We start from the raw sequence: 57,671 nt of genomic DNA, 5'->3' as shown, positions 1-57,671 counted from the left end.
TGTCGACGCTCTGTTCCAAGGTGCTGCCCGCCATTATTTGGACCTATCTGGCGGTCGGCTGCTACTTCATCGTCACCTTCCTACTCCTGGGCGTCACATCGGGCTTCTCCGGTTCGCCCTTCACGCAGGTCAACCCGTTCGGGAGCCTGAATCCCATCGCCTTCCCCTTCGCTGCCGATCAAACCTGGCCGGTTTTCGGGCACGAGGTTCCCACTTGGATCCTCTCGATTGTCCTCCAACTCTGCATCGTCAAGTTTCTGATCCTGGCCGCCGGCAGCCTGATCGCTCCGGGCAATTCAAAGGAGATTCGCGGCCTTCGCGTCCACGGTCTCATCTATATCGGCGCACTGGCGTTCCTCGTCGGTTTTTCCATGGACCCCGCCCTCCGCACGATGCTCCCCTACACGACGACCTCGACATCGGTCACGGTCAAGACCGCCCTTCAAATCTTCCACGGACGGTCGGTCTTCATCCTCCTGTTTGTGCTCGGCATGATCATCGTGCCGTATTTGTCCAGCTTCGGCTTCAATGACCTCCGGCGGCACCGTCCCAACGGCTTCTTCAACATCCGGCATATCCTGTCCGGTCGGCCAAGCGGACACTTGCCCTACCTCCTGCTCTTGTTTGCTACCTGCGTCGCGGCCTACGCTTGGGGCGTCGCCAGCGCACCGACCGCCATGGCTTTTCGAAGGTTTGGCGGCCCGACAACCGTGTCATCGATTGAAGTCCTCGATCCCTTTTCGACATCTTTTCTGATGTTCGTCTTGCTCGCCCTCGATATCTGGCTTATCGCCTTTCTCCTCGGCTGGTTCTCGGTTAGCCGCGTACCGCTGCTTTCCCGCGGTCGCACCATCTCCCTTTTCTTCTTTGTCCTCGCCCTCATTCTGCCCACCGCTCTGTTCGCCATCGTTGATGGTGGTAGCGTGGAAACTGCCAGCGGAATCTGGGCCGTCAATCCGCTCACGAGCACTTTTTGCGGTGTCGAAGTCGCCGGCATAGCCGGATTGCATAGTCTTGCCTTACTATGTCTATGTGTCATTCTCGCGCTCGCGACAATTCCAAACGTCGCGAAGCAGTCTGCACGCATCCTTGAAAAGCCCACGGAGGCTCCCCAATGATCGCAACCAAACAGTTCCAGCCGTTTAAGAGAAGGATCAAATTCCTGCTCTTCGTCGAAGGCGCGTTCGCCGGTCTTGCCGTCGCCTCGGTCATCGGCATCGTTTGGGCCGTCCTCGATTGGAGGGGCGTTTACTACTTTGAGTGGAGTCAGTTTGGCGTCGTCCTCGCCGTGTGCGCCCTAATCGGCGCGGCGATCCGTGGCCTTCGTCGCATCGATGATGTCGCCGTAGCCCGAAGCATCGACCGTCGAGCCGACCTCAAAGATCGCCTTGGCACCTCCGCCGAGGTCCCGGGCGATGAAGGTTTGTTTGGTCAACTGTTGGCCGAGGACGCCACCGCTCACCTGGGTGGCCTCAAGCCAAGCTCGCTCTATCCGTTGCGCCTCAAGCGGTTCCACCTGCTTGCGGTTGTCGGCATTTGCGCCATCGCCGTCATCCTCTTCTTTGCAAACTCCAAGATGTTCCTCTCCAAAGAGGACCTCGCCGCCAAAGCCGCCATGAGCAAGGAGGCGAAGCGCCTCGAAGAGCTCCGCAAAGCGATCTTCGACGACGACACGAACAAGCAGAGCACTAATCCCGAGCTCATGGCTTTGCAGAAGGATTTGCAGAAGCTGCAGAAGGACTACGACAAGGCTCGCCTCGACCCCAAAGAAGCCATGACCCGCGCCGAGGAACTGTCGAAAAAAGCCGATGAACTCGAAAAGAAGATGGGCGAGCAGAGCCTCGAAAGGATCGACCAAGCCGACACCGTCAAGGACAAGATGATGCAGGCCGAACTGCAGAAAGCAGGTTTGGAAAAGGCCAACATGTCCGACGTCAAGCTGAGCGACCAAGAGTTCCAGCAGAAAATGGATGCCGCCGCCCAGCACAAGTCCGACGCGGAAAAGAAGGTCGACGAACTGCAAAAGAAGCTCGACAGCCTTAAGGCTCAACTCAACAAGCCAGGTCTCGACGAGAAGGCCAAGCACGACCTCGAAAACCAGATCAACGCGACACAAAAAGAACTCGACGAGGCTATGAAGGCCGCCCAACAGGCACAGAAGGACTACGCAAATCTCCAACTGTCCCAACAGGCGCGAGACGTCCTCAGCAAGATTTTCAACGACCCGATGTGGAAGGAAATCCAGGAAGCCGCCGCCAAGCTCCGCCAGAATGCTGAACAGCAAACCCACGGCGCTTCGCGCCCGAAGCTCTCCAAGGCCGAACTCGAAGAAATGCGCAAAAAGATCGAGGAGTTGCTAAAGCAACTGGCCGACGATGACGCCCGCAAGGAATACCTTCAAAAGCTTCTCGAAGCGCTGAAGAATGGCCAGATGGGTGGCCAATGCAACGGGCTTTGCCTGGGCCTTGGCTTAGGTCTCGGGCTTGGCATGGGCGGACCGGCCCCCGGCCCAGATAACGACGTCATGATCGCCGACACCGGCCACGTCAACCTCGGCAAGGCCGAGCAGGGCAAGGGTTCCGCCAAGCCGATCTTCGCGCCCACCGAACGCGACGACACCCGTCCTGGACTGGAGATGACCTACGAGATCAAGGCCCCAACCTTCAAGGGCACCAAGTCGTCGGTCCCCTACCAAAACGTCCTGCCCACCTACACCAAAAAAGCGGAATCCGCCCTCAGCCAAAACGAGATTCCCAAGCAGTATCAAACCCGCGTGAAACGCTATTTCGAAAGCCTGAAGAAGTGAACTATGTCAGCAGAACAAGCCACCTGGTTTCGTGAGACCTTTACCCGCATCAAAACCGAGGTCAACAAGGTCATCGTCGGCCAAGACGACATCGTCGAATCGGTCCTCATCGGCCTAGCCGCCAACGGCCACATCCTCCTCGAAGGCATGCCCGGCCTCGGCAAGACGCTCCTCGTCAAGTCGCTATCCCAGGCGCTGTCGCTCGACTTCTCGCGCATCCAGTTCACCCCGGACATGATGCCGGCCGACGTCACCGGCACCAACGTACTGAACGACAACCGCATGTTTGAGTTCCGCAAAGGGCCGATCTTCGCCAACATCGTTCTCGCCGACGAAATCAACCGCGCGACGCCCAAGACTCAATCATCCCTGCTGGAAGCGATGCAGGAACGATCGGTCACCGTCGGCGGCAAGCGGCACGACCTCAGCGAGCCGTTCCTCGTCATGGCGACCCAAAACCCGGTGGAGCAGGAAGGCACCTACCCGCTTCCCGAGGCCCAACTCGACCGCTTCTTCTTCAAACTCCTCGTCCCGTTCCCCACCAAGAACGAACTCAAGGCCATCGTCCAACGCACGACGGGAACCCATTCCGACGAGATCACCGCCGTTGCCCACGGCGAAGACGTCTTGAAGATGCGCGCTCTGGCTCGCGAAGTCCCGATCAGCGATGCCGTTCTCGACTACGCGCTTCAGATCGTCCTCGGCACCCACCCCGATTCGGACCGCCCCTGCGAGGACGTCAAGCGGTATGTTCGCTACGGCTCGTCGCCGCGCGGCGCTCAGTCGCTCATCACCGCCGCCAAGATTCGCGCCTTGCTCGAAGGTCGGTTCAACGTTGCGAAGGAAGATTTGACCGCATCGGCAAGCCAAGTGCTCCGGCACCGACTCATCCTCAACTTCGAAGCCGAAGCCGACAACGTCTCGGCCGACACCATCATTCGCGCCGTCTTGATGCACGTCGATTCGCGCGACAAGGACCCGATCAAAGTCTAACCGCCGATGTCTACGGAAACGTCGGGACTGCTGGAATCTCGCGAATTGCGCGCCCTCGAAACCCTGCGGCTGAGGCCGAGCCGGGTGTATCGCGGCGCGTCCAAAGGCGAGCGAATCAGCAAGCAGAAAGGCGTTTCCATCGAGTTTGCCGACTTCCGCAACTACTCGGAAGGCGACGACCTTCGCCACCTCGACTGGAACGTCCTCGCCCGCCTCGATACGCCCGTCATGCGGACGTATCAGGACGAGGAAGACCTCATCGTGTACCTCTGCCTCGATGGTTCGCCGAGCATGCACTTTGGCGAACCATCCAAGTTCGCCCTCGCCCAAAAGTATGCGATGGCATTCGGCTACGTGGGCCTCATTGGCGGCGATGGCGTTCGTCTGAAAGTCATCGGAGCCAAACAGCCGCCCTCCGCCATCCTGCGCGGACGATCGTCCGCCTTCCGGCTGATGGACGGCATTCAGCGCGCCGCTGGTGAACTGAACCAGGAAACCCTCAACGACAGTCTCCGCTCCATCCTCCGGTCCAATCTTCGCAATGGCATCCTCATCCTCGCCAGCGACGGCCTCGATCCCGAGCTTCCCGCCACCATCCGCGCCCTCGGCGGCCGTGGTTTCGAGGTTTGGTTCGCCCAAATCCTCAGCGACGCCGAAATCGACCCCGATCTCGAAGGCGACCTCCGACTCATCGACTCCGAAAACACCGGCACAACCGAAATCACGATCAACCGCGACACTCTGCTCCAATACCGAAAGAGCCTGGAAGACCACATCCTCACCATTGCCGACGCCGCCAAACGCACCGGCGGACGCCACGTCCTCATCCGCACCAGCGACTCGCTAGAACAGGTGATGGTGCGCAAGCTCAAGCCCGCAGGATGGTTCGAATGAGCCTCCAACTCCCCCTGCACCTCCTCTGGCTTTTGCCGCTTACCGGCATCATCGTCGCGCTCTATCTGCTCCGCATGCGCCGCCGAGACGTCCGCGTTCCCGCCACCTTTCTCTGGCCCCAGCACACCGAGGAAATCCGCGCCAATAGCCTCTTTCAAAGGCTCCGTTTCAACTGGCTGATGGTCCTCCAGCTCATCGTCGCCGCGCTGATCTGCTTCGCCTTCTCCCAGCCGCAGGTGCGGCAAGAAGGGCTCCTCGGCGAGACCACCGTCATCGTCCTCGACACCTCGGCGTCCATGCGCGCCACCGACGTCTCGCCCTCCCGCTTTGATAACGCGCTCGACCTCGTCCGCGCCGCCATCAACACCAGCAAACCGTCCGACCGCTTCGCCCTCATTGAGGCCGGAGCCGTCCCCCGTGTCGCGTTCTCGCTTAGCAACGATCCCGCCAAACAGCGCGCCGCCCTTAGCCAGATTCACGCCAGCGACGAAGAAGGCAACATGGGCGAAGCCCTTCGCCTTGCGTCGGCCCTCGTGAGTAGTCTCGATTCGGCCCGCATCCTCGTCATCTCCGACGGTTGCTTCCCCAAAGTCGAGAACTTCGCCCCCGGCAAGGCCACCGTTGTTTACAAAAGCATCGGCACCCGCCAAGAAAACCTCGCCATCACCGCCCTCGGCTCTGCCAAAACTTCGCGCGGCAATGAAATCTTTTGCGGAGTTAAGAACTTCGGCCTGAACAAGGCGGAGACGACGGTCGATATCTACGCCGACAACGTCCTCCTCCTTACCCAAAAACTGTCGATCCAGTCGCTCAAGTCGGCTGGCGTCACCTGCGTCGCCCCTGCATCGGCCCATATGCTCCACGCCAAAATCGATGCAAAGGACCTCCTCCTCGCCGATAACGAGCTGTACGCCGCCGCCGACCCCAACGCCGCCATCAGCACCCTGCTCATCACCAAAGGCAACCCATTCCTTGAGCGCGCTCTTCTGCTTGATCCCCGCGTCAGCCTCGCCAAGGACGAAACCCTACCGGTCTCCGAAAAAGGGCCGGTCTCCAAGTACGACCTCATCATCTTCGATGGCGTCAAACCCGAACCCTGCTCCAGCCGCGCCGTGCTTTCCTTTGGAGCAACCTCGGAAGCCAGCGGTGCCACCGCAAATGGAACTCTCGATTCCCCTCGCCTAACCGACATCGCCGATTCGCCCATCACAAAGGACGTCAACTTCCGCTCCACTTACATCGAACGCGGCGTCAAGCTGAAACCGTACCAGGGCGCGCGAACCGTCGTCGATTCCAACCAAGGTCCGGTGGTGGTCGTCGACGATGGCGATACCAAGAAGATCGCCGTCGCCTTCAACACCCTTGACAGCGATTTCCCCCTCCAAGTCGGCTTCCCCATCTTCATTGCCAACATCCTCGACTTCGTGGCCAAGCAGGCCGACTCTACCGACATCGTTACCCGCGTCGGCGCGACCTTCGCCTTCCGGGCCCAAGGCGATGTCCAGATTTCCGGCCCCAACGGCTTCTCCCAGTCCGTCGCCGCCAAAGACGGCCAGGCGATCTGGCGGACCATTCCCTTCGCGGGCACCTACACCGCCAACGTCGACGGCAAAAAGAAGAACGTGTACGCCAACCTGCGAAGCGACACCGAAAGCGACATCGCCACCAAGCCCGACCTCGTCCTCGGTGGCGGCAAGGTCAAGGCGATTCAGACCCCTTTCCGCCTCCAAGACTACTGGCGCATCTTCGTCATGATCGGCCTGGGATTCCTGGCCTTCGAGTGGTGGCTGTACGCGAGGAAGAGCTAAATGAGGTTCACCAATCCCGCCTACCTGCTCCTCCTCATTCCGATTTTCGTCGGCCTCTATTGGTCGTATTTCCAGGTTCAGGGGATGGCCAAGCGGCGCAAAATCCGCGCCTTCATCCTGCGCGGCCTCATCTGCTCCCTGCTGATCCTCGCCCTCTCCGGCCCCGAAATCTATCGTCCCAACAAGGGCACGTGCACCGTGTTCCTCGTCGACCGGAGCGATTCGATCCGCGATAAGGACCGCGTCAAGCAGGAAGAGTTCATCGATGAGGCGATGTCCAAGATGCCCGATGGCGACGAGGCTGCCATCGTCGTTTTCGGCGGGACCGCCGCCATCGAATCCTCGCCTGGTGGTCGCCGCACGGTCCGAAAAATCGAATCCCGCGTCGATGGCTCGACTTCCGACCTCGCCGGGGCGGTTCGCCTCGCCTCTGCCGTCTTCCCCGAGGGCAAAGCTAAGCGCATCGTCCTCCTTTCCGACGGAAACGAGACCCAAGGCGACCTCCGAGGCGCGGCCCAAGTCGCCGCCCTCGACAACATCAGCATCGACACCATCGCCCTCGGCCAAGTCGATGGTTCGACCGAAGCCCTTATCTCGTCGGTCGAGATGCCCGACTCCGGCCGCGAGGGCCAACCCTTCGACATTAAAGTCGATATCGACTCGCACGGCATCAAATCTGGCAAAGTCCGCCTCGACCGCGAAGGCGTCGTGGTCGCCGAAAAGGTCGTGGACCTCCACGATGGCCGCAACACCATCATCTTCCCCCAGACCATCAAGTCCGTCGGCCTCCAGCGCTACCGGGCCACGCTCGAAGCCAACAACGACACCGACCCCCGCAATAACCTTGGAGCAGGCTTCATCAACGTCCGAGGCCGCCCCAAGATTCTCATCGCTCAGGACAATACCACCGACCAGGCCCTCGCAACCGCACTCCAGCACCAAAGCATCGCCGTCGATCTCGTCGGCCCCAGCAACCTACCCACCCGGCCCGAGCAATACCAAGCCTACGACTCAATCATCCTCAACGACATCAACGCCGCCAACGTCCCCGACAGCATCCGAAACGCCATCGTGACCGCCAGTAAGGACAGCGGCATCGGCCTCGCCATGGTCGGTGGCGAGAACTCCTTCCTGCCCGGCGGCTGGTACGGAACCAACGTCACCGATGCCCTGCCCGTTGACCTCAACATCCGCCAAAAGAAGTCCCTGGCCGCCGCATCCGTGCTGATCATCGCGGACTGTTCCGGCAGTATGGGCGCGATCGAGGACGGCCAGCCCAAAGTTCGACTCGCCTCCCGCGCGGCGGAAGAAACCATCAAAATGCTCGGTCCGATGGACCGCGTGGGCGTGGCCGGTAGTAGCGACGGAATCGACATGGTCGTGCCGATGCAGTCGGCCGAGAACAAAGAAGCCGCGATCGATGGCGCGCGCAAGCTCGCTGTCAACGGCGGCGGCATCTATATCCGCCCCAGCATCAACAAGGCGTTCGAAGTGCTCTCAAAGGAGCCGTCCAAAACCCGCCACTTCGTCCTCCTCGCCGACGGCGCGGACTCTACCGACTGGGACACGGTTTACGACACCGCCATCACGATGCGAGCGCTGAAGATCACCACGTCGGTCGTCGCCATTGGCGACGGTGAAGACGTTCCCGCCCTCAAAAAACTCGCCGCCATCGGTGGAGGTCGCTTCTACCTCGCCCTCAAGGCCTCTCAGCTTCCCGCCATCTTCACTCAGGACACCGCCGTCATGAGCCGAAGCGCCATCGAGGAAGGCGCGTTCGTTCCCAAGATCACCCAGATGGACGAAGCTATCCAGGGCGTCTTTGACGCCGGTTCGCCTCCTCTCCTCGCCTATTGCTTAACCGAATCGAAGCCGCTTTCCAAGGTCCTGATGAAGACCAAAAAGGACGATCCGCTCCTGATGACCGGGCGAAACGGCCTCGCCTCGACCTTCGCTTTCACGAGCGATGCTAAGTCCAAATGGGCCAGCCGCTGGGTTCCTTGGGACGGCTTCGGAACCTTTTGGTCCCAACTTGTCCGCTCCATCGGCCGCCAAGCCACCCGCAACAATTATCAGATCGAAGTGAAGCAGGATGCAGGCAAAGCCAAGGTCGTGGTCACCGGTCGCGACCCCAACGGCAATCCGCTCAACGCCCCTGAAACGCCGATTCGCATCGGCTCCCCCGACGGCTCCAGCAAAGAGCTGATCCTGAACCAAACCGGCCCCGGCGTCTACGAATCCGAGTTCGATACCAACGGCGTGGGAAGCTATGTCATCACAGTGGTCGAGGACGATGGCAAAGGCGGGCACCGCGTCCAAACCGCCGGTGCGTCGGTCTCCTACCCCGCCGAATATCGCATCCTCAAGCCGAATACGCCGCTCCTCGCCGAGGCTTCCGCCGAGACGAAGGGCCGCGCCGTCAAGGACCCATCCGAAATCTTCCGCCCTGTCGAACTCCAAGGCAAATCGCTCTCGGAGCTCTGGCCCACGCTCCTCCTTCTCGCGATCCTAGTCCTGCCGTTCGACATCGCCACCCGGCGCGTCGTGGTGCCGCTTCGCGAACTCCTCGCCACCGGACGCAAGAAGGCAAAGGCCAAAAAGGCGGTCGAAGACCTCCCGATAGCTGGCCTCAAGCGAGCCAAGAAGCAGGTTCAGCAACAGACCAAAACGACGATCCAACGCCCACAGTCGTCTCACGGCGAAATCTTCCAAGACCTTCGCCCAACCGCCAAATCCGAGCCTACGCCCGAACCGGTGAAGAAGCCCGAACCACCTAAAGCGGAGACCGGAAGCGGAAGCACCGCCGGTGCCCTACTCGCCAAAAAGCGCAACCGCTCCAACGAAGACGACAATTAGTTGCCAAAGGGCTGAAGGCCCGTTTCAACTGAGCCCAGCCCAAAGGGCTGGGGCAAAGCCATGATCGTAAAAGGTCCGGGGCGTCCTCGGACGCCCCGGTCGTTACGACCGCCAAAACGACTAGCTCAGTTCGAGCATGTCTTTCGTCGAGTGGTTGAAGATCTCGATGCCGGTCTCAGTGATGAGCACGTCGTCCTCGATTCGACAGCCGCCGAAGCCCTCGAAATAGATGCCCGGCTCGACCGTCCAAATCTGCCCCGGCTCCAGCACCGTCTTGCTTCCGACGCCCAGTCGACCGGTATCGTGAACCAAAATCCCGAGGCCGTGGCCCAAGCCGTGGCCAAAGTTCTCGGCCCAGCCCATCTCACCAAAGACTTCGCGAGCCTTCGCATCCACGTCTCCCGCCACCACGCCCGGCTTCATCATGTCCAAGCAAGCGAGTTGAGCCCGAAGCACCGTCCCGTAGATGTCCCGAGTTCGGTCGCTAGCCTTGCCGACCACCACCGTTCGCGTCATGTCGGCGCAGTATCCAGCGATCTTCGCGCCAAAGTCGAACGTGACCAGGTCGCCTTCGGCCAACGGCTTCTCCGTCGCCTTACCGTGCGGTCGAGCGCTGTTCGCGCCGCTCACGATGATCGGATCGAACGCGCAGGTCGCCCCATTTCGGCGGAAGAAGAACTCAAGCTCAAGCTGAATTTCGAATTCGGAAACTCCAACCTGAACCAGTCGCTTGATGTGGTCGAAACACTTGTCTGTCAGTGCGCACGCCGCCTTGATCTTCTCCACCTCGGCCGGAGACTTGATCATGCGCAGGTTCTCGATGAGGTCGCCCGCTGGAACCCATTCGACTCCCGAAATCTTCTCCTGGTAGGTCAGGTACTGTGCGTAAGTCACGTAAGGAGACTCGAATCCGAGCTTCTGAATGCCCATCTCCTCCAAGTTTTCGGCGAGCACGCCCATCCCGGTCTTCGGTGACGAGAAGCTCACAACCGGCATGTTGGTCACCTGCTCTTGAGCCTGCACCGTGTATCGGCTGTCGGTGATGAATCGCGCCTCGGTCGGGGTCAGCACCACGTAGCCGAAGGACCCGGTAAAGCCCGTCAGCCAAAACAGGTTGGTGGTACTGCTGACGAGGATGGCGTCGAATTCGGCTTCCGCCATCGCGTCGCGGAGTCGATCGATTTGGGGTTTTTGGAGGAGCGTATTCATGTTTAGACCACTTCGGTTTTCAAATTAAGCAGGGCGCGCAAGGCCATGAGATAGCCGAAACCGCCGAAGCCAACGATTTGGCCAACGGTGACGGGAGAAATGACGCTGTGGCGTCGGAATTCCTCTCGCGCGTGAACGTTCGAGAGGTGAACTTCGATGATCGGCAACCGCACCGACGCCAATGCGTCGCGCAGGGCGATCGAATAGTGGGTCAGTCCGCCAGGGTTGATGACGATGCCATCCGCCCAGCGCCGATGTTCCTGGATCGTGTCGATGAGGATGCCTTCCGAGTTGGACTGCAGAATCCGAACCTCGATCCCGAGGTTCTCCGCTTCAGCCTTGATGTCGTCGTCGATCTCATCGAGCGGCTTTTTCCCGTAAACGTCCGGCTCGCGAAAGCCGGTCATGTTGAGATTCGGTCCGTGGAGGATGAGGACTTTATGGTTTTTTTGTTCACTCATGCGGCAACAACTCTTTCATCTTCTCAGCCGGAATCTCGTTTTCGGGCAGAAGTTGCGGTATTCCATCGATGATGGGAAACCCTACGCCGGTCTTCGTGCAGATCAAGTAATCGTACGACCGCACCAGCTTCGGGCGTTCCGGATCGTTGGGGTTCGCCAGAAATTCCAAGAACTGATCGTCCATTACTTCACCACCTCGCGGTAGACCTCGTAGTGAGCCTGAGCCGACCGTGACCACGTAAATTCGGCCTCGCGCTCGGTCCCTCTCATGCTGAGTTCGCTGAGTTTACTTGGATCGTTCAACAACTTTCTCACTGCCTTCGCCCATGTCGCCGTATCGTAGTCCGGCATTACGAATCCGGCCGTCCCCGCCACCTCCGGCATTGCTCCGCCCGGTCCACACACCACCGGCGTTCCGCACCGCATCGCTTCCACAATCGGAATCCCAAACCCCTCGTGCAAGCTGGGCGCAAGGTACAGCGCCGCACCGGTGTAGAGGGCGGATAATACGTCGGTATCCACGTATCCGGTCGCGCGCACATGGTTAGCCGCCAACTCGCCGCCCTGCTTCCCCGTCACCACCAACTGGCACCCGGCTTCGCGCGTCGCATCCACGGCCAGCTTCATATTCTTTCTCGCCCAGTTCGTGCCCACCGTGAACACGTAAGGACCGGTAATCCCATGCGAATCCAAGACCCGCGATACCTGCTCCGGCGACGCCCTTTGAATCCAGGGTGGGCATGCATTAGTGGCCACTCTGGTTTTCACTTTCGCCTTAGGGAAGAATCGAAGAATCTCCGATTTCGAGGTCTCGCTCACCGTTACAATCCGCTTTGCTTTCCTCGACGCAAGCTCGACACCCATCTTTAAGAGTGTCTGGTCCTGGACCGAAAACCACGCCGGTTCGATCATGAATGAGACGTCGTGAACCGTGGAGATGCCGTTCTTCGCCAATGGACTCAGCGCGTACTGTACATGAAGGAGATTCGCCCCAACCTTGCGAGCCGCTAGCGGCAGAGTCACCATGCTCCACCATTGTTCCGTCTTGGCCGGAACATTCAACCACGAAATGTTTTCCAGCCAAGGAACGCCCAAGGGCTTTGATCGGTTGGAAATACATATCAGTTCCACTTCCGGGTAGAGCTGGGTGAAGGCTTCGAGAAAGCAAGTCCAGTAGGTGCTATCGCCCGTGCTGGTCCCCGCAATTAGGCGGGCGTCGATCGCAACCTTCACCGAGATTTCTCACCTGGTCTGGAAATTGCACACATTGATATCAAATACAATAGCTTATACATAGAGGAATCATCACCATGAAGAAGAAGAAACCACCGGTGCTGCTCGCGAGTGTGCTTGTGTTCGCGGGTCTCGGCCTTGTCATCTACAGCCAAAAATGGGGCTTCTACAACAAGTCGATGGAGGAGCAGCAGCAGATCATGCAGCAGGAAGCCATGGACGCAGCCAAGGCCCACCAGAAACCTGAGGAGCAAGCCTCCAACGTTGACGTCTCGAAAGAAGTGGAGGAAGCGCAGAACCGAGCGAAGCAAGCTGGGGGCGCATCAGCCGCAGACTCCCAAAAGCCGACCGACGAAATGCACGCTCTCTCGAAGGTCCCAACTGTCGTCATGCCGGACAGAACTCAGCACAAGCCCGTACCCAACCCGGCTAGCCCGCATAGTCAGTGGTACGACGGACAATAGGCACCAGATAGCCTGACTCCGTAGGCTCGAAGCCGACCGACAAGGTTGCTTCGAGCTTTTCTTTTGTCAAGCTGGATGCGTGCGAAGCCACGCCATTCTGGAAGAGCAGAAAGCGACTGCCAATCTGCCCGGCATGAAACACGTCGTGCAGAGAAACCACGATCGATTTCCCCTCCCGCTTCAGCTTCTCCAACAGCCCCAAAAAGGCGAGTTGATGTTCCAAATCCAGGTGAGTCGTAGGCTCGTCCATCAGAATCAGCGGCGTGTCTTGGGCCAGCGCCCTTGCGACCCTCACCCGTTGCCGTTCGCCTCCGCTCAATTCCAAAACCGTGCGATCCGCCAAATCCTCGGCATCCACCATTGCCAGCGCCTCAGCGACCTTTTGGCGGTCTTCTGCCGAAAGCGACAGGCCCGAATGGTGCGCCAATCGCCCCAGTGACACATACTCTGTCACCGACCAGGCAAACTCCAAATGCTCCTCCTGGGAGAGCCACGCCGCCTCCTTTTCCAGTTTCACTTCGGCTTGGGGACGACCGCCAAACAAAACCTGCCCGCTCATCGGCTTCAGAAGCCCACCCAGCGTGCGCAGGTAGGTCGATTTTCCCGCCCCGTTCTTGCCGATCAGCACCAACACCTCGCCGGTCGCTAACTCCAAATCGTCACATCGGGCGATGAGGTGCCCGGCGATGCCGACCTCCAATCCCTGCGTGGCCAGCACAGGATCAGCCAAGCGAATCCTCCAAGACGCCCGCGCTGAACAGTCGGAACAACGCCGCATACTCGCCGTCGTGATCCACCAATTCGCGGTGCGAACCAATCTCGACCACCTCGCCCTTCTTCAGCAGGAGAATCCTCGTCGCCCGCGCTGCCGTCGTCAAACGGTGGGCGATGAACAGCGTGGTGCGCGTCTCCATCACTTCTTGCAGGGCTTCGGTGACCGCCTGCTCCGAAGCGGCGTCGAGAGCGCTCGTCGCCTCGTCCAGCAACAGAATCGAAGGCTCCCGGATCAAAGCCCGCGCGATCGCCACGCGTTGCATCTGACCGCCGCTGAGCTTGACGCCGCGCTCGCCCAGCACCGGTAGGTTTCGCTCGCGAAACTCGGCCGTAAAGTTCTCGGCGTGCGCCATCCGAAGCGCCTTTCCGATTTGCTCCTCCGTCGCGTCTGGCGCGCCGAGACGCAGGTTGTCGTCGATGCTCCCCGCAAACAAAAACGTCTGTTGCGGCACCACACCGACCTGGTTCCTCAGCCATGCGACGTCGAGGTCACGCAGATTCACGCCATCGACAAAGATGTCACCGCTGCTTGGCTCATAAAATCGCAGCAGCAAATCGGCGATAGTACTCTTTCCCGCCCCGCTCGGCCCCACCAGCGCGAGCGACGTTCCCGGCTCGATGGTGAAGCTGACGTTACGCAACGCCGGAGTGCCGTCGGGATACGCAAACGAAACGTTGCGGAATTCGATTTCACCCTTCACCGTCTTCAACTGCAAACTGCCCGAATGCTCGGGCGGCTCGGGAACTTCCAAGATTTCGCCGTAGATTCGGTCCGCCGCAGCTTGCACCGCCGAATAGGTGTTCGACAGCCCCGAAATGCCGCGAAAGCCCTGGTTGATGTTGTCGAGCGCGATCGCCAACACCACCATCTTGCTAACCCGAAGGTCGCCATGCAAAGCCAACCAACCACCAATCAGAAAAGCGAGAATCAAACCGACCGCGCCCAACAACTCGACCAATGGCTTCAGTTTCGCCACCAACTTCGCAGTCTTCAGTTGGCTGACCAAGCTCCGCTGGGTCAGCCCGGCGTATTGCTTGTCCATCTGGGCCTCGGCTCCAAACGCCTTCACGACGCGAACGCCCTGCAACGTCTCCTGCGTGACCGCCCCGACATCAGCCAGATCGACCTGAACCTCGGCCTGGGCTTTGCGCATCCGCTTAGCGTTTTGGTTGACGATGACTCCCAAAACCGGAATCATCAGAAACGTCACGACCGCCATCTCCCATTGCATGTAAACGATGTACGCCAGGGAGACCGTGGCCTTGATCGGCGCTTCCACGGAGTCGCGCAGAATCTGCACCGCCGACTGAAATACGTTCACGTCGTTGGTGAGAATGCTCTGCACCGCCCCGGACCGCTTCTCGTTGAAGTACGTCACCGGTAGCCGCAAAAGCTTGGACATTAGCTTTCTGCGCAAGTCGGTCGTCAACTTGGCGACGGCATGGGCCAAGTAATAAGTTTGGAACCGGACGAAGATATACCGGAGCAAGAAGATCGCCACCAATATTCCGCAGTACTTCGCGAGATGATCGAACTCTGCGGCAGCGTGCGACTTGTGGAGCGCATCGATAGAATCAACCGCGTGCTGCGTAAAATCCAGCGTCCAACCGTACAGACCCGCCGCCAGCGCTGAGCAGCCGACCCCGATCAGAATCGACCGCTTTTGCCCCAACAGCTCTCGCTTGATGCGAGGGTCGAAGCGGAAGCGGCTTTCGGATGCCATTAAAATTCGGCGTTGCCGGGAACGCGGTAATAAGGAATTACGTCTCGGATGTTTTTCATTCCCGTTACGTACATGACCAATCGTTCGAACCCTAACCCAAAGCCAGCGTGTGGCACGCTACCGAACTTTCGCAGGTCGAGGTACCACCAATAGGCTTCCATCGGTAGGCCCTGCTCTTGGATTCTTCTTTCCAGTACGTCCAGCCGCTCCTCGCGTTGCGATCCGCCGATGATTTCTCCGATTCGCGGTGCCAAAACGTCCATCGCCCGAACCGTCTTCTCATCGTCGTTCAGCCTCATATAGAAGGCCTTGATCTCCTTCGGATAGTCCGTAAGGATCACCGGACGGCCAACCTTTGTCTCCGTCAGCCATCGTTCATGCTCGCTCTGCAGGTCGGTTCCCCACGACACCGGATACTCAAAATTCTCGCCCGAGTTTTCCAGCACCTTGATCGCCTCGGTGTAGGTCATCCGCTCGAAGCCGCTCTCCGCTACATGGTTCAGGGTCTTCAGCAGTTCCGGCTCGATGCGCTGGTTAAAGAACTCCAGGTCACCCGCACACCTGTCGAGTGTGTGCTGGATCGTGTACTTCAGGAACTCCTCCGCCAGGTTCATGTCGCCTTCCAGCGAGCAGAACGCCATCTCCGGCTCAATCATCCAGAACTCGGCGAGGTGCCGACTGGTCGAAGAATTCTCGGCCCGGAACGTCGGCCCGAACGTGTAAACATTGGTCAGGCCCAAAGCCAGTGTTTCTGCCTCCAACTGACCACTAACCGTTAGGTAGGCCGGTTTGCCAAAAAAGTCTTCCGCCGGGTCCTTCTTCGTGACCACATAACCCTTTTCGTCGTGCTCCACGCTCGTCGTGACCTGGAACATCGCGCCCGCGCCCTCCGCGTCGCTGGCGGTGATGATCGGCGTGTGAATATAGTGGAATCCGCGCTCGTCGAAGAACTGATGCACCGCCTGAGCAAGTTGGTTCCGAACTCGAAAGACTGCGCCGAACGTATTGCCTCGCACCCGCAGGTGAGCGATCTCCCGCAGAAACTCCATCGTCGCCCCCTTCTTTTGGAGTGGGTACGTCATCGGGTCGGCCGGACCGAAGATTTCCAGACCTGTCGCCTTCAACTCGACCGCCTGTCCCGCCGCCGGAGATTCCACAATCTCGCCGTCGAACCGCACGCATGCGCCGGTCGTCACATGCTTGAGCGTTTCGGCGTCGATCACGCCCTCCTCGACCACGATCTGAAGGTCTTTGAAACACGAGCCGTCGCTCAGTTGGACGAACGAAATTCCCTTGCTATCGCGGCGGGTTTTCACCCAGCCATAGGCGCTGGCCTGCACCCCCGGGGCAAGCTGGAAAAGGTCCTTGATGTACTGGCGTCGGTAATCCATCGAAATTGAACTACAAGGATACCGAAATGCCTATCCCGTTCACCCAAATGTCGTATGATGTTCTGACCTATGTCTGACCTGTTTCACAACCTAACCGACAAGCTCGGGATCACCAAGGAAACCATCACCGATCAAGCCGAGAATTTGCTCAACCAAAACCGCGACCGAATCCCGGATTCAATTGAAGGTCAGATCGAACAGGCAATCCATGGCGACATGGTTGGCGGCCTCCTCGAGAAGATCGGAATCGGAGGAAGTCATGAGGAAGCTGCGGCGACCGAAGAAGCGACTGATGAGCAAGAGACGGAGGAGTCTGACGACGACAACTCGGAGGACGAGGACACCGAAGAAACTGACGAAGCTTCAGATGACTCCGACGATGAAGAGGAATCGGACGACGATGAGTCGGATGACGACGAAGAATCCGACGATTCTGACGACTCAAAGTAAGTCGGTCTTGTTCGACAAAACGCCCCATCGACGATGGGGCGTTTTGTTTTTACTCGACCATCGATATGTCGGTCCAGCAGTGACTGGTTGAGCACAAACATACTTCTGTGGACTGGGTCCGCCAAATAGGTGCCACAAAGATACTTCTCCGGATAGGGTCCACCAGAAGGGTGCCAAGCTCACGTAGCGAAGCGGAGACCCCAACTCCCAACTGAAATAGACTCGCTATCTGCTCTCCCAATCCAGAATCCTCCTCAATCGAAGCTATCCCTTAGAAAAGGGATCGGTGAGCAAGGTACGAGCGAACCGAGGGATTGACGACGGCCCCCGTCGCCCCCAAAAATATGGGCATTTCTTCGATTTGCCGACAACGCCCCACCCGCTGGTCGTATACTTCTAAAAACCCCACACTTTTCGGCGCAGCGCGGCGTCTTTGTGTCTTGAGGGAGTTGGGATCATGGCGACAAAGTACATTTTCGTAACCGGCGGCGTTGTAAGTGGAATCGGAAAAGGAGTCGCAACCGCCAGCCTCGGAAGACTCCTCCGCAACCGCGGCTTCACCGTCGCTCCCATCAAGCTCGATCCCTACATCAACGTCGATGCCGGCACGATGAACCCCTACCAGCACGGTGAGGTTTTCGTCACCGAAGATGGCGCCGAAACCGACCTCGATCTTGGCCATTACGAGCGATTTATGGACGTCAACTGCTCCAAAGGCAGCTCCATCACCACCGGAAAAATTTACCGCAACGTCATCGAAGCCGAACGTCGAGGCGACTATCTCGGTGGCACCGTCCAGGTCATCCCCCACGTCACCAACGAGATCAAGCGACTCGCCAAGCACGTTGCTTTGGAACAAGAAGCGGATGTGGTCATCGCCGAGATCGGCGGCACCGTCGGTGACATCGAATCGCTTCCCTTCCTCGAAGCCATCCGCCAAATGCGCACCGACCTTGGCTACGAGAACACGATGTACGTCCACGTGACGCTCGTTCCCACCGTCGGTCCCTGGCACGAAGTCAAGACCAAGCCGACCCAGCACAGCGTTTACAAACTCCGCGAAATCGGCATCTCGCCCGATGTCCTCATCTGCCGTTGTGAGGTTCCGATGTCCGAAGAGGTCATCGACAAGATCAGCCTCTTCTGCGGCGTCCCCACCGAAGCGGTCATCCAGTCGCAGAACGTGGACACCATTTACGAAGTCCCCCTCCTGTACGAAGAGAAGGGCCTAGGCGACTTCGTCTCGAAGCGCCTCGGGCTCGAACAGCGCAAGGGCCAGATGCAGGAATGGGAACAACTCGTCGACGCCCTCAAACACCCGGTCAGCGAAGTCACCATCGCCGTCGTGGGCAAATACACGTCCAACGGCGACGCCTATAAATCAATCGCCGAAGCCCTCATCCACGCCGGCATCCCGCATAAGGCGTCGGTCAGCATCCGCTGGATCGAGAGCGACGAGCTTGAAAAGGCCGGAGCCCCCGCCGAAGTCCTCAAGGGCATTGACGGCTTGGTGGTCGCCCCTGGATTCGGAAGCCGAGGCATCGAAGGCAAGATCGAGGCGATCAAGATCGCCCGCGAACAAGGAATTCCCTTCCTCGGCATCTGCCTGGGGCTTCAAATGGCCGTCATCGAGTATTCGCGCAACGTCTGTGGCCTCGAAGGCGCAAACTCCGAAGAAATGACCGATTCCGCCTCGTATCCAGTCATCCACCTGCTACCCGAGCAGAAGGGCGTCAAGGACAAGGGCGCGACTATGCGGCTCGGCTCCTACCCGTGCAACCTGGTCAACAACACGCTCGCCCACAACCTTTACAACGCGACCCGCATCACCGAACGCCACCGCCACCGATTCGAGGTCAACAACGATTTCCGCGAAAAGCTCCAACAGCACGGAATGGTCATCTCGGGCGTCTCGCCCGACTACCGACTGGTCGAAATGGTGGAGGTTCCCGCTCACCCGTTCTTCATCGCGACCCAAGCCCACCCCGAACTGAAGAGCCGTCCAAATCGACCGCATCCTCTGTTCGCTGGTCTAGTAGGCGCAGCAGTGAAGTCGAAAGCAGTCGTTAGCTAATTTGCGTTCAGAGAAACCCCTGATATAATGCCCTTATGTGGCGGCAAGTGGGGCGCACTCTACGCATAGGTTTCGACTCTGTTCCTGTTCGGCTTGGACTTCTTTCCGTGTTGATCGTCGCTGTCCTTTTCGTTTACTCGAAGCGCTCGCATCCGGCCCCGGTCGCAAAGGCTGTCCAACCTACGCCAACATCCCCAACCGAACAGCCTGAGGTGGTCTCGTCGGAATTTCCAACCGTTGCCTGCCGCGATCAGAAAATAAGTTTTCATTTCGATCATTCGGCTGTAAAAGCCGTCAAGCTACTCACCTCGACTGCCCCCGATCTCCAGATCGCCTCGCTCCACCTTAAGAGCAAATCAGCGCAGGTCGAGTTTGGCCAAAGCCACCCAAACGAGATCGCCTTGCTCCGTGTGGAATCCGATACGGGTTCTCATGATCTTGCCTTTCAATCCACCCCATCGGGTTGGAAGGAGACCGTGGCTCCCAGTGAAATCAGAATCAGTGAGCCGTTTCAGCACCAATGTTCAGACATTGGTGCCGACTGGTTATCCAAGGCAAATCGTCTAAAAATAGAGTCCTCCCGCCCAGCCCAATTGGCAACTCAATTCGAGGAGCATGGTTCGACCCAAATTGGATTCACCAAATTGACAAGCCGCCACCTTGATCCCACCATTGTATCGGTCCGCAACTCGTCACAAGACCTTGTGTACTGGATGGTAGTTGTTGGAGCTTAGTCGCCCACACTCCAAGGCATTTAAGCTGAGAAGGTCGAACCTTCTCAGCTCTTCTTCAATTAACTAAGGCGAAACCGCAGTGGCCGGTTTACTGACTTTGAACAGCCAATAGTCGTTCGACCGAATTCGATAGTAATCCATCAACTTCGCATGGCCATCCGAAAACGCGTAATTCTGCCCCGACGTATGGCTCCCGCCACCCGGTCCATGCGTGTTCGTGCAGGTCGGCGGCAGTTCGTCCGATGGACTTACGGGCGGATACTTCCTTCCCGGAATCTCTTGAACGTCGCAACCCATGAACACCGAACCATACGGACAACCGATCCACGAATCGTCAGAGTTCGACGAATCCAGCCAGTCCTCGACCAGAATGATCGAACTGGACGGCTCGTCGAACGACGTCGTGCTGCGCGAGGTGATGTTGTAGCTATCCGGGTATGGGTCGAATCCGCTGTGGATTCCAATCCCCGTATTCGTGTCCCGCGCCCCGCTTTGCACCGTGTCTAAGTTCCCAACGATCGAGTAAGACCGCTTGAACTTGCGGCTGTAGTAGTTGCCGTCCCAGAACGAACTCTGCCCCATCCAGTTCGGAAACGCACCTGGATCGGTCGGACAATGGAAGATCTGGGTGTTCTTGATGTACGGCATAATCGCCATGTCGTACGGCATGTAAGGGTCGCCACCGCTATTAATCGGCGAGGTAATCGGCAAAAGCGTCGGATACATGTCCGACTCATCGCTGGTGTAAAGCATCATGCTCACGCCGACCTGGTGCATATTGCTCAGGCAAGCGCTCTGCTTGGCCGCCGCCTTCGCCTGGGCAAAGACCGGAAACAGAATGGCCGCCAAAATGGCGATGATCGCAATAACCACCAAAAGCTCGATGAGGGTAAAAGCTTGTAAAACTCGTTTCATCTTCATAACAGAATCCTGATAAATTCTTATGCCCTTCATAGGCACGAGCAAAGATATACGACGACACCATCAACCGAGCGTCAACAAGACTGCGAGACGACGAAGACACTCAATAGCCCGCCTTCCCGAAAGCTCAAAGCGGCGTATGTGCGATTTTTCTGCTGTTCCCCAAAAAGTGCCGACTGGTGTGGCCAGACCCAGGAGGGGTCGCAGATATTAGCCACCTTGGAAAGAACCGCAATAGCATGAGTCCGAGGAGTCCCGATCATCGGGACGACCCGGGCTAAGCCCTGCCGTAGGCTTGTCCGCAGGAGGGCGATTATCGCCGACACAACTCTAGAACAAAATGCGCCAAACCCACCACCTCAGATTTTTCGTTAAATCTAAACTTCCCACTTCGACCCCGAACCGCTATAATTCCCCTGAATGGATCAGCAGAAGGCTTCTGAACTTTCGAAGAAGATGATGAAGAAGCAGCTCCGACTCAGTCTGTCGGTCGCTTGTGTCTTTGTTCTCGTCCTCGTCGGGCTACCGCTCGTTAACCTCTACCTCCCCGACTTGGCCAAGACCAACATAGCCGGATTCTCGCTAACCTGGCTGATCCTCGGCGTTCTCTTCTACCCGCTCACCTGGGCGCTCTCCACGTGGTTCGTCAAAGGTTCCGAAGGCATCGAACACGAAATCATCCGCGAGGAGACGAAATGATCGAGCTGATTTTCGTGATCCTGGTCACCGCTGCCACCATCGGCCTTGGCATCTGGGCCACCAAGAAGAGCCAATCCGTCGCCGACTTCTTCGTCGCCGGTCGAAGCGTCAACGTCTTCTGGAACGCCAGCGCCATCTCTGGCGAATACCTCTCCGCCGCCTCGTTCATGGGCATCGCCGGCCTCATCATGAAGTTCGGCTACGATGCGCTTTGGTACCCCGTTGGGTACGCCGCCGGATACCTCTTTCTGCTTCTCTTTATCGCCGGACCGCTCCGCCGCTTCGGCGCCTACACCATTCCCGACTTCGCCGAGGGGCGATTTCACAGCCCCGCCTTCCGCAAGGTCGCCGTCCTCTTCGTACTCTTCATCGGCTTCTTCTACACGATGCCGCAGATGAAAGCCGCCGGGCTCACCATGCAGACCATCATGGGGTGGCCGTACTATGTCGGCATTATTGTCGTGGGTGGCGTCATCACCTTCAATGTTGCCCTCGGCGGTATGAAGGGCATCACCATCGTTCAGGCAATGCAGTACTGGGTGAAGCTTTTCGCCATCGCCCTTCCATGCTTCGTTGTCATGTCCGTCGTCGGCTTCTACAATCAGCCCGTCTCCAAAGCCCTCGCAGAGCCGAAAGCGACGCCGCTTGTGAAAGGTGACGCCATCAAGATCAAAGGCAAAGAAGCCGCGCCAAACAACGCGATCGCTCTCAGCACTGCGGCCCCCACCATGATCGCCATCGAGAAGGACACCGTCCTCGCCTCGATCTCCGTCAATCCCAAGCCGAAAGAGGGCGCAACCTTCGATGCCTCCGGGGCCATCAAACCCATTGGTGCCGTTCTCGATATCTCCACCAAGAGCAAAAGCTTAGCCGTCCCCAAGGACACTCTGCTCCAGGTCACGCCGTTCGATGTGACCGATAAAGACGGAAAAGTCACCAAAGCCTCCCTCAAAATCGAATTCGAAAAGCCTTCCGAAATTCGCTTCTCGGGCACGAATGCAATGGAGGGTGGCCTCGCTGACACGCCCAACGCACCGACCAATGCCAAGTGGGTTAACCCGTTCGGACCGCTCACCTCCAAGCACGGCTTCCCGCTCCTCTACACCTACTCGCTGATCATCGCGCTGGTGTGCGGAACCGCCGGCCTTCCCCACATCCTCGTCCGGTTCTACACCAACCCCGACGGCCGCGCCGCCAAGCGCACTACCCTCTGGGTCATGGTCCTGCTTGGAATCTTCTACATCTTCACACCGATGTGGGGCGCTTTGGGCCGCGCCGCCCTGCCGTCGCTCTACGTCACTGGCGCAACCGATAGCGCCATCATCAAGCTCCCGAACCAGATCGGCAATGACCTCTTCGGCCACATCCTCAGCGGAATCACCTCTGCGGGTGCGTTCGCGGCGTTCATGTCCACCTTCAGCGGGCTCCTCGTCTCGATGTCTAGCGCCTTCGCTCACGACATCTACGGCAAGATGATTCGCCCCGACTCAAACGCCCACCAACGCAAGAACGCGTTCAAATTCGCCGCCATTGGCGTGGGCCTTGTCTCCATGGTTCTCGGCCTCCTCGTCCAAAGCTTCGACATCGCCATGATGGTCGGTTGGGCGTTCGCCATTGCGGCGGCGTCCTACTTCCCGCTCCTCCTGCTCGGCTCGTGGTGGCGAGGACTCACGGCCAAAGGCGCGGCCACCGGCATGCTGATCGGCGGACTCGCGTCCCTCGCCGCCATCGTCATGGTTATGCTTCTCGACAAAAAGGTCGTCTCGATGGACGTCTCCGAACTCACCCGCTCACTCCTGGAACAACCCGCAATTTGGGGCGTCCCCCTCTCGCTCATCCTCATGGTAGTCGTGAGCAAGATGTCCTCAAACCAGGTCCCCCACGATGTCGACTGGATGATGCTCCGCCTCCACGCGCCCGAAGAACTCGGCCACTCTGAGGACTACATCAAGCACTAACCTAGACCCCGACGAGCACCAACCAGAATCGGTTGTACAATAGTTACGTGGGCGGCACGCCATGTAAATGGCGTTGCCCGAGTTGGCTTTTATGAAGTTGGCCGCTAGTTCTTTAGCGCGAATGCTCTGCTTCGTGCTATTCATCCTGACCGTTGTTTCATGCGGCGGCTCAGCAACCGTAGACGTTTCCCCGCAGTTGACCATCGATTGGCCCAGCCTCACGCGTGGATTTGAAGCGCCAACCTACGCCGGATCAGCGGTGATCACAATCCAGTCGGACGACCCAAATGTCTCGCCGGTAACTTGGACCGTCGATCGACCCGCACGCACCAATGCTCAATCGGTGACCACCACCAGCCCCTCTCCGTTCCACTCGACCACCGCTCGTCTCAACATCGACTTCAAGTCGGACGCTGGTGGTCAAGGACCTATCGTGGCGTCCGCCACTCTTGATGTAAAGATCACGTCCGATGGCACCCTCCTCAACTTACAGGGAGGCTCGATTGGAACCATCGGCTACGCCACTACGCTCGATAGCTTGTACAACACCACGCCCGACTTTTCCGTCGGCGACACGCAGACGATTTCCGTTGTCGGTCTCTCGAAGTACGGAGAAGTAGCTCTGCCCCAGCAGTTGATCGATACGTCGATTTCGAGCGGCGGCCAATATGCAACGCTCGACCACAATCAGCTTCATGGCGTAAAGGCTGGACTAGTGACCGTCCAAAGCGTCTTCGAAGGCATCACCATCACTAGGTCTATTGAGGTCAAGCCGCTCACCATCAACGTCCCACACTATCATTTCCCGGTTGCCCAGATCGCTTATGATTCCCTCCACAATACGGTCTGGGGCACCGATCCCACCAATAAGACGATCGTCGATATCAACCTCGCGAGCGGTCAAATGGGAACCCCGATTTCCCTAAGCGACACTCCGACCGACATCGCCATTTCGGCCGACGGCACCACCGCCTACGTGATGCTTGCAAACTCCCCAAGCTTGCCGATGATCGACACCTCCACGCGATCGATCAGTCACATGATCGACCTTTCTGCCGTCGGCTCGGATCCGCGAGCCATCTTCATTTCCGTCAATCCGGTGCATGCAAACGAGGTCGCAGTCTGCGCTCATCAAGCGCCCGACCACATCTTCGGGGTTGGCCCCGTGGTTTACCGCGATGGAATCGAGGTTGGGACGCCAAGTGGCACATCGACCATTGCCCGCTACACTTCGGAAACCGAGTTGGTGGGCACAACCATCGGTCTGTCAAGCGGCCCCATGAGTCGATTCCAAGTTTCGTCCAATTCGGTTGATGCGGTTCAGGGGAAAGACACGGGACAGTTCTTCGTTGGAACATTGAATGTCTCAGGCTCTCGAGTTCTCTACTCGGATGGACGCGTCTTTTCCGCCACCGATCTCAGCGATGCCGGTGTGTACGGCGCTGGTTTCAGAATCCCCACAACCGACCTAACGACCAATAATTTGTGGTCCGTGGGTACCGGTTCGGCACCCCACCTGATCGTCTGCATCGATGCCAATACCCTGAAGTGGGTCGACTATCAGACCATGCCCAACAACGCCGAAATTCAAGGAATGGTCCGCACCGATGCGACCGGATTAGCCATCCTCGCCGACGGCGACCTGTATGTCCTCTCCACCGCCCCTGGCTTGTAACGGGAATACGACGACTCGGCATGTGGGCATCACGAAGTTCCCGCCATAGGGAAATGTCTACGATTCCGAGAGGCGAAGCAGAATCGGAAAGCGAAGTGAATCGGGACAGCCCACCAACAGCAAAAAGGCCCAGAACGTAACCCCTCACGATAGCCAAACTCGGCCCACTGACGCACGAAACATCCCGCCTCAATCATACGTTGAAGCCTCTGACGGTGGGAAAACGGCTAGCAGACCTAGGCATCGCGCTACTGGCGGCAATGGCCACCGGAACCTTGCTCTGCCTCGCCCTTCCCCTCGGCGAGCAATCCTACCTCGCCTGGATCATGCTCATCCCCCTCCTTCTCGCCACCCGCGAGAAGGGTCTGCTCGTCGGCTTCCTATCCGGTCTCGCTGCCATTTTCTGGTGCGCGTCCCTCGCCAACACCGGCGTATTCTATCCCTTCAAACACGATGCCCCTGCCGCCTGGACCTACACCGCCTGCGGCATCTTCGCCGCCTCCTTTTCGCTCTTCTTTGGTATCTACGCCGAGGGCAAAAACCACGAGCGGCCGGTCATCTGGCTCGGGTGCCTCGCCGTGGTCCTCGAGTCGCTCTTGCTCTTCCAGATTCCCGCCCACCTGGCCCTCACCCAATACCGAAATTGGCTCATGATGCTAATCGCCAGCATCGGCGGAGTCTGGCTCATGAGCTTCCTCGTGTGGAGCGCCAACATCTACCTCTCGCGCGAGATCAAGAAGCGGCTCCCCATCGCCGTCGCCATCGTCGCCGCCAGTTTCGTCACCTCGAAAATGCACCCCTTCGGCCATGAAGCCGCCACCGGGCTCACGGTCGGAGCCGCCCAAATCACCGACGGCCTCGACCACGAACTCGTCGCCGCCCACCTCGACGCGAGCCAAGCCAAACCCGCGTTCGTCGTCTGGCCAGAATTCGCCGGAATGCTCTTCGTCTTCGGCGACGACACCTCCAAGCTCAAGCAGATCTCAACCAAAGGCGCACCGCTCATCACCAGCTTTCGCGACACCGCCCAGCCCCTGCCGCACAACGTCGCCGCCATGTTCTTCCATGGTCAAGAATCCAACCGCTACGAGAAGAGGAAGCTCTTCGGAAGCGAGACCAAGATGCACGCGCCCGGCAACAAGCCCGTTGAGGTTCCGCTCGTTGGGCTACCCGGCCAAGTCGCCCTCAACATCTGCTACGATTCCTGCTTCCCCACCATTATTCGCGAGTCGGCCAACCAGCCCGAGGTCCGCGTCGTCGCCCTGCCCACCATCGATCCCGACTCCGCCCACTACTTCATGGCCGCCATGCACGCCGCCTACACCCCGATCCGCGCCGCCGAATCCGGCATCGCCATCGTCCGCGCGGACGGCAACTTCGGATCGATGATCGTTGACGAGCGCGGCGGCATCGTAAAGGAAATGAGCGACAAACAAGGACCAATGACGGCAACGGTCAAAGGAAAGCGCATCTGGACTCTGGATCGCACCCTCGGAGACTGGTTCCTCTACCTCAGTATCCTGTTCACCCCTTTTCACGTCGTGGCTGGCATCCAAAGGAGGCGCCAGCGAACCGAGCCACAAATCACCTAAACTAAAACTTCCGTCCACGTCATGAACAACCTCGTCCGCCTCACTTCCTTCGCCGTGCTTGTCTGCACCCTCGCCGCCTGTGGCGGCGGCGGTTCGGCGTTCGTTTCGGCCCGGACGGTCATCGCGTGGCCCGCCCAGACTCGCGAGTTCTCGGCTCCCGCCTATGCCGGGTCGGCGACGTTCACATTCACCTCCGACTTCAGTCTCACGCCCGTTGTCTGGACCCTCGATCGGCCTGCAACGACGGACGCCCAAACCATCGTCTACGCGGGTGGCTCCGTACCAATCGGTTCGGCTGGCCTACTAGAGGTCGTTTTCAAATCCGGCCCGAGCGGTACCGGTGCGACCGTCGCCACTGCCGCCGTCAATGTGTACATCGACATCGATGGAACCATCCAAAACAGCGATGGCGGGGCGTTGGGCACCATCGCATATAACAAGACTCTGACCGGTCTGCAGGTCGATGCACCCGACGTCGTTGTTGGAGATACCGTGCCTGTCGTTGTCACCGGAGTCACGCCCGACGGAATCGTTGCCTTGCCTCAGGGACTCATCGACCTGACGGTGACGAGCGGATCGTCGTTTGTCACCGTCAGCAATAACGAGGAAACCGGCGTCGCCGCCGGAGCCGCAACCATCCAGGCATCCTACGAAGGCTTTACTGCCTCCGATGGCCTCACCGTCTCCGGTAGCTAACGCACTCGCACGAAGGCGAAGCCTACCTAACCTTCCCTTCTTTCACCCAAAGCTCGTACGTGGCAAACGCCCGCAACGCCGACGCCTGAATGATCAGCTTCGCCAAAGGCGTCGTATTGGACGACCACCGCTTCGGATAAAAACCATCGTCCTGCTTGAGCGACATCAGCTTCGTGATGCAGCTCGTCGCATCGAACTGACTGGGGTCGAGGTTCTCAAACAGCAGGTGCGAGAACTGAAGCTCGTCGTCGATCGAACCGTCCTCCTTCACCCAGTGGTCGATACACGCCTTCTGCAGGGCGTCCAGGTCAGTCTTGTACCGCGGATCGCCGGTCTCCTCAAACAATCCTCGCGCAGAGCGAAGCATCAAAGCCGAGTTATACGACCACTTGGTCCGGCCAAGTTTGCCATCCAGTCGCTTGTTATCGAAGTACAAACCATCCTTCGGGTCGCGCAGGGTCTTCTTCGTCCAGGCATAGATCGCCTTTGCCTTCTCCAAAAGGTCTGGCTCCCGCGTTTCGCGATACACCGCCAGGCACGCCGCCGCCGCCGGTCCGTTCGAGCACGTGTTCTTCGACTCCTTTTCCTTCTCTCGCCAATAGATTCCCCCGCCAAGTTTGTCGTCCCCGCCGCTCAGCACAAACTTCAAACTGTCCTCGGCCCGATCCAGCCATCGCTTATCGTGCGTGATCTGGTAGCTTTCGACCAGCGACATCACCATCCAGGCGTTGTCATCATAGTAGCGGTCGTTGGGATACGGCGGGCCCGGCAACACGTCGAATCCTCCAACTGGACCAGTCGGATTCCAATATGTGTCCGCCTTCTCCAAAGTCTTCTTCAGCTTGTCGACATTCGATTCATCGAGCTTGGCCAGCGCATTTTGCGAGGACAAAATGATTCCGAGGGTCCAGTCGAAGGCCTTGTCGTTCTTATCCAGCTCCTCTTTGTAGTAGCCGGTCTTCGGATAGAAGTAGGATGCTTCGATTCGAGCGGCCAAGTCAGCCGAATTATTGAGGGTTGCTTGCGCTGCAAGAGATAGCGCCATGAAAATCATTGTCCTCCTGCCCGAAATCCGACCAAGTCGGACGGCATCTCAGTTAGGACGTTTTTCGGACATTCAAAGGTCATCAAATTCAAAAATTTTCTCCAATCACAATGTGGGGCCGGTCCGACTCACGCCGGCCGGCCCCTTCGCAGAGGTTATCTACTTCATGCCGTTCTTTTCTTTGATCGACTTGATCAAAGCATCCTTGGCCGCCTGCGGCATCGGCGAGTTTTGCGCACGCTCGATCTGCTGTTCTGGCGTAAGGTTCTTCACTGCCTCAACCGCTATTTGCTCATCCGCCGTATGCGGAGGTGCGCTATGGTCGTTACCGCCGCCGCATCCGCTCAACGAGAGGGTCGCCGCCAAAACCAAGAACGGCAGCCAACGCATTAGTTGACCCACTCCTTGATCGTGTTGGCCGAATCGACGATTTGCTGCTGATACGTCGGAGTCGAGGGACTCTGGGCGTTCCTCCATTGGTAGTAGCCCCATTGGTCCGTGGCGATTGTGCTGACCGCGTTCACGTTCTTGGCGTGTCCATCAAAGTAGCCGAACGTTGCGTTGTGGTTCTTCGTGCCCTGAATGCACGACGTGATCTGCCCGCCCGCCGGTAATCCGCCCGGCGTGCACATATAAGCGACCGTGTCGGCCCATGCGTCCGTAAAGAACGTTCGCGTCGGAGCCAGCAAAATCGTCTTGGCCGGATCGTTCAGGAGCGTCGATGAACCCGAGCCGCCCTGCAACGTTCCCGTTTGCATCTGGCCGATGATGGCGTTGCCCTGCTCATTGAATCCGGCGCTGCTGTTCAGTGCATAAGATCGCGGGAAGCGTGTCGTCTCGTCGCCCGTTCCTGTCATCGGGGGGAAGCCCCAATACAGCGGCGAGAGGTCCGACCAAGGCGCATCGGCGATTGGCGATTCAAAGATGCCGCCGCCGCTGGTTTGCTTGTAGGTCTCGCCGGCACCATAGTTCTTGCCACCATTCTTGATGTAGGGCAAGGTGGCATCTTTCCAGGAGTGCATCTTGGAAGTCCACCAGTCTGCGCCGTTATCCACGAGTCGGCTCAGCGGGAGCATATCGTCGGTATCGCTCTCGTAGATGACGACACCGAGCGTGATGTTCTTCACATTCGATAGATCGGAGGTCCGTTTCGCCGCCATTTTAGCTTGGGCAAAAACCGGGAAGAGGATAGCGGCCAAAATCGCGATGATCGCGATGACGACAAGTAGTTCGATGAGCGTGAAAGCTCGTCTTTGAGTATTCATTGCAGGATTTCCTTTTGTTTCTTTTCGTCCTCGAGCCACGCCTGCACCTCATCGAGGAGCGGCGAGTTTTGGGGGGTTGACGGGATGAAATCGGCTTCGATTCGACAGGTTTGCGAGGGTGTCCTCGCCCCGCTCATTTGCTCTTGTAGAAGTTCGGCGGCGACCACGCCGATTCGGAACTTCTTTCGCACGATCCGGTGGATGTCCCAGGGCCGCCGAAGAGCCAGCGGCGGCCACTCATTAATGGACACAATCTCCAGATCGTCCGGAATACGGATGTTAAATTGTTCGGCTGCCCGCAGAACCTTGAGCGCAATGTCGTCCTGGATGCAATACAGCGCCGTAACCTGCTGGGGTCCTTTGGTCATCGAAAAAACAATGTCGTTGATCGAGGTCTGAAGCAAGTCGCCGTTCATCTCGAACTCGCGCCCAATCCAACGCACGAAAGGCTCTCCGTCGATGCCAAAGCACTCCCGCATGCCTTCCAGAAACGCATTGTAACGGGCCATCGCCGACGTAACCGTCTCCTTATGAAAGCCAAGAAAGCCGATGTGTTTATGCCCGTGGTCGCGAAGCATGCGGATCGCCGACAGGGTCGCGCCTCGGTCGTCCGAGATCACCGCGCTGCCCTTGAAGCCAACTGGAATTCGGTCGACGACCACAACCGGAAAGCCCGTCGCGTGGAGCTTTTCGAGAAACGTTCCATCCCGCTGGTCGGCGATCGGGAAGCAGATGATTCCATCTGTCTCGCGAGACATGCGCGACAAAAAGTTCGCCTCGCGCTCGATGGAATCTTTGGAGTCGCACAGGACCAGCCCAAACTGATCGCCCAAGGCATCCTTGATGCCGTCGATCATTTCTGAAGACGGAAAGTCGAAGTTCTTAGCCACCCTATCAAAAATAAGGGCGACCAGGTGGCGTTTCTCGCGCGGCTCCTTGCGAACATATGTTCCGCCGCGTTTACGACTCTCGACGTAGCCCAGGGATTCGAGAAGCTCGAGGGCACGGTGAATCGTTGAACGACTGACGGAGTACTCCTCCCCTAGCTCGGCTTCTCGAGGCAATTTCTGGCCAAAATTGAATTCACCAGAATCGATACGATTCTTGATGTGGTCGGAAATTTCGCGCCAGGTAGACATCATCGTCCTCCGTCAATCCCCATGATAGGGGAGCATTTTGTGAATGTGGTCATTTCTGAACATATTTGTAAACTATGAACATAAGCTTTTGAACATCCAAACGACAACTCAGTGAAAATTCTTATAGGACTTTCTTTGTGGGGCGGGCTTGGCCTAGAATTCAAATAGGCGCGGTGGGGAGTCTTTTTCTGGACCGGTAGAGGGCTAGTGCCGGGTTCAACACCTATGTTGCGCCGCTGTGGATCAATATGGCTATTCAATCTGGATCTCGCGTCGTTACGGGGTCTCTCGTCCTTGCAATTCTTGCTTCGTTTTCCTTATCTGGCTGTGGCGGTGCCCTCAGCTCTTCTTCCGGTTTGACTTCGCCCAAGGTACCAATTGCTTGGGCCGCCCTGACTCGCGACGTGCAGGGTCCGAGCTACGCTAAATCGGCAACTATCACGTTCACGCCCACAGGGGGAACGCCAACCACTTGGACCGTCGATCGCCCCGCTGGCCTTACCGCCCAAACCGTCTTCTACCAGAGTCCTGGCTCGGTCGAATCTGGCCACGGCACGCTAAGCGTGACCTTCTTCAACGCCGCCGCTGGCGCAGGAACGAACGTCGCATCAGCCTCCGCCAGCATAGAAGTGCTCTCGAACGGCACCGTCCTGAACCCTGATGGCACCGCCTTCGGCACGGTCACCTACAACAGCACGCTCACCTCGCTCGTGGTCACCGCTCCCGACCTAGCCGCAAACACGTTCGAAACCGTCACCGTCTCTGGCCGAAGCGGCGCAGACGTTGTGGCTCTTCCCCAGGACCTTGTTGACATCACCTTGCCCGGTAATCCTCCCTTTGCGACTCTCGCTGGAAAGACGCTGACCGGCGTCGCCGAAGGGACGATCGGCGTCCAAGCTACTTTTGAAGCGGTGACCGGTTCGACCTCGGTCCATGTCACTCCGCCCGCGGCGACCTTCACAAAATACACATTCCTCGCCAACCATATCGCCTACGATGCCGGAAACAATAAGTTCTGGGGCACGTTTGGCGCGTCAACCGCCTACCCCGATTCTATCGTGGACATCGATCCCGCCACCGGCACTATCGGTACGCCGATCGCGGTCGGTTCGAACCCAGGTGCGATTGCTGTCTCCGCCGATGGAACCGTCGCCTATGTCGGCATCAACGGTTCGAGTACTTTGCGTGTCGTCGATCTCACCAGCCGAACGGCCGGGGCCACCATCGACTTCAGTTCGCTCTATGCAAGCGGAATCGCCTCCGATATCAAGTTCGCACCGAACTCGACGACCGACATCGCCGTCTGCCTGTCAGACGCTAGCGGACAGCATGCAATGGGTCCGATCTTCTATCGCAGCGGCGTAATCGTGAACCAAACCGCCCCTGCCCTCGACACCGCCGCCACAGTCGTTTGGACATCTTCGCAGACGGTCGACGGAATCCAGAATGGTGGGAACAACACGATCTACCGAGTCCTGATGGACACCAATGATGCCGTGGTCCTCGGCTCGGTCGATGCTCCCAACGCCCATAGCGGCAACATCGGCCTTGCAGGCAACAATGTCTACTTCCAAAACGGAGACGTTTTCTCCAGCGGTTTCCTGACATCTCAGGGACAGTTGACGAACGGCTCGGAAGCCTACGAAAGCGTCGCGACCGACTCGAATGGAAATTCGGCTTGGCTGACCGTCGCCGGCTCTTATCCGAGAATCATTCGAGGCTTCGACTTGTCGAGCATGGGCCCGATCCAAGCTGCAACCCTGCCTCTGGACAGCGCTTCATCGGAAGGCGTCATCCAAACCACGCGGTTTGGAGCCACCGGCTTTGCCGTCCTGACTGCCAAGGGTCTGTACGTCGTGCCCCACGCTCCGAGCCTTTAAGGGTGACACTTTGTGTCCCGGCGCCGAAGTGCCGGGACACAACGCAAGTAAACTCTCGGCCATGAGTTCTGTCCTTGGCGCGTGGGACGTCACCGTCCATCGCCCCTCCGGCCCCTTCCCATCCTGGTTCGAGATTTCCAATGATTTAGGCGAGATCGTTGGCCGCTACGTTGGCATCTGGGGCAGTTCCCGCCCCATCCCCAGCATCGTTATCGACGGCAATCGCCTCTCCTTCGCACTTCCGCCGCAGTACGAGGGCTGCAAGTCCGACCTCCGATTCGAGCTGACCATCGAGGGCGATTACATCTCTGGCCAAGCCTGGATTTGGGAGGACGAGCCATACCCCGTGTCTGGCACCCGTGCCCCCGCCATGGACCGCGCTGCCGGCACCCCCGGCGAACCTATCGATCTCATCGCCGCTGGTCTCGAAGGCTTTACTGCCCGATGGACGGATATGGCTTTCAACTGGTCGATGGAAAACGGCATCCTGGTGAATTCGGCCAAGGGCACCGACATCGTCTCCATCCAGAAATTCACCGACTTCCGGCTAGAGGCCGAATACACTTACCCGGAAAAGAGCAACAGCGGCATCTACCTTCGCGGGCGATACGAGTTCCAGATTCTCGACGATTTCGGTTCCGAGCCGTCCGTCGGCTCTTCTGCGGCCATCTACGGCTTCTTTGCGCCAAACCGCAACGCCATCCATCCCGCCGAAGAGTGGAACCACGCGGTGATCGAACTGATCGGCCGAAAGGTCACAGTCGAACTGAACGGCCACTTAGTCGTCGAAGACACGATTCCCGGCATCACCGGGGGTGCACTGGACTCCAACGAAGGCGAGCCCGGACCGATTCTTCTCCAAGGCGACCACGGCCCCGTCAGCTTCCAGAAACTGCTTCTGACACCCTTTAATCCGTAAAACCCTGTAAAAATACTGGCAAAGGCATATAATTATCTAAGTCATGGCTCGAAAGCACACGGATTGTGCTGGCTTGATGTTGGGGTTACTTCTTCTCGGTTGCGGCGGAGCCGCGACAATGGATGTCACCAGCGCAAAGACCCAGCTCTCAAACAAATTCACGATCTTCCTACCCATTGAGGCATCGGAGGGCCATCCCGACGCCATTCAATCGGTTCGAATAACGATTGCCGACGGTTCGGGACCTGGGGCAGACCTTTCCTGGGTCGTCAATGCGCCAAAGTCGAGGTTGCCGAGGACATTTGCGTCGGAACCTCCTTCTCGGCCCATGCCCGGCAACCATGCAGTCAAGCTCGAGTACTTCTCCGAAACGAACGCTGGCGGCACCGACGTCGCGTGGAACGTGGCCAACATCTGGTTTAAAAACGATGCCACCTTCACCGACTCATTAGGTCCAAGCAGTGCGACCCCAAAATTCGGCGTCGCATTCAACGTGATCGATCGATACGGATATTTCCAATGCGACTTCGGCTGGAACAACTTGGTCGCTGGCACGACCGTTCAGTCCCACGTAAATATCGCGGCTAGGGACAGAGTGGGACCCAACTCATGGTACCTGGCCTCTCCCGATCGGATCACCCACTACGAAGTTGATCACGCCAATCCCTCGGTAACGATTTCTCCGACGGGCCTGGCAACCCTTACCGATGAAGGAACCATTCCCATCCGGGTTACCCTCGGCTCTATCTGGCTCGTCCGAGAGATGGTGATCGGCCCGCAACCCAGCCAGGCTTCGCGAATCCTCAATCGCCAATCCAACGCTCTCGAATGGGAGGCCAACCGACAGATTCTCTGGTCTGCCATGGGCGCGAACGACCCGGCAAGTCAGACTATCGCCGTCATCGACCCCAAGACGGCGACCATCACCCGCACCATTCCCGTCGGCGGTGTCGCCAGCGCTCTCACCGTCACGCCCAGTGGGCAGTCGATGTGGATCGGTCTTGAAGGTGCCAACTCGGTCCGGAAAATGAGCCTTCCTGACGAAACTCTATCGGCTCCGATTTCGGTAACTTTCCCTGGCATCACGTCTCGAATTGGGCAGATCATCGTCGATCCCAATGATGAAGACCGAATCCTTGTCGTCCACCACGATGCCCACGGCAACCATGCGATCATCGTCGTGGATCATGGAACCGTCATTAGCGCCAACGCTCCACGAGGTTTCTCCTCAGCGGCGTGGCTCGGCCCGAACAAGATCGTGGCCACCCAAATCTTCAATCAAAACCAGGTGTTCACGTTCGATGCGTCCGGTTTCACGCCCGGCGCAAAGAACATTTTCGCCAGAGCGAACCCCTCCGATTACACTGCCCTAGGCGGAAGGTTCACGGCTGTCGGAAACTCGATTCTGATGAGCGTAGGGCAGATGTATAACTCTCAAACCCTCGCGCTCGAACATGGCTTTGCCTTCAACGGTTCGGTGCCGCTTGCCTCAACAATCAGCGCTAATGGTAGCGAGGTCTACACTCTGGCGACCAACAAATTCCCCAAAAATCAGGTCACTTTGCGCGCATTCGGTAATCCCCAAAACTACATCCATGCCTCTCGGCAGTACACGCTCGATAGCAACTACTATCCATACCAAGGATGGGGTGATACACCGATTCCCTTCCCGTCACTCGTGTGTACTGGCGGAACGTCGGTAGCCTTCAACACGCCAGACAGCATTTGCTTCGTGGACAATGCCTCGAATTAGGTCCTAGCCCCAGTTGGTTCGGCAGTCGCCCTCAGACTGCCGAACAACACCAGCCCGGCGGCAATCAAAACGCAGTTCTTCAGGATGTACTGGCCCAGCATCGTCGGTACGCCAAAACTCGACATCGTCTCTCTCGTGAGGAAACAGCACGAACGGCGTCAGCGTGCCCGCCATGTGCCCCATCAAAAGCCATAGAGTGAGCTTGAGTCGACGACCAAACAGAAACCCAAATCCGATCGTGACCTCCAAAAGCGCAAGCAACGGGAGCGACAACGACGGTTTGAGCACGCCAAGCGACAACTCTTGAAGCGTCCGGCCTGCGATCGCCTCGGCCGGACTTACGCCCGGAACCAGCTTCAACGCCCCGAACCAGATGAAGACTACTGCTATCGCCCATCGCAGGATCGTGGTGGAGTGGCTCGATAGAAAGTCGAGGAAGGCGTTTTCGAGGTCAGCCATCCTGACCTTGGTTCGAGATTCGGAAATTCCCAGCTTCATGGCGTGTTCCAGATGGAAAGCCATCAACGAGCATCTAAGGAGAGTTGTTCAGCCGCTGGGACTTTCGATGCTGGTATCGCTTGGGACCTTCGGGCACGGCTCAGCAAAGTTCATCTTGTTGAGAGCCCTGATCTCTATCGGCTGACCATCTTGAACCGCAACGCGAATTTGGCGGTCCGTGTAGTACTGCCCTAAATCCCCTGTACCGCCATCCAAAGACAATTCCTTCCACTCGCCATCAAGTCGAAACTTCACCCTCAGGGTTGCCCGATTTTGCCTCGTATCGACATTGGCGACATCCACGATTTCGGCGTCGAGAAGCTCCGCATGTCGAAGAAAGGCGAGTTCGCCCTGCCCAGCTCGCCAAATCGCTCGAAAGATCATGGCGGCTACCGCGGCAACTCCAGCCAAGATGAACCACTCTTGCTTAGCCCTGGCCTGACTCCAAGTGGCCGTTGGCGCGAACCGCTCCCAAATCTGGGGCGCATTTTTGGCATAGAAGATGGGGAATTGGGTGCCAACCGGGTTCTCGTCGTACACGGATTGGCCGACTGTCGACTCTTCCCGAGGAAAATGGTCGTCGCAGCGAAGCTCTAAAGAGGAAGTCTTTCCCATCGATCGGGAAGCAACCGTACATGTCGTCTCCGTATGGTCGGTCACGAACCCGGCCCGCCCAGATTCCACATACGCAAGCGCCAATGCGGCGACAAAAAAACAGACGCCAACAAACCCCAACGATTGCCGATAGCCCGTAATAAACTTCGGCTTCAACCGAACCTCACTCACGAGAATAGATACGGGTTGGTTCAAATCTAGGTTACTTTATCCGAACTTGAGCGCTTAACATGGCATGGACCAACTTGCGGCGAAACCAGCCAACCTACAACTGGCTCCGACGCAGGGCTGAAGGCCCGTTCCATGTTAGCCCGGGTCGGAGTTCCAGAGGAACAGAGGCCTGGGTAAAGTCCGCGATTCAAAAAAAAGTCCAAGGAGCGAAGTCGAAGACCCCGATGAGCAAAGCGGAATCGGGGCGACCCCTAATTACCGGAAGAGCGAACGGCCTCTGATCAAATGGCCTATCAATTCAGCGGCGGAAGCAACAGACAGTAAGTCGAACCAAAGTGGTAGCGAATCGTGTGGGGATCATTATTCTCAATCTCCAACAAGAACCTGCGCGCGTCGAGGAACCTTCCGACGCGATCTTTCGGCACCGCCAAATCCGCCTTGTACTTCTTCTCCTCAAACCAAAACTCAATCCAGGCGTGAACCTTGTCGGACTCCACATCTTCGGATTTCACTAGCGACGCCACGACAAGCGGCATGCATTCTAACCGCTTGAGGTCTTTGCGAACCGGCCACCACTGGAACCCAATCCAAGCCCCAATGCCACCGGCAATCCCCAAAACAACCAGCCATTCCCAAATGGCAATGCTCGAATTCCAATCGGCCGTCGGCGGCTTAGAAAGCCACAGGGTCGGATTCGACCTGCTGTAGAAGACTTCAATGCTTTGCCCAATCGCAGGCACCTCCAGTTGAGATGCGTCGATTTGCTCGGTGCGGTTCGCAACCGGTCCTGGACAGTGCAGTACCCGCTGCACAAGGCCAGGTTTCCTTTGAATCTTCTTCTCGACGATCCGACACTGCTCAGTCGAGTAGTCACGGAGAAAGTCTTGCCTCTGGCTTTGGCGCACGTACACAACAGCAAGCGTGACAAGGACGACAAGCGCGTAGCTAACAAGCGCAAACCGAAAGCGGGACAAAACCTTTGGCTTAACAACGACGCGGTTCACCGACACTGCAATTACGATTGAACCTAAAAAACAGTTGCGATTTGAAGCCAGAAGCCTGACTCCTGAAGTCTAAAAACGGAGATTTGGTGGAGGCGGGGGGAATTGAACCCCCTTCCAAAACTGGCTTCCCAGCGTTCCCACGAGCGTCTTCTCTGTACTGAATCTCGGTGCGGGTCTCTGCCGAGACCACCTGACCCGTCACCCAGTTCGATTAGTTTTAGCTCAACTTACTACGAACAGAAGCTCGTCAAGCGATCCGGATTTGCGACGCGAGGATCAGGGCCTACCGGCTCGACTCTGGCTCACGCACTGCATCTTAGGCAGCGAAAGCGAAGTTGTTGTTCGCAGTTACTTTTTTACTCGTTTTTTACGTGGCCAACGAGAATCCACGGCTCGCAACGAAGAGTCACTGCAGTTCTGTCGAACCCTGACGCCCCCTTGTTGTTCTCTTATTATGACGTCGGAAGCCGAATGAATGTTCGTTAGCCCTGCTTTCGATAGAATGGCTTGGCCTTGCTCGTAAGGTTGGATAACATCTCGCCTTCAGCGGCGAAGATATCCAAAACTGTTCCCTTTCGGTGATTTGTTTGGCGAAATGCCCTCGAAACCGCTTCTCGGAGATCTTTGTCGGTCTTACCGCCTCCCAGGTCGATCGCACACGCCACGCTTTCCTCCCGCTCGTTGTATCGAACGTGTACGAGGTAGGCCGCTTTGATATTTGGCTTCTTTACGAAGATCGGAGTCAACCTCCGCTCGATGTCCGCTGCTAACTCGCCCTTTTCTTCGCCGATCACATCGACCCGGTCTGCCATGCCTGGCCAAACATGATCTTCCTTATTCGAAGACATGTCAAAAACCGGCTTACTGTCTGCCTTGGCGTCGATAGGGCGACTGCGGCCACAGCCACATAGCGACGAAATCAGCAGAACGGAGAGAGCTAGGCGTCCCATTACTCTTTGCCCTTAGCGGCCCGTTTGTTCATCCTATCAGCATAAATACACGCCGCCAGAACAAACAATTCCTCCACGTGGAACAACGTCAGCGCTTCGGCGTCCTTGCCCAAATTCAGTTCCCGCACCGCAGTGTCCTCATCCTCCCTGGAGTGAGCCTCCAATGCCTTCGTCGCCGCCCGCGACTTCTTTCCGCTCACCGTCAAGAAGCTAATCAACAGCTTGTCACGCTCCATGCCCGAGCTCATCAGCGCCCTATAAAGACTCTTCTCCACGCCATAAATCCGGGCCAGGCCCAGTAAGCAACGCCGACGCGTGATCATCGACACGCACGTCTGGGCGACCGCCAAAATGCGCGGAACATCATCTAGGTTTCCATTCACACCCAGCGCATACGCCACCTCGGCACAGGCTTCGTCGTCGTACAACGCCAGCGAAGCCCGGCATGCGTCCGCCGTATCCGCAATCTCAAGTTCGGCCGAAGCCTCCGCCGCCGCGATGCGCACGCTAGGATGACGATCCTGCAAAGCGTGCGAAACCGTCGAGGCGATATTCGGCACATCCAGGTAGCGAAGGGCCTGCAGGGCCGACCGGCGAAGATCAGGGTCACGCGTATCCTCCGCCGAAGCAATCAAGCTCTGAATGGCTTCTTCGCTCTTCGCCGCCCCAGGAATCTTGGCGATGGCTCGCAGGCTAGCGCGGCGCAGAAGAGGAATCGGACTTTGCAACAACTTCGTCAACTCAGGAATCGCCGACATGTCGCCAATCTCGCCCAATGCATGCACCGTCTCCTCCTCAACCAGGTCGGGGTGAAGCTCCAACTGATGAAGCAGTTCGGGTACCGCCGCCGGATCACCCAGCCGCCCCAATGCCGCCGCCGCTTGCCGCCGCACGCGCGGCGATGGATCGTGAAGCGCGTCGATCATCTCCGAAGTCGCCAGCGAAAGCTTCTGGCCCGCGATCTTCTCGATCGCCGATTCGCGCTTGATCGCGCTGTCGCTCTCCGTGTACCGCTTCATCGCCCGCATCCCCTGCGGTGTCACGCCCTTCAAGGCCCGAATGGTCTCCCGAATGCTCGTCGAGCCCTCTTCACGAATGGGCGCTAGGAAGAACAAAGCGATCATCCGAATGCCGATCGTGGTCCAAAAAACCGCATGGTAGGCCAGGAAACCCGTAAAGAAACCGCGCCCTTCCGCCAGCAAAATAGCGCCGACCATTGGCGCAACGCCGCTGATGAACGACTGGGTGGCCAACCCGGCCCCAATATAGGTCGCCCGGTTCGATGGCTTCGCCGTCGACAAAAGCAGATTGAACTGGCAAATGGCCACGCTGCTCCAGTTCGCCCCCATCAAGAAGTGGCTGGAGATCAGCAGAACCAAGTTGAAAGTCGTCGCCTGGTCGCCCGGCGTATCCCTCGCCAACAGCCACGCCAACGGGCTCAGCAGCATGCCAAACCCGCCCACCATCAGCAGCGGCTTGTTGCCATATTTGTCGGCCAAATAGCCCCACAGCTTGGACATGCTGATGTTCCCCGCCGCGTGCATGATCGCGCAGAATTGAAGCTGAAGCTGGTTGAACTTCAGGGATTCGAAGGCGAACGCGGCCCACAAATTCCCCGCCATCGCTTGCCCCCAAATAAAGATCGACAGGAACAGGAGGACGCGGCGAAAATCCTTGTCGCTGAACGGAACCGCGAACGCCTTGATCGCCTCCTTAACGTTCTGCTTAACCGGCTCTGCCCGTGGGATGTCATGCATCTGCGAGAAGAAAAACCAACTGGTGAACGCGCAAACGACCGCGAAACTGAAGACCGCGCTATACCCCTGCGAGGTCATGCCGATGTCTTGGAACTTCTTGACGATATAGCCACCAAGCAGGCCCACCGAAGCGCCCACCGCCACCATCAGTGCGTTGCGATTGGCAAAGAAAACTCCGCGCGAGTTGCCCGGAATCATCTCCGCCAGCCAGTCGTTGTAGATCGGGTTGACGATATTGATGATCGCCGCCGCCAACGACACGCACCCCAAAATGATCCCAAGCTTGATATCGGCCGTCAGGGCCAAAAGCGGCAGAATCGCAATCGGAATATGGAGCATTCGCCAGATGAATGCGGGAATGCGAATAAAGCCCTTATAGTTCGGAAAACTCCGACCCCAAATCGCGCCCGGAATCTGGATCAGCCCCAGAAACCCAGGCAGAGAGGTGATCAGACCGATCCAAAGGTCGGCACCCTTCCCCGGCGCAACCGTCTTGATATAGCCGACGATGAATCCACCGCCAATGAGGGTCGCGAAAGCCGTCGCAAATGACCCGTCGAGATTGGCCACACGGAGGGTGCGAAGGTTTTCCAGCCGGTCCGGCCGCGGATAGTTAGACTCCGCGGACTGGTCTTCCATTTGGTTCGCCTCCAAACTCCCTCATCCGGTTCATGAACCTACGAAGGTTACCGAAATTGTCCCCAAAAAGGCCCAAATAGCCCTACCTTAGGCACAGGAAACCACCAGGTTTCGTATCCTGAAGTTAAGAACCGGATAATTGCTGGTTCGAATTCACTTGGAAACAAGGCAGGTACCTATTGAGATGAAAGACCGTACCAGGGCATGGAGACGAAAACAAACTCGTCGCATCGTCAACAAGATCGAGAACACCAAGAAGTGGCTCCTCAACACGGTTCAAAAACGAACAGCCGATCGACCGGCACCGCTAGCGGAGGCAAAGCCACACAAACACGGAAAGCTCACTCGAATGCAAGAGGTCCGACTCCAACTCTATCTCAACAATCAGCTCGCTGACGACTTTGCCGCCTAAGGCGAAGTGGAACGACAAGGCCCTGGCTTCCTCGCTGTGAAGCCGGGGCTTTTTTTGTTGCGGCCGATACGGCGTTTGCTCCCGACTCCCAACTCCCAACTCTAACCCGCCCCGACATGTAAACTAACCGCCATGCCACTCATGACCGGACTGGACATTCTCACATCCGCCGGTTTCTCGGCCCTCAAGGGCAAGCGCATCGCCGTCGTCTGCAACCAAGCCAGCGTCGATCGTGACTACAAACACATCCTCGACCTCCTCGAACAGAACCACAGCCAAGCCGGGTTCACCATAGCTGCCGTCTTCGGCCCTCAACACGGCCTGTTCGGCACCACCCAAGACAACATGATCGAGTGGGAAGGCGAAGGTGCCGAAAAGCTCCGCTTTCCCGTCTACTCGCTCTACGGCGAGCATCGCGAGCCCACCGAAGCCATGCTCGAAGGTGTCGATCTCATCCTCGTCGACCTCCCCGATGTCGGCTCCCGCTATTACACCTTCATCTGGACGACGTCCCTCACCATGAAGGCCGCCGAGCGCTTGGGAATCCCCATGCTCGTTCTCGACCGCCCCAACCCCATTGGCTCAAAGGTCGAAGGAACCCTGCTCGACCCCGCTTACGCCTCCTTCGTCGGGCTTCATCCGCTCCCCCTCCGCCACGGGCTCACCATCGGCGAGATCGCCCGCCACGTCAACCAGAGCTTCTATCCCAAAGCATCGGTCGAGATCATGAAGATCGAAGGTTGGGACCGCGATTCCTTTGCCGACCATAACGGCTACGCCTGGGTGATGCCATCGCCCAACATGCCAACCGTTGAAACCGCCGTCGTCTATCCCGGCGGATGCCTCATCGAGGGCACCAATCTGAGCGAGGGTCGAGGAACGACGAAACCCTTCGAAACCGTTGGAGCCCCGTGGCTAGATGGCCCTCGCCTTGCCGATGCGCTGAACCAGTCAGGGCTAAAGGGCGTCTATTTCCGCCCCATCCAATTCGAGCCAACCTTTAACAAATACGCTGGGCAAATCTGCAACGGAGTGTTCGTTCACGTCACCGACCGCGCCACGTTCCAGCCGGTTCTCGCTTACGTCGCTATCTTGCAGGAGTGCGTCCGCCAAACCGGTTTGCACGATTCGTCGGGAAGCCAACTCGATCGCTTCAAGGCCGCCGGACCCGAGACCGATCTCCCCGGATTCGCCTGGAAACAACCTCCATATGAGTACGAATACGAAAAGCTTCCTATCGATATCCTTTTTGGCCAAGAGTGGCCACGCCACGCTATCGAGAACTTGGAAAATATACAAGTTTTGAACAACCGAATGGAAAACGAAGCCTTAACATTCCATTCCTTAGCTCTAAGCTGTAAAATATATTAAGATAGGCGAGGAAAACCAGGTCCTTAACATTTCGTTAACACGATCCCATCACCATTTTCTTTGCAGGAGCGGTCTATCTATTGTTGCGAAGCGCGCACAGGATGTGCGGAAGCAACGAAATCACTGGAATCCTTAGGCAATGAAAAAAGCATTTACGCTCATCGAGCTCTTGGTCGTTATCGCGATCATCGCTATCCTTGCAGCGATCCTTTTCCCGGTTTTCGCCCAGGCGAAGGCTGCGGCTAAGAAAGCGGCATCTATTAGCAATCAGAAGCAGATCGGTCTGTCGATCATCATGTACTCGGCTGACTACGACGACGTCTATCCTCGCAACGACGACTGTCAACCTGGCAGCTCCCTGAACCCAGACTTGAACAGCAACCCGTTCAATGCCAACGGTGCAGGCTGTACCGGTGCTGGACCTTACTACTACCGAATGAACCACTACGCTTGGCAGAAGTGGGTCATGCCTTATGTCAAGAACTTCGGTCTCTTCGTCCACCCGGCGATCGACTACAAGCAGTTCTCCAACTGGGGCACCAACGGTGAGCTGATGGGCTCTTACGCGCTTAACCTCTCGATCACCGGCGCGCTGAACACCTACGGTTCCTCGATCAACGGTAACGGCGCTTTCCGAAACAGTTGGCTCGGTGGCAGCCAAACCAACGTTCCGGACGTCGCTCAGACGATGCTCCTGATGGAACTGGTCGACCCGACGGTCAACTTTGCTCCTGTCTTCCTTGACAGCTCCTCCGGTACTCAGACTCGAACCGCTTATCCGTTTGCTGTTCGCGAAGCATGGATTCCAAAGTTCTACGCGACGGACTCTTCCTGCAACCAGACTTCCACGACGCCGGACGCCTCTCGCGTTCCGTTCGCTCAGAACATCAACCTGAGCTACTGCGACGGTCACACGAAGACCATCGCCGTGGGTCGATTCTTGGCCAACACCCCGACCGCTGCTCAGTACTCGGTCAGTTCGCGACCGGCATGCGGTATTGGTACCGGTGCTTGGACGATCTCGGCGAAGCCAGTCTGGACACAGCCGTGGCCGCAATGGGGTCTTGAGTAGTCTGATGCAAAAGCTTGTTCTTTTCCTCCTCGCCGCATGCGTCGTCGCTGGTTGTGCACCCGCAGGCGGTAGCGTGGATGTTAGCGCGGTTCAGAAGCAAGCCGACAAAGAAAAGGCTATCAACCAAAAGGCCATGAAGGACAACCCGCCGCCCCCCGGCGACGGCCCTTCGAACTAAGGCCAACCAAAATAGCCGTCCGCTGCAAAGCGGGCGGCTATTTTTTCGCGTCCATCGACAGGATCAGACTCCTTTTCGTTGGAAAATCCCAAGATTTCCCCCAATTTATCGCATCTGGCGCAATTCGTGTTAAGATGTTGCCTGTTCGTCGATTGTTAAGAAAACCATCGACGTTTTCCGACGAAGACGTCATTTTCACAAGGTCTGTGAACTCAAAATCGGAATCCATGGTGGATTCCAGCGACGAGCATTCTTAATAATTGCCTGCGCAAAGCATGAGCGATTCAGAGGTTGCCGCGCCTGTTTCGACAATCGACCTATTCCTGAGATCAATCAAATGAAGAAAGCATTCACGCTTATCGAACTCCTTGTCGTTATCGCCATCATCGCGATTCTCGCTGCCATTCTCTTCCCCGTTTTCGCTCAAGCCAAGCTGGCCGCCAAGAAGTCGGCTGGCCTCGCGCAGATGAAGCAGATCGGAACCGGACTCCAGATCTACCTGGCCGACAACGATGACACGCTGCCGGGTTACCGATGGAGCGTTTCTTCCGGCGCCATCAACCCGTATTACCTGAGCCTCGCCGCCAGCGATCCCAAGAAGGCAAAGTTCGACAGCGATGGTGCAAACACCATCAAAGCCTGCTTCTTCAACCAGATGCTCGCTCCCTACATTAAGAACGACGACATCTGGAAGGTCGCCGGTAACTCCGACGCTTGGGCCAACTATCAGGACAAAGGCACGTGGGACGTCGGCTTCTTCGCCTACGGTGGACAGAACTCCGTCGCCGCGAACAACTACCTCCTGAAGTCCAACGCAGCGATGTCCGCAACCTCGGTCGAGAACGTGTCCAACACCCTTCTCTTCGCCGACGCCACCTACTACAACGCTCTCCCGGCCCAGCCGACCAGCGGTGCGTGCACCATGAACGGCTTCACCCCGACGGGCAGCTATCCGCACTACTGGAAGCACCTCGGCAACAACAAGCTGAACTTCGGCGCTCTCGGTAACCCGGATCCGGATGACGCTTCCAACATCCCTGTTCTCAAGAACATCGATGCTCGATACTCCGGCCAGATCAACGTCGTTCGCGTGGACACCAGCGCCAAGAGCCTCAACGCCAAGTCCGTCGTCTACGACCTCCGCGCCAAGGGCCCGACGCAGTCGATGTGGAGCCCGTTCAAGACCGCCTGCGAATAAAATCCAGGCTCTGTCATCGAAAAGCCTCTCGCCACGGCAAGGGGCTTTTCGTTTATAATGCTGTCAGTTCATGAAGCTCGCCGTTTGCATCATCCATAACCGGGACAAAGGCAAAATTATCGACGAGCTCGTTCACGCCGGATTCAAATTCACCATCATCGGCTCCACCGGTGGATTCCTGCGCGAAGGCAACACCACCTTCCTCATCGGTGTTCAAGACGGCGAAGTCGGTGACCTCAAAGCCCTCATCGCCGCAAACTGCCAAAGCCGCGAACAACTTCTCAACGTGGCTCCCTTCGAAACCAATCCTACCGCCGCCTTCACCCCGTCCGCCGTTAAGGTCCCCGTCGGTGGTGCTGTCCTCTTCCTGCTTCCTGTCGAGGAGTTCGAGCGGTTTTGACCACGATTGTCGGCCTCGAACGAGCTCGCAAGCTCGCGCCGATTCTGGGCGATCCGTCCAGCGGAGTCGCATCCGTTCTCCTCTATGGTCCCCGTGGGTGCGGCAAAACCCTCCTTGTAAACCAAATGGCCGAAGCTTGGCTATCATCCGGCGAAGGTGACCGCGCCGCCGATTCCTTCCGCCGCGGCACTAATCCCGACTTTTTCCACATTGCGCCGACCGGGGCCGGATACCAAATCCAGCTTCGCCAAATCTCCACGCCGTCGGCCAAACGCCCCGACGACCCCACGCCGCTCATCGAGTTCGTGCGCGTAGCCCCGCTCTACTCGCGCCACAAGGTTGTGTGGATCGAGGACGTCCACCGCCTCAACCACGACTCCGCCAACTCGCTGCTGAAGACTCTCGAAGAACCCCCGGCGTACGTCAAGCTGATCCTCACGACTAGCCAGGTCAGCCAGATCCCCGCCACCATCCTCTCGCGTTGTCTGGTCGTCAACTGCGAATTGCCCACCAAAGAAGAACTGACCCAAAGCCATCCGGGCCTTCCCGACGAAATCGTTCTCCTCGCCGATGGCGCGCCCGGCACTCTGGAGCGCATCTCCGCCAACCAAGACCTCTATCGCGACATCATTCGCTTCGCCGACCGCATCGTCGCCGAAAGTCGACACGGCGCTCTCTCCCTGGGCGACGAATTTCGCAAGCTCGCCGAACGCCTTGAAGAGTTCGAAAAGCTCGGTATCCGCAACTCCAACGCCCGCATCATCGAGCTGGCCGCCCTCGCCATCAGCAAACGCCATCCCAACCGCTCTCAGGCCGTCGCCCTCCTCACGGAAGCCCATAAGCGAATCCTCGGCAATGCCAATCCTGCCCTCGTTCTGGACGCCGTCCTGGGACGAATTCTGTTATCGCCGACGCCGGGAACGAAATAGCCAGGCAAGAGCGTATGATCTATTTCGTAGAGTAAGCAATGCTTAGTTGGGTAAAAAACCGAACCGGAACCCTCGATCGCTCAGCCAATTTCGAGCGATTGATGCGAGATTCGTACCGCCAAGCTTTTTCTGTTGCATTTCGATTGACTGGAGACGCCGCCGACGCCGAAGACCTGCTCCAAGAAGCGTATATCCGCGCTTTTCGATTCTTCCATCGATACGACGAGAAACTGCCGTTTAACAGTTGGATGTACCGCATCATCGCCAATGCGCACATCGACCTGATCCGCCGCCGAGGGAAGCTCAAAACTAGCTCGCTCGACCATTCCGGCAGTGATGGACAACAGGCCTTCGAAATCGCAGACCATTCCAATGTCCCTGGCGACGAACTTGTCAACAGTAGTTTTTCCGAGATCGTCCAAACCGGCCTTAACAAGATGAACCCCGAGTTCCGGCTCGCCGTCATCCTCGCCGACATCGAAGGACTCTCCTACGAAGAAGTCGCCGAGATCATGGAAACCTCGGTCGGAACCGTTCGGTCGAGAATCCACCGAGGACGCGTCCAGCTCCGAACTTTCCTTCTGGACAACGCGCCCGAATCCTACGGGAGGTACGCCCATGTCCTGTAATCGCGTCCAGTCCAAACTGTCCGCATACCTCGACGGCGAAATGTCTGGCGTCGAAATGCTGCAGGTCCGCCACCACGTCCACGAGTGCCGCGAGTGTCAAGCTGAGCTAGAGAGCCTTCGTACGGTTCAGACCTTGCTTCGCGATATGCCGACGACTCCCGAGCCGCCGACCTTGTTCGTCGAGCAGGTTCAGCACAAACTCGTGCGGCCAAGGCTCAGTTATGTCAGCCTTGCCCTGGCCGTGACCATCCCCATCGTCTGCTGGGCCGTCTTCTCCTCGAAGCAACAGAGCCAAGAAGCCAGCCGCAAACGGGACGAGAGCATTCGTGAGCAGATCGTTAGAGACCAAATGATGAATTCGGGTCCAGATACGGCCTTCGGAGGGCCAATTGGTCACTACACGACTTTTGAAGGCCGTTAGTCTTCTCGTCATCGGTAGCCTCGTCGCGACCTGTTTCGCCGACGATCGCGCCGAAAAGCTGATGGCGAAGTATCTGCGTGGCGACTACAACGTCAACATTGTGGCCATCGTCAAGGAGACCTCCGAAGGCAACGGCACCCAGAGGACCAAAATTCAGCGGTCCAAGGACGGCAAGATTCGCGAAACCGTCTTGGCGCCCTTGCACCTGCAGGGCGAATATGTCGACGATGGGCGAGAGTACAAGCAGTACCTTCCCGACGACGGCTACATGCTGATCTCGCCGTCGCAGGCCCTTTCGCACGACATCAAACTTCGCTCCCCGCTGATCGAAAAGAACTACACGCTCAAGATGGACGGCTCCTCGCGAATCATCGGTCGGCGATGCGTCACCGTCGTCGCAACCTCGCGGTTCAATGAAGTCCCGATCCTCCGCTACCACTTCGATGAAGCGACCGGCTACCCGATGGCGATGGAGACCGTGGCCAATGATGGATCGATCGTCAATAGCTTCGAAGTCACCGACATCAAATTCCCCGCCAAGCTCGACGACTCAACCTTTGTAATCGAGCCCGTTGCCGGCGTCAAAATCGTTCACTACGACGAAACCAACTGCCTGTCGCGCCTCTCGGATGCCGAGCCGAAGCTAGGATTTAAGCCGATAGTCCCGAAAGACATCCCTTTTGGCTTCGAGATTCAGCGAATCTCCGTCTCCACGGATAGCCGGTACCGAATTTTGTGCCTCAAACTCACGGACGGCCTCCAACGTGCAACGGTGTACGAGTGGACCTACGTACAAAACGAAAAGATCACCACCGGTGAAGCGTCAGACAATAAGATTTGGAAGGGACTCAAGATCACGGTTGTGGCCGACCTCGGTTCCAGCCTCCGTCAGTCCTTTCTTCAGCCGTTTCTCGTGCGGGCCAACCCCCAGTTTCCCGGCATCGTCACGAGCATCGGCATCTAGGGAACCCAAAACCCCTCCAATTCCATTAGAATAAAAAGAGAGAAATAAAATGAAGACTGTTCGTTCATGGGCTGCATACGCAATGATCGTCGGCGGTTTTGCCGCTGGCGTCGCGACCGTCGTTAGCATGACGCATGGCTTCAAGGCCGATTCGGCGTTCGCCAAAGGCCCGAGCTACAGCGGCAAATTGGTCGGAAACATCACCACCGAAGAAGCGGCCACGCTGCACAACCTCAACGACTCGCTGACCCACTTGGCCGAATACGTCAAACCGGCCGTGGTCCACATTCGTGCCGTCACCAACCGGGCGTCCGACTCAGACGGCAAGATGATCCCGATTTCCGGTAGCGAAGGTGCCGGATTCATCTACCGCAAAGACGGCTATGTCATCACCAACGACCACGTGGTGGGCGACGCCGATCAAGTCACCGTCATCACCAATGACGGACGTGAGCACAAAGGCACCGTCAAACGAGCCCCCGAGTGGGATGTCGCCGTCATCAAAATCGACGGTAGCGACTTCCCCACCCTCGGCATGGCCGACTCCAAGTCGGTCGAGCCCGGTCAGATGGTCATGGCCATCGGCTCGCCTTATGGCCTCGAAAACTCCGTCACCTTCGGCCACGTCAGCGCCGTCAATCGCGAGAACGCCATCCCCGATTCGAGCCTCAGCCAAGCTGAGCGATTCTATCCCGACCTGATCCAGACCGACGCCGCTATCAACGTGGGCAACTCAGGCGGACCGCTCGTCAACATCGACGGCCAGGTCATCGGGATGAACAGTTCGATTTACACGAAGACCGGTGGAAGCAACGGCATCGCCTTTGCGATCCCCAGCAGCGAAGTCCGCTTTGTGGCCGACATTCTGATCCAGAAAGGCAAAGTCGTTCGATCCCAGATCGGCGTCTATCCTCGCGACCTCAAGCCGTTCGAACTAAGCGAGAAGAAGCTTCCCGGCGGCGCTTACGTCGAAGATATTCAACCCGGCGGACCGGCGGATAAGGCTGGCATCAAGAAGGGCGACATCATCACCAAGGTCAATAACACCGCCATCGACGGCCAGATCGACCTGCGCAACACGATGCTCGTCAACGCGCCGGATACCGTCGTGAAGGTCGAATTCGTCCACGATGGCAAGACCCAAACCGCCGATATCAAACTGGAAAAGGCGGTCGTAGTTAAGCCGACGACGCCCAAGGCTCGAACCTATAACTTCGACAACAAGGACTTCGGCGACATCTTTGGCAACCCGGACCTCAAGGACTTCGAAAACAAACTTCGACAGCAGTTCGGTCAAGGCGACAAAGGTGGGCAGAACGATCAAAGGGATCAGGACGATAACGGCGACGTGCAGCCGCTCCACAGCGGTCACGCCAAGCTTGGCATCGGAATCGATAACCTCACCGACGCGAACCGTCGAAAGAACAGCATCCCGACCTCGGTCACGGGCGTGCTGGTAACCACCGTCGAAAGCGGATCGGTGGCCGAAAAGAGCGGAATCCAGGTCGGCGACGTCATCCAATCGATCGGCGGAAAGAAGGTTTCCACCATCGACGAACTGACCTCGCAGATGTCCAACCTTAACTGGGGCGACAAGACTCAAATCGGCATCGCGCGGTACGGCAAGGGCTCTCAAATGACCCTTGAGCGCAGTATCACCTTCAAATAAGGCTCATTTGAATCTAGGCAAAGAATCATTTTTGCCTAGATTCTCGCGAAATTCTCTTGACTTTGGATGAGTTTGTGATATTCTCTAATTCGGCAAATTTGAACCTAAGAAGGAATGGGCGAGGGGGAAACTCGTAGCCAATTTTAGGAGAAAAAATGAAGTTCTACAATCTTAAGACTCGATCTCATGTTGAAGTGCCGGATGGCGATGTTCGAAAGACCAAAATGGTGCGAAAGACCAAGTCCGGCGAACAGACCCGGTACGCTCTGAAGGCGTCCTACGAAGGCACCACCCTCTTCAAATTCGTGAACGAAGCAACCTACAAGTCTTCGAGCGCGAAGGAAGAGTAGACCAGACTTTTCGTCAAAACGATTAAAAGAGCTAGTGATTCCACTAGCTCTTTTTCTTTGAGCTAGGTATTTTGGTACGTAAGCGAACCGAAAGAATTGAGGATCGTTAAGGCATCTGATATGGCACTGACTGAACGCGACAAAGTGGCCCACCTCCTTCGCCGATTCGGCCTTGGAGCGAGCGAAGAAGAAGTTAACTATTACATGCAGGGGGGCCTCAAGGGTGCCATCGACAAGCTCCTGAACTGCGAACAGGTCCCCGAGCTTTATGATTTCTCGTGGGATGTCATCCAGGACCAAAAGGGCCAGATTCGCCCTCAGCAGGCCGTCGTAGGCTGGTCGGCGCGGATTCTCATGACCCGCCGCCCGTTGCTGGAGAAGATGACCCACTTCTGGCATAACCACTTCGCCACCAGCGCCGAAAAGGTCACCAACGGTCCGCTGATGATTCAGCAAAACGACATCCTTCGCCGCAACGCGCTCGGCAACTTCAAAACCCTTCTCAGCGAAGTCGCCAAAGATCCCGCCATGCTCATCTGGCTCGACGGCCAGGACAACATCAAGGGTCGCGCGAACGAGAACTTCGGCCGCGAGGTCATGGAGCTCTTTACCCTCGGCGTCGGCAACTACACTGAAAAGGACATCCAAGAAGCCGCCCGAGCGTTCACGGGCTGGAGCTTCGTCCGCAACGGCCGCAACGCCCAAAAGTCGCCCGCGACCTTCATGTTCAAGCCCGTCCTCCACGACGACGGCACCAAGACCGTCCTCGGTAAGACAGGCGATCTGAGCGGCGACGACGTTCTCGGCATCCTCTGCTCCAAACCGCGCGTGGCCGAGTTCATCACCAACAAGATTTGGAACTGGTTCGTCTATCCAAACGCCGACCCCGCCACCCTCAAACCGTTCGTCGATGACTTCTGGCGGTCTGGTCTCGATATCAAGACGCTCATCCGCGCGATCGTCGAATCCGATGAGTTCTACTCTGACCGAGCCCACCGCAAGCTCATCAAGAACCCGCTTGACTTCTGCATGGCCTCCGCGCGCGCAATGGGTGTCGGCGAAGCGATGGCCCAGCAACTAGCCTCGCTTGGCCAGTCCGATACCGGTGCCCGAGCCCGCCTCGCTCCCGCCGCCGCCGTTTCGGCGTCGATGAAGAGCCAAGGCATGTGGCTCCTCTATCCGCCCGACGTATCCGGCTGGAAGCCAGGAGACGCCTGGATTTCCTCCGCCACCATGGTCGAGCGCATCAACTGGGCCAACAAAGTCATGGGCGGCGCGAAGGGTGGCATCAATCGCTACCCGATTTACACAATCCTTGCCGGTGATCCCAGCCCGATGGGCATCGCCACCAAGCTGGCGTCCATGTACGACGTTGCCTTCAGCGAAAACAAGATGCAGTACCTCGCCGATGCGGCCACCAAGAGCCTCAACGGCCAGGAGCTTTCGCAGAAGAACGCCAACACCGTCGCGGCCGACGTCCTGCGATTGATCTTCGGCTCGCCTGAATTCCAATTCTGCTAAGCCCCCTGGTGGGCAAATCTGAACCCGATCCGCTGGCAAGGATCGGGTTCGATTGTGCATAATAAAGATCACCCAAAGCGGGCGTAGCTTAATGGTAAAGCTCCAGCCTTCCAAGCTGGCTACGTGGGTTCGATTCCCATCGCCCGCTCCAAAGTGACCGCCTCCATGGAGGGCAAGCGGGCGTAACTCAGTGGTAGAGTGTCTGCTTCCCAAGCAGAGAGTCGCGAGTTCGAGTCTCGTCGCCCGCTCCATTTTCTCACCCCACCACGGGTAACCTCACCACGTCACAGAGTGGTGTCATGATTAGTGCTCTCGCGTTCACAACCGCCTTTTTGGCCACCCCATTGCCCCAAGAGTCGTCGACCTCCTGGAAAGCCGAGCTAAGGAAAGAAATCCCCCTCCTCGGCCACCGAAACTGGATCGTCGTTGCCGACTCCGCCTACCCGGCTCAAAACAGCCCCGGCATCCGAACCATCGTCACCCATGCGTCGCAGATCGAGGTTCTCAAGGAAGTGCTTAGCCAGCTCTCCAAAGCAAAGCACGTCATGCCCATCGTGCACCTGGACAAAGAACTTTCCTATGTCCCCGAAGCCGACGCCAGGGGCGTCACCGCCTACCGCAAAGAACTCGCCTCCCTGCTCAAAGGCAAGCCCACCCAGAGCGAACTCCACGAGGACATCATCAAGAATCTCGACGACGCCGGCAAAACCTTCCGCGTCCTCTTGCTCAAAACGGACTTCACCGTGCCGTACACGTCCGTCTTCCTCCAACTCGATTGCGCCTACTGGGGACCCGAGAAGGAAGCCAAGCTCCGCAAAATTATGAACAAAGGTTAACACAGTTCATTTCGTCCGTCATCGAAACATATGCTAATATCGTTTCGATGACGGACGAAATGATCGCACGGAGCCTCAAAGCGCTGGGTGACCCTACTCGGCGTGAAATCGTCGAATTCCTGACGAAGTCCTGTTGCGGGAGCGCCGCAGTGCTCGAAGACGGAGGCATCGAAGGTCCGACCGCCAGCGAGGTCTGTTGCCACATCACCGGTCAGGACAAGATCAACTCCACGATCTCCCACCACCTGCACGAACTCGCCGACGCTAACCTGATCCAGATTCAGCGCCGCGGCAAGGCGATGGTCTGCACCGTCTGTCGAGACAACCTTTCCGCCCTCGGTGAGTACTTCGCCACCCTCGCCGCCACCCAGCCCGAGGAGGGCTGTTGTTGCTGACATGACCCGTCTTCTCTTCGTCTGTGTCCACAACGCCGGCCGCTCGCAAATGGCCGAAGCCTTCGTCAACCATCTGGCCAAGGAAAAGGGTTTGCCCGTCGAAGGAGCATCCGCCGGAACCGTGGGCGGCAAAACCCTCAACCCCGTCGCTGTCGAAGTCATGGCCGAGCTCGGCATCTCGATGGACGGGCAAGCGCCCAAGCTCCTCACCCCCGAAATGGTCACCGAATCCGACCAGATCATCTCCATGGGCTGTGGCGTGGATGCCGAAGCCTGCCCTACCAAGTTCCTCCTCACCGAGGACTGGGGTCTGGACGACCCCGCCGGACAACCTATCGAAAAGGTCCGCGAGATCCGCGACCAAATCCGCGAATTTGTAGAAATCAAACTGGCGGAGGTCAGTACCCCGTGATCAAGCGATACTTGGCCGAGTTCGTCGGCACCTTCGTCATCGTCTTCGCCCCTGTTGCCGTCTCCGCCATAGGCCACGTGTCCGGTGTCGATCAAGGCCTTCTCGTCGCCGCGATCGCCTCGGGCCTCCCCGTGCTCGCCATGATCGCCGCATTAGGCCCCATCTCCGCCGCCCACTTCAATCCGGCCGTCACCCTCGGCTTTGCCCTCGCAAAACGCTTCCCTTGGCGCTACGTTGCGCCCTACTGGCTCGTCCAGATGGCCGGTGGCGTGGTAGCTGCGGCTGTCGTTGCGCTCCTGTACGGCGGTGGATCGGGCGTCCATATCCCCGCTGACACTCACCTCGTCCTCCGAAACGTCGGCACCGAGGTCGCCATCACCTTCATCCTCATGCTCGTCATCATCGCCACCGCGACCGACAAGCGCATGAACCCAATCGCGCCCCCACTGGCCATCGGCCTGACCGTCATCTTTGGAGTCCTCATCGGCGGTCCCATCACCGGCGGCTCGATGAACCCGGCCCGATCATTCGGACCTGCACTCTTCGGCAACCCCGAAGCACTGGGAGCCTACTGGGTGTACATTGTCGGCCCCATGCTCGGAGCATCTATCGCCGCCCTCGCGTTCGAAGCCATGCGCTCCAACCCCGAAAACGCCTGCAGCGCCCCCGGCGACCTAGTCTGAGTCAGCAGACGGGTGAGGGCAATTCCGCAAGAATCATTCAGTGCCTAGGCCTCAGTGGCCAATCACTGATGCGATCATCCAAGGATGCCTCTGGCCAGAGAGGCCAGTGAATAAGGAACGAGTGAACCGGGTGAGTCACCTGCAAGGACTCAAAAAGTCGCCGTTAATCCGCCAACAGCTTCTTCACCGTCGACGCATACGTCTCCATCACTTCCGTCGCGATCTCTCGCATCGTCGCATGATGGTCATGCTCGCATCGCTTCGCCATCGACTCGATCGCCGCCTTGCTGTCGCTCCGATTCGAAGCCCGTTCGAACCAACCTGCCAAATCCTTCTCGCCGCTTTTCGGATGGAATCCGTTGGAAATCAAAAACGTCAAACCCGCCACCAGCGCCGCCGCGTCGTTTCCGCACTCAAAAGGCTTCATCGCCGGAAAGCCCACGAAGAACCGCGACGCCTGACTCAAAACATCCTTACTCTTCCCGTAGGCGTACTGATAGCTGACCGCCTCCTCAAGCTTCGCATAGTTGAATTTCACAGTTTTCTTGGCGATCTGGAGGTGAATCCACAAAACGTCCTGGACGGTCAAGTAGTGCATGATCTGATAGCCTAGTTTATCCGTTTTGGCGAGGGTCAAAACAAAAAGACCCCGTTCGCCCTGAGGTGCGAACGGGGTTGAGGAGGTCTCTTCGCCCCTTATGCGAAGAGAGGAAGGTCGTCGAACTTCTGTCCGAGAACCACTTCGCTGTCGCCACCGATCCAATTGTCGAGAGTGGCCGCGTAGACTTGCCGGAAGTCGGTCTTGAACCGAACGTCGCCATCTTGCAGGTCGCTGAGGTCCGGCGTCGTACCGTGGATGCCGCCCTTGACCTTGCCGCCGATCACGAACATCGGAGCCGCAGCGCCGTGGTCCGTACCCTGGCTGGCGTTCTCGCTGACGCGTCGACCAAACTCGGAGAAGACCAGGATGATGACCTTGTCCGCACGGTTGATCGATTCCATTTCGCGCTGGAACGCGAGAACGGCGTCGGAGAAGTTGCCCAGAAGGCGAGCGTGGGTGTCCAACTGTCGGGAGTGCGTATCGAAGCCACCCGCCGAGAAGTACACGACTCGGGTCGCCGGCGAAGCGCCGATCAACTGCGAAATCTGCTTGAAGCCCTTGCCGAACGCGTCGTCGCCGTAAGTCTGCTTCGGTGTGAACGTACCCAACTGCTTCGAAAGAACGCTCATCGCGTCCAGAGCCGACTTGTTGGCCTGCTGGACCACGCGGGTCGGGCTGCCCATCATCGCGTCTGTTCCCTGGATCTCGCGCAAAAGCTGCTCCGAACTGGCGTCGCCCAGCATGTTCTGAACGTCGGTCAGCGAGGCAAAGCACGGGATGCTTGCACTATCGCCAACAAGTGCCAGCGGCTTCTCGGTCGAAAGGCCAAGCGCCACGATCGGGTTCAGCTTCTCCTTCTTGAGTTCGGAATCGAAGTGGCGGCCAATCCAGCCATGCTTCATCTTGTCGTCCGGGCTTGCCGACTGCCAAATGTCCATACTCTTGAAGTGCGAGCGGTTGGGCTTGGGATAGCCGACGTTGGTGATGACCGCGACCTTACCTTCCTTGTAAAGGGTCTGCATGCCCTTCATCGCCGGGTGTAGACCAAGCGTCTCGTTCAGTTTCAGAACGACGTCGTCCTTGTGGCCGATCGTCGGTCGGTATTTGTAGTAAAGTGAATCGGCATATGGGATAACGGTGTTCAGACCGTCGTTGCCACCGGAAAGTTGACACACAACCAGAACCGTATCCGAGGCCGGTTTGCCTCCTTTAGCCACACGCAATACATCGGCTTCGGCAATCGTCGAAAGCCATTTAGGCGCTGCGAGACCGATTGCAATCACGCCACCGTGCTTCATCAGGTCTCTTCTGCTCAGAAAATCGCTCATATTGTTTCCTCAGGTAACTACATTGTAGGATTGTTGGAATCCTCATTATCACAAACGGCGTTGAAAAAGTAAAGTTCACATATAAAGTACTCATGCATTTCTGGACCGTGCCAAAAGCCTCACTTTTACCAGCAGCCATTTTGAGCCTGCTGGTGGTGTTCACTTATTCCACGCTCCAGAACTATGGTCCTGAAAGTACATTACGAAAGTTTCATACTTCGCTGCATAACATCAGCGTCTCTCAGGCCAACGACAAAAAAATCCCCATGAGCGACTGGAATTTGATGCGTACGACCCTCATCGAAAACATCGGAACCCCAGAATCGGGTGGAGATGAGTACGCAATGAACTTGATTCGGCGGGTTTGGCTCCAGCTCAGGGCCGGAGCGACCTACAGTTTGGCGCGAATGGAGCGACATCCGAACGAAGTTCGTATCGTCGTGCTCTACACGTTGCCCAAGCAACCGCCGACACCTATGGTATGGGTGGTAGACAAGATAGACGGAACCCACGAGTGGAAAATCAGCGCTCGAAAGACACTTTCTGCACTGTCGGTTCCATAATTGGTAAGGTTAGATGAGTTCAATGCGAGAGTCAGGAAAAGTCAGTATTCTAGGGTTGGGGGCCATTGCCATCGCCGGCATGATCGTCGCATCCTTTGTTTTCGCCAAAGATGAGCCAGCCAACGTAGGCGTACGGTTCATGGATGCCCTGGCGCGCCACGACGTCGATACTCTCACATCGCTCAGCCGAACCGGCGAAAGCGACCCCGCCGCCGTCGAAAAAGAAAAGAAGCGCCTCCATGACGCATGGGACTTCTGCGTGAACACCGCCGCCAAACATTTTCTCTTCACGTGGCGCATTACCTCCGCTACCGCCACGAGCGAAAACCACGCCACCGTAACGGTCATGGAAACCAAAGCCGGTCCCAGCGCCTACGAGCAGAAATACGAACTCTCCTTAGAAAAGGAGGGTGGCAAGTGGGTGGTCGACGTAGGAGCCATCTCCCGCGACATGTTCCCCGCGCTTCCGTCCAACTAACGACTTCGAAATCGGATCGTCTTTGGAGTCGGGGCCACCGCACTTGGCAATAGGCACCTTGCCTTCTGCCTTCTGCCTTCTGCACTCTGCACTCTGCACTCTGCACTCTGCACTCTGCACTCTGCACTCTGCACTCTGCACTCTGCACTCTGCACTCTGCACTCTGCACTCTGCACTCTGCACTCTGCACTCTGCACTCTGCACTCTGCACTCT

55 protein-coding genes, 2 tRNA genes, 1 other RNA gene and 1 pseudogene (1 of these 59 running past the window's edge) are annotated in these 57,671 nt (G+C 57.8%); 37 read left to right on the top strand and 22 right to left on the bottom strand.

The window, feature by feature from the left end; all coding sequences use genetic code 11:
• The 6 genes in view from GC165_19125 to GC165_19100 are tightly spaced (at most 6 nt apart) and all read left to right on the top strand, a layout consistent with a single transcriptional unit that may run on beyond the window.
• Positions 1-1,118 carry the 3' portion of an ABC transporter permease subunit gene (locus GC165_19125; GenBank protein ID MBI1334982.1) on the top strand. It extends 535 nt beyond the left edge of the window, so the window shows 1,118 of its 1,653 coding nt (coding positions 536-1,653); its start codon lies beyond the left edge, outside the window; its stop codon occupies positions 1,116-1,118.
• Positions 1,115-2,806 (top strand): hypothetical protein, encoded by a 1,692-nt coding sequence (locus tag GC165_19120; protein ID MBI1334981.1) that lies wholly within the window; start codon positions 1,115-1,117, stop codon positions 2,804-2,806. The genes GC165_19125 and GC165_19120 overlap by 4 nt, the downstream gene beginning before the upstream one ends.
• Before the next feature lie 3 nt (positions 2,807-2,809).
• The gene (locus GC165_19115; protein MBI1334980.1) at positions 2,810-3,799 is read left to right on the top strand and encodes an AAA domain-containing protein; all 990 of its coding nucleotides are present in this window, start codon (positions 2,810-2,812) and stop codon (positions 3,797-3,799) included.
• 6 nt (positions 3,800-3,805) lie between these two features.
• On the top strand, positions 3,806-4,693 hold the full coding sequence (locus tag GC165_19110) for a DUF58 domain-containing protein (GenBank protein ID MBI1334979.1): 888 nt from the start codon (positions 3,806-3,808) through the stop codon (positions 4,691-4,693).
• A complete protein-coding gene (locus tag GC165_19105) occupies positions 4,681-6,501 on the top strand; it encodes a VWA domain-containing protein (GenBank protein MBI1334978.1) in 1,821 nt (606 codons plus the stop codon). Before GC165_19110 ends, GC165_19105 begins: the two co-directional genes overlap by 13 nt.
• Positions 6,502-9,357, top strand: a complete 2,856-nt coding sequence (locus tag GC165_19100) for a VWA domain-containing protein (protein MBI1334977.1) — start codon at positions 6,502-6,504, stop codon at positions 9,355-9,357.
• Between the two features lie 120 nt (positions 9,358-9,477).
• Here GC165_19100 and GC165_19095 read toward each other — a convergent pair whose 3' ends face one another.
• The 4 genes from GC165_19095 to GC165_19080 are packed head-to-tail and all read right to left on the bottom strand — an operon-like array spanning position 9,478 to position 12,260.
• Complete coding sequence (locus tag GC165_19095) at positions 9,478-10,566, bottom strand: M24 family metallopeptidase (protein ID MBI1334976.1); 1,089 nt, start codon at positions 10,564-10,566, stop codon at positions 9,478-9,480.
• A gap of 2 nt (positions 10,567-10,568) precedes the next feature.
• Entirely contained in the window at positions 10,569-11,027 is a 459-nt protein-coding gene (aroQ, locus tag GC165_19090; GenBank protein MBI1334975.1) for a type II 3-dehydroquinate dehydratase, read from the bottom strand.
• Entirely contained in the window at positions 11,020-11,211 is a 192-nt protein-coding gene (locus GC165_19085) for a Trm112 family protein (GenBank protein MBI1334974.1), read from the bottom strand. The genes aroQ and GC165_19085 overlap by 8 nt, the downstream gene beginning before the upstream one ends.
• The gene (locus GC165_19080; GenBank protein MBI1334973.1) at positions 11,211-12,260 is read right to left on the bottom strand and encodes a glycosyltransferase; all 1,050 of its coding nucleotides are present in this window, start codon (positions 12,258-12,260) and stop codon (positions 11,211-11,213) included. Before GC165_19080 ends, GC165_19085 begins: the two co-directional genes overlap by 1 nt.
• 77 nt (positions 12,261-12,337) lie before the next feature.
• On the opposite strand from GC165_19080, the gene GC165_19075 reads away from it, so the two are divergent.
• Positions 12,338-12,724 carry a hypothetical protein gene (locus GC165_19075; protein ID MBI1334972.1) on the top strand — a complete coding sequence of 129 codons (387 nt, stop codon included), beginning with the start codon at positions 12,338-12,340 and terminating at the stop codon, positions 12,722-12,724.
• Here the strand turns inward: GC165_19075 and GC165_19070 are convergent.
• From GC165_19070 to GC165_19055, 4 genes and pseudogenes are all read right to left on the bottom strand, one after another.
• A complete protein-coding gene (locus tag GC165_19070) occupies positions 12,690-13,502 on the bottom strand; it encodes an ATP-binding cassette domain-containing protein (protein ID MBI1334971.1) in 813 nt (270 codons plus the stop codon). The two genes, GC165_19075 and GC165_19070, sit on opposite strands and share 35 nt — an antisense overlap.
• Complete coding sequence (locus GC165_19065) at positions 13,447-15,222, bottom strand: ATP-binding cassette domain-containing protein (GenBank protein MBI1334970.1); 1,776 nt, start codon at positions 15,220-15,222, stop codon at positions 13,447-13,449. Before GC165_19065 ends, GC165_19070 begins: the two co-directional genes overlap by 56 nt.
• Positions 15,222-16,613, bottom strand: coding sequence for an asparagine--tRNA ligase (gene asnS, locus GC165_19060; GenBank protein ID MBI1334969.1), 1,392 nt, complete (start codon positions 16,611-16,613; stop codon positions 15,222-15,224). Before asnS ends, GC165_19065 begins: the two co-directional genes overlap by 1 nt.
• A gap of 347 nt (positions 16,614-16,960) precedes the next feature.
• Positions 16,961-17,059, bottom strand: a pseudogene (locus tag GC165_19055) (EF-hand domain-containing protein).
• 461 nt (positions 17,060-17,520) lie between these two features.
• On the opposite strand from GC165_19055, the gene GC165_19050 reads away from it, so the two are divergent.
• Complete coding sequence (locus GC165_19050; GenBank protein MBI1334968.1) at positions 17,521-19,137, top strand: CTP synthase; 1,617 nt, start codon at positions 17,521-17,523, stop codon at positions 19,135-19,137.
• A gap of 35 nt (positions 19,138-19,172) precedes the next feature.
• The gene (locus GC165_19045; GenBank protein ID MBI1334967.1) at positions 19,173-19,871 is read left to right on the top strand and encodes a hypothetical protein; all 699 of its coding nucleotides are present in this window, start codon (positions 19,173-19,175) and stop codon (positions 19,869-19,871) included.
• Between the two features lie 63 nt (positions 19,872-19,934).
• On the opposite strand, the gene GC165_19040 is transcribed toward GC165_19045, so the two are convergent.
• Positions 19,935-20,825, bottom strand: a complete 891-nt coding sequence (locus GC165_19040) for a prepilin-type N-terminal cleavage/methylation domain-containing protein (GenBank protein ID MBI1334966.1) — start codon at positions 20,823-20,825, stop codon at positions 19,935-19,937.
• Positions 20,826-21,212: 387 nt separating this feature from the next.
• On the opposite strand from GC165_19040, the gene GC165_19035 reads away from it, so the two are divergent.
• The 5 genes from GC165_19035 to GC165_19015 all read left to right on the top strand — a co-directional run bounded on the left by GC165_19035 (position 21,213) and on the right by GC165_19015 (position 27,412).
• Positions 21,213-21,491, top strand: coding sequence for a hypothetical protein (locus GC165_19035; GenBank protein ID MBI1334965.1), 279 nt, complete (start codon positions 21,213-21,215; stop codon positions 21,489-21,491).
• Positions 21,488-23,449 (top strand): cation acetate symporter, encoded by a 1,962-nt coding sequence (locus GC165_19030; GenBank protein MBI1334964.1) that lies wholly within the window; start codon positions 21,488-21,490, stop codon positions 23,447-23,449. The genes GC165_19035 and GC165_19030 overlap by 4 nt, the downstream gene beginning before the upstream one ends.
• A 91-nt stretch (positions 23,450-23,540) precedes the next feature.
• Entirely contained in the window at positions 23,541-25,124 is a 1,584-nt protein-coding gene (locus tag GC165_19025; protein ID MBI1334963.1) for a hypothetical protein, read from the top strand.
• Positions 25,125-25,339: 215 nt separating this feature from the next.
• On the top strand, positions 25,340-26,716 hold the full coding sequence (locus GC165_19020; GenBank protein ID MBI1334962.1) for a hypothetical protein: 1,377 nt from the start codon (positions 25,340-25,342) through the stop codon (positions 26,714-26,716).
• A gap of 21 nt (positions 26,717-26,737) precedes the next feature.
• A complete protein-coding gene (locus GC165_19015; protein MBI1334961.1) occupies positions 26,738-27,412 on the top strand; it encodes a hypothetical protein in 675 nt (224 codons plus the stop codon).
• A 22-nt stretch (positions 27,413-27,434) separates the two neighbouring features.
• Here the strand turns inward: GC165_19015 and GC165_19010 are convergent, their stop codons facing one another.
• The 4 genes from GC165_19010 to GC165_18995 all read right to left on the bottom strand — a co-directional run bounded on the left by GC165_19010 (position 27,435) and on the right by GC165_18995 (position 30,864).
• Complete coding sequence (locus GC165_19010; GenBank protein ID MBI1334960.1) at positions 27,435-28,466, bottom strand: hypothetical protein; 1,032 nt, start codon at positions 28,464-28,466, stop codon at positions 27,435-27,437.
• Positions 28,467-28,616: 150 nt separating this feature from the next.
• Entirely contained in the window at positions 28,617-28,847 is a 231-nt protein-coding gene (locus GC165_19005) for a hypothetical protein (protein ID MBI1334959.1), read from the bottom strand.
• Positions 28,847-29,722: a prepilin-type N-terminal cleavage/methylation domain-containing protein gene (locus tag GC165_19000; protein MBI1334958.1), complete on the bottom strand. Its 876-nt coding sequence runs from the start codon at positions 29,720-29,722 to the stop codon at positions 28,847-28,849. The genes GC165_19005 and GC165_19000 overlap by 1 nt, the downstream gene beginning before the upstream one ends.
• Positions 29,719-30,864, bottom strand: a complete 1,146-nt coding sequence (locus GC165_18995; GenBank protein MBI1334957.1) for a GntR family transcriptional regulator — start codon at positions 30,862-30,864, stop codon at positions 29,719-29,721. The genes GC165_19000 and GC165_18995 overlap by 4 nt, the downstream gene beginning before the upstream one ends.
• A gap of 353 nt (positions 30,865-31,217) precedes the next feature.
• On the opposite strand from GC165_18995, the gene GC165_18990 reads away from it, so the two are divergent.
• The 3 genes from GC165_18990 (at position 31,218) to GC165_18980 (ending at position 35,413) form a co-directional block, all read left to right on the top strand.
• Positions 31,218-32,741 (top strand): hypothetical protein, encoded by a 1,524-nt coding sequence (locus GC165_18990; GenBank protein ID MBI1334956.1) that lies wholly within the window; start codon positions 31,218-31,220, stop codon positions 32,739-32,741.
• 61 nt (positions 32,742-32,802) lie between these two features.
• A complete protein-coding gene (locus tag GC165_18985) occupies positions 32,803-33,660 on the top strand; it encodes a DUF1080 domain-containing protein (protein ID MBI1334955.1) in 858 nt (285 codons plus the stop codon).
• 43 nt (positions 33,661-33,703) lie between these two features.
• Positions 33,704-35,413: a hypothetical protein gene (locus GC165_18980; GenBank protein ID MBI1334954.1), complete on the top strand. Its 1,710-nt coding sequence runs from the start codon at positions 33,704-33,706 to the stop codon at positions 35,411-35,413.
• A gap of 3 nt (positions 35,414-35,416) precedes the next feature.
• On the opposite strand, the gene GC165_18975 is transcribed toward GC165_18980, so the two are convergent.
• From GC165_18975 to GC165_18950, 6 genes are all read right to left on the bottom strand, one after another.
• Positions 35,417-35,935: a DoxX family membrane protein gene (locus GC165_18975; GenBank protein ID MBI1334953.1), complete on the bottom strand. Its 519-nt coding sequence runs from the start codon at positions 35,933-35,935 to the stop codon at positions 35,417-35,419.
• Between the two features lie 24 nt (positions 35,936-35,959).
• Positions 35,960-36,682: a hypothetical protein gene (locus GC165_18970; GenBank protein MBI1334952.1), complete on the bottom strand. Its 723-nt coding sequence runs from the start codon at positions 36,680-36,682 to the stop codon at positions 35,960-35,962.
• A 308-nt stretch (positions 36,683-36,990) separates the two neighbouring features.
• Complete coding sequence (locus GC165_18965; protein MBI1334951.1) at positions 36,991-37,701, bottom strand: hypothetical protein; 711 nt, start codon at positions 37,699-37,701, stop codon at positions 36,991-36,993.
• 84 nt (positions 37,702-37,785) lie between these two features.
• Positions 37,786-38,139, bottom strand: a transfer-messenger RNA (tmRNA) gene (gene ssrA / locus GC165_18960).
• 44 nt (positions 38,140-38,183) lie between these two features.
• Positions 38,184-38,651: a hypothetical protein gene (locus GC165_18955; protein MBI1334950.1), complete on the bottom strand. Its 468-nt coding sequence runs from the start codon at positions 38,649-38,651 to the stop codon at positions 38,184-38,186.
• On the bottom strand, positions 38,651-41,047 hold the full coding sequence (locus GC165_18950; GenBank protein ID MBI1334949.1) for an MFS transporter: 2,397 nt from the start codon (positions 41,045-41,047) through the stop codon (positions 38,651-38,653). The genes GC165_18955 and GC165_18950 overlap by 1 nt, the downstream gene beginning before the upstream one ends.
• Before the next feature lie 184 nt (positions 41,048-41,231).
• Between GC165_18950 and GC165_18945 the strand changes: the two genes are divergently transcribed.
• The 18 genes from GC165_18945 (at position 41,232) to GC165_18860 (ending at position 54,487) form a co-directional block, all read left to right on the top strand.
• The gene (locus GC165_18945; protein ID MBI1334948.1) at positions 41,232-41,459 is read left to right on the top strand and encodes a hypothetical protein; all 228 of its coding nucleotides are present in this window, start codon (positions 41,232-41,234) and stop codon (positions 41,457-41,459) included.
• Positions 41,460-41,600: 141 nt separating this feature from the next.
• Positions 41,601-42,830: a DUF1343 domain-containing protein gene (locus GC165_18940; protein ID MBI1334947.1), complete on the top strand. Its 1,230-nt coding sequence runs from the start codon at positions 41,601-41,603 to the stop codon at positions 42,828-42,830.
• A gap of 139 nt (positions 42,831-42,969) precedes the next feature.
• Positions 42,970-43,902: a prepilin-type N-terminal cleavage/methylation domain-containing protein gene (locus tag GC165_18935; protein MBI1334946.1), complete on the top strand. Its 933-nt coding sequence runs from the start codon at positions 42,970-42,972 to the stop codon at positions 43,900-43,902.
• 515 nt (positions 43,903-44,417) lie between these two features.
• Positions 44,418-45,278, top strand: a complete 861-nt coding sequence (locus GC165_18930; GenBank protein ID MBI1334945.1) for a prepilin-type N-terminal cleavage/methylation domain-containing protein — start codon at positions 44,418-44,420, stop codon at positions 45,276-45,278.
• Positions 45,279-45,348: 70 nt separating this feature from the next.
• Complete coding sequence (locus tag GC165_18925; protein ID MBI1334944.1) at positions 45,349-45,678, top strand: hypothetical protein; 330 nt, start codon at positions 45,349-45,351, stop codon at positions 45,676-45,678.
• Positions 45,675-46,607, top strand: a complete 933-nt coding sequence (locus GC165_18920) for an AAA family ATPase (GenBank protein ID MBI1334943.1) — start codon at positions 45,675-45,677, stop codon at positions 46,605-46,607. The genes GC165_18925 and GC165_18920 overlap by 4 nt, the downstream gene beginning before the upstream one ends.
• A gap of 38 nt (positions 46,608-46,645) precedes the next feature.
• Positions 46,646-47,236 (top strand): sigma-70 family RNA polymerase sigma factor, encoded by a 591-nt coding sequence (locus tag GC165_18915; protein ID MBI1334942.1) that lies wholly within the window; start codon positions 46,646-46,648, stop codon positions 47,234-47,236.
• On the top strand, positions 47,226-47,657 hold the full coding sequence (locus GC165_18910; protein ID MBI1334941.1) for a hypothetical protein: 432 nt from the start codon (positions 47,226-47,228) through the stop codon (positions 47,655-47,657). The genes GC165_18915 and GC165_18910 overlap by 11 nt, the downstream gene beginning before the upstream one ends.
• On the top strand, positions 47,626-48,621 hold the full coding sequence (locus tag GC165_18905) for a hypothetical protein (protein ID MBI1334940.1): 996 nt from the start codon (positions 47,626-47,628) through the stop codon (positions 48,619-48,621). The genes GC165_18910 and GC165_18905 overlap by 32 nt, the downstream gene beginning before the upstream one ends.
• A 49-nt stretch (positions 48,622-48,670) precedes the next feature.
• Entirely contained in the window at positions 48,671-50,290 is a 1,620-nt protein-coding gene (locus GC165_18900) for a PDZ domain-containing protein (GenBank protein MBI1334939.1), read from the top strand.
• Between the two features lie 155 nt (positions 50,291-50,445).
• On the top strand, positions 50,446-50,640 hold the full coding sequence (locus GC165_18895) for a hypothetical protein (protein ID MBI1334938.1): 195 nt from the start codon (positions 50,446-50,448) through the stop codon (positions 50,638-50,640).
• Positions 50,641-50,760: 120 nt separating this feature from the next.
• A complete protein-coding gene (locus GC165_18890; GenBank protein ID MBI1334937.1) occupies positions 50,761-52,161 on the top strand; it encodes a DUF1800 family protein in 1,401 nt (466 codons plus the stop codon).
• A gap of 77 nt (positions 52,162-52,238) precedes the next feature.
• A tRNA-Gly gene (locus tag GC165_18885) sits at positions 52,239-52,312 on the top strand.
• Positions 52,313-52,337: 25 nt separating this feature from the next.
• Positions 52,338-52,412, top strand: a tRNA-Gly gene (locus GC165_18880).
• 48 nt (positions 52,413-52,460) lie between these two features.
• Positions 52,461-52,997 carry a hypothetical protein gene (locus GC165_18875; protein ID MBI1334936.1) on the top strand — a complete coding sequence of 179 codons (537 nt, stop codon included), beginning with the start codon at positions 52,461-52,463 and terminating at the stop codon, positions 52,995-52,997.
• Positions 52,998-53,044: 47 nt separating this feature from the next.
• Positions 53,045-53,392 (top strand): helix-turn-helix domain-containing protein, encoded by a 348-nt coding sequence (locus GC165_18870; GenBank protein ID MBI1334935.1) that lies wholly within the window; start codon positions 53,045-53,047, stop codon positions 53,390-53,392.
• A 1-nt stretch (position 53,393) separates the two neighbouring features.
• Entirely contained in the window at positions 53,394-53,804 is a 411-nt protein-coding gene (locus GC165_18865; protein MBI1334934.1) for a hypothetical protein, read from the top strand.
• Positions 53,696-54,487, top strand: coding sequence for a hypothetical protein (locus tag GC165_18860; protein MBI1334933.1), 792 nt, complete (start codon positions 53,696-53,698; stop codon positions 54,485-54,487). The genes GC165_18865 and GC165_18860 overlap by 109 nt, the downstream gene beginning before the upstream one ends.
• A gap of 163 nt (positions 54,488-54,650) precedes the next feature.
• On the opposite strand, the gene GC165_18855 is transcribed toward GC165_18860, so the two are convergent.
• Positions 54,651-55,085, bottom strand: a complete 435-nt coding sequence (locus GC165_18855; GenBank protein ID MBI1334932.1) for a hypothetical protein — start codon at positions 55,083-55,085, stop codon at positions 54,651-54,653.
• 98 nt (positions 55,086-55,183) lie between these two features.
• Positions 55,184-56,416, bottom strand: coding sequence for a DUF1501 domain-containing protein (locus tag GC165_18850; GenBank protein MBI1334931.1), 1,233 nt, complete (start codon positions 56,414-56,416; stop codon positions 55,184-55,186).
• Between the two features lie 92 nt (positions 56,417-56,508).
• Between GC165_18850 and GC165_18845 the strand changes: the two genes are divergently transcribed.
• Both GC165_18845 and GC165_18840 read left to right on the top strand, forming a co-directional pair.
• Positions 56,509-56,979: a hypothetical protein gene (locus GC165_18845; protein ID MBI1334930.1), complete on the top strand. Its 471-nt coding sequence runs from the start codon at positions 56,509-56,511 to the stop codon at positions 56,977-56,979.
• Between the two features lie 13 nt (positions 56,980-56,992).
• Positions 56,993-57,457: a hypothetical protein gene (locus GC165_18840; protein MBI1334929.1), complete on the top strand. Its 465-nt coding sequence runs from the start codon at positions 56,993-56,995 to the stop codon at positions 57,455-57,457.
• Here GC165_18840 and GC165_18835 read toward each other — a convergent pair.
• Positions 57,377-57,640 (bottom strand): hypothetical protein, encoded by a 264-nt coding sequence (locus GC165_18835; GenBank protein MBI1334928.1) that lies wholly within the window; start codon positions 57,638-57,640, stop codon positions 57,377-57,379. The genes GC165_18840 and GC165_18835 overlap by 81 nt on opposite strands.
• Positions 57,641-57,671: the final 31 nt, after the last annotated feature.

It is taken from the genome of Armatimonadota bacterium, assembly GCA_016125185.1.
GTDB lineage: Bacteria > Armatimonadota > Fimbriimonadia > Fimbriimonadales > Fimbriimonadaceae > Fimbriimonas.
Note: the sequence above shows the minus strand (reverse complement) of the source record. Positions and strands in the feature narration are given on the sequence as shown.

Excerpts from the sequence above, each read along its gene's own strand:
- GC165_18985 (MBI1334955.1), top strand. The coding sequence starts at position 32,803 with ATGAGTTCTGTCCTTGGCGCGTGGGACGTCACCGTCCATCGCCCCTCC.
- GC165_18940 (MBI1334947.1), top strand. The coding sequence starts at position 41,601 with ATGACCGGACTGGACATTCTCACATCCGCCGGTTTCTCGGCCCTCAAG.
- GC165_18865 (MBI1334934.1), top strand. The coding sequence starts at position 53,394 with ATGACCCGTCTTCTCTTCGTCTGTGTCCACAACGCCGGCCGCTCGCAA.
- GC165_18910 (MBI1334941.1), top strand. The coding sequence starts at position 47,226 with ATGTCCTGTAATCGCGTCCAGTCCAAACTGTCCGCATACCTCGACGGC.
- GC165_18950 (MBI1334949.1), bottom strand. The coding sequence starts at position 41,047 with ATGGAAGACCAGTCCGCGGAGTCTAACTATCCGCGGCCGGACCGGCTG.
- GC165_18855 (MBI1334932.1), bottom strand. The coding sequence starts at position 55,085 with ATGCACTACTTGACCGTCCAGGACGTTTTGTGGATTCACCTCCAGATC.
- GC165_18890 (MBI1334937.1), top strand. The coding sequence starts at position 50,761 with ATGGCACTGACTGAACGCGACAAAGTGGCCCACCTCCTTCGCCGATTC.
- GC165_18975 (MBI1334953.1), bottom strand. The coding sequence starts at position 35,935 with ATGGCTTTCCATCTGGAACACGCCATGAAGCTGGGAATTTCCGAATCT.
- GC165_18845 (MBI1334930.1), top strand. The coding sequence starts at position 56,509 with ATGCATTTCTGGACCGTGCCAAAAGCCTCACTTTTACCAGCAGCCATT.
- GC165_18925 (MBI1334944.1), top strand. The coding sequence starts at position 45,349 with ATGAAGCTCGCCGTTTGCATCATCCATAACCGGGACAAAGGCAAAATT.
- GC165_19070 (MBI1334971.1), bottom strand. The coding sequence starts at position 13,502 with ATGCGGCGTTGTTCCGACTGTTCAGCGCGGGCGTCTTGGAGGATTCGC.
- asnS (MBI1334969.1), bottom strand. The coding sequence starts at position 16,613 with ATGGATTACCGACGCCAGTACATCAAGGACCTTTTCCAGCTTGCCCCG.
- GC165_19065 (MBI1334970.1), bottom strand. The coding sequence starts at position 15,222 with ATGGCATCCGAAAGCCGCTTCCGCTTCGACCCTCGCATCAAGCGAGAG.
- GC165_19040 (MBI1334966.1), bottom strand. The coding sequence starts at position 20,825 with ATGAAGGGCATAAGAATTTATCAGGATTCTGTTATGAAGATGAAACGA.
- GC165_19100 (MBI1334977.1), top strand. The coding sequence starts at position 6,502 with ATGAGGTTCACCAATCCCGCCTACCTGCTCCTCCTCATTCCGATTTTC.
- GC165_19075 (MBI1334972.1), top strand. The coding sequence starts at position 12,338 with ATGAAGAAGAAGAAACCACCGGTGCTGCTCGCGAGTGTGCTTGTGTTC.
- GC165_19005 (MBI1334959.1), bottom strand. The coding sequence starts at position 28,847 with ATGCGTTGGCTGCCGTTCTTGGTTTTGGCGGCGACCCTCTCGTTGAGC.
- GC165_19010 (MBI1334960.1), bottom strand. The coding sequence starts at position 28,466 with ATGATTTTCATGGCGCTATCTCTTGCAGCGCAAGCAACCCTCAATAAT.
- GC165_18895 (MBI1334938.1), top strand. The coding sequence starts at position 50,446 with ATGAAGTTCTACAATCTTAAGACTCGATCTCATGTTGAAGTGCCGGAT.
- GC165_19035 (MBI1334965.1), top strand. The coding sequence starts at position 21,213 with ATGGATCAGCAGAAGGCTTCTGAACTTTCGAAGAAGATGATGAAGAAG.
- GC165_18870 (MBI1334935.1), top strand. The coding sequence starts at position 53,045 with ATGACGGACGAAATGATCGCACGGAGCCTCAAAGCGCTGGGTGACCCT.
- GC165_18980 (MBI1334954.1), top strand. The coding sequence starts at position 33,704 with ATGGCTCGAAAGCACACGGATTGTGCTGGCTTGATGTTGGGGTTACTT.
- GC165_19045 (MBI1334967.1), top strand. The coding sequence starts at position 19,173 with ATGTGGCGGCAAGTGGGGCGCACTCTACGCATAGGTTTCGACTCTGTT.
- GC165_19095 (MBI1334976.1), bottom strand. The coding sequence starts at position 10,566 with ATGAATACGCTCCTCCAAAAACCCCAAATCGATCGACTCCGCGACGCG.
- GC165_19015 (MBI1334961.1), top strand. The coding sequence starts at position 26,738 with ATGAACAACCTCGTCCGCCTCACTTCCTTCGCCGTGCTTGTCTGCACC.
- GC165_19000 (MBI1334958.1), bottom strand. The coding sequence starts at position 29,722 with ATGAATACTCAAAGACGAGCTTTCACGCTCATCGAACTACTTGTCGTC.
- GC165_18955 (MBI1334950.1), bottom strand. The coding sequence starts at position 38,651 with ATGGGACGCCTAGCTCTCTCCGTTCTGCTGATTTCGTCGCTATGTGGC.
- GC165_18995 (MBI1334957.1), bottom strand. The coding sequence starts at position 30,864 with ATGATGTCTACCTGGCGCGAAATTTCCGACCACATCAAGAATCGTATC.
- GC165_18840 (MBI1334929.1), top strand. The coding sequence starts at position 56,993 with ATGAGTTCAATGCGAGAGTCAGGAAAAGTCAGTATTCTAGGGTTGGGG.
- GC165_19025 (MBI1334963.1), top strand. The coding sequence starts at position 23,541 with ATGAAGTTGGCCGCTAGTTCTTTAGCGCGAATGCTCTGCTTCGTGCTA.
- GC165_19050 (MBI1334968.1), top strand. The coding sequence starts at position 17,521 with ATGGCGACAAAGTACATTTTCGTAACCGGCGGCGTTGTAAGTGGAATC.
- GC165_18935 (MBI1334946.1), top strand. The coding sequence starts at position 42,970 with ATGAAAAAAGCATTTACGCTCATCGAGCTCTTGGTCGTTATCGCGATC.
- GC165_18875 (MBI1334936.1), top strand. The coding sequence starts at position 52,461 with ATGATTAGTGCTCTCGCGTTCACAACCGCCTTTTTGGCCACCCCATTG.
- GC165_19085 (MBI1334974.1), bottom strand. The coding sequence starts at position 11,211 with ATGGACGATCAGTTCTTGGAATTTCTGGCGAACCCCAACGATCCGGAA.
- GC165_18850 (MBI1334931.1), bottom strand. The coding sequence starts at position 56,416 with ATGAGCGATTTTCTGAGCAGAAGAGACCTGATGAAGCACGGTGGCGTG.
- aroQ (MBI1334975.1), bottom strand. The coding sequence starts at position 11,027 with ATGAGTGAACAAAAAAACCATAAAGTCCTCATCCTCCACGGACCGAAT.
- GC165_18945 (MBI1334948.1), top strand. The coding sequence starts at position 41,232 with ATGAAAGACCGTACCAGGGCATGGAGACGAAAACAAACTCGTCGCATC.
- GC165_19105 (MBI1334978.1), top strand. The coding sequence starts at position 4,681 with ATGGTTCGAATGAGCCTCCAACTCCCCCTGCACCTCCTCTGGCTTTTG.
- GC165_19115 (MBI1334980.1), top strand. The coding sequence starts at position 2,810 with ATGTCAGCAGAACAAGCCACCTGGTTTCGTGAGACCTTTACCCGCATC.
- GC165_19030 (MBI1334964.1), top strand. The coding sequence starts at position 21,488 with ATGATCGAGCTGATTTTCGTGATCCTGGTCACCGCTGCCACCATCGGC.
- GC165_19120 (MBI1334981.1), top strand. The coding sequence starts at position 1,115 with ATGATCGCAACCAAACAGTTCCAGCCGTTTAAGAGAAGGATCAAATTC.
- GC165_18930 (MBI1334945.1), top strand. The coding sequence starts at position 44,418 with ATGAAGAAAGCATTCACGCTTATCGAACTCCTTGTCGTTATCGCCATC.
- GC165_19110 (MBI1334979.1), top strand. The coding sequence starts at position 3,806 with ATGTCTACGGAAACGTCGGGACTGCTGGAATCTCGCGAATTGCGCGCC.
- GC165_18915 (MBI1334942.1), top strand. The coding sequence starts at position 46,646 with ATGCTTAGTTGGGTAAAAAACCGAACCGGAACCCTCGATCGCTCAGCC.
- GC165_18900 (MBI1334939.1), top strand. The coding sequence starts at position 48,671 with ATGAAGACTGTTCGTTCATGGGCTGCATACGCAATGATCGTCGGCGGT.